This is a genomic window from Citricoccus alkalitolerans, from assembly GCF_039528175.1.
GTDB classification, from domain to species: domain Bacteria; phylum Actinomycetota; class Actinomycetes; order Actinomycetales; family Micrococcaceae; genus Citricoccus; species Citricoccus alkalitolerans.
In genome coordinates this window covers 208235-265905 of record NZ_BAAALH010000001.1, presented here as the reverse complement: position 1 = coordinate 265905, position 57671 = coordinate 208235, and the positions used below count along the sequence as shown (strand labels likewise).

At 68.9% G+C, this 57671-nt stretch carries 45 protein-coding genes, 1 tRNA gene and 3 pseudogenes (1 of these 49 cut by a window edge); 15 read left to right on the top strand and 34 right to left on the bottom strand.

Features of this window, described 5'->3' with window-relative positions; translation table 11 throughout:
* Positions 1–625 carry part of the coding region annotated (locus ABD134_RS01170) for an acyltransferase family protein (protein ID WP_344225946.1) on the top strand (this coding region is incomplete at its 5' end). 328 nt of the annotated region lie to the left of the window's left edge, so 625 of the 953 annotated nt are shown.
* A gap of 122 nt (positions 626–747) precedes the next feature.
* Here the strand turns inward: ABD134_RS01170 and mfd are convergent.
* On the bottom strand, positions 748–4518 hold the full coding sequence (mfd, locus tag ABD134_RS01165) for a transcription-repair coupling factor (RefSeq protein WP_378108413.1): 3771 nt from the start codon (positions 4516–4518) through the stop codon (positions 748–750).
* Between the two features lie 92 nt (positions 4519–4610).
* On the opposite strand from mfd, the gene ABD134_RS01160 reads away from it, so the two are divergent.
* Complete coding sequence (locus tag ABD134_RS01160) at positions 4611–5117, top strand: DUF2505 domain-containing protein (protein WP_344225944.1); 507 nt, start codon at positions 4611–4613, stop codon at positions 5115–5117.
* A 167-nt stretch (positions 5118–5284) separates the two neighbouring features.
* Here the strand turns inward: ABD134_RS01160 and ABD134_RS01155 are convergent, their stop codons facing one another.
* Complete coding sequence (locus ABD134_RS01155; protein WP_344225942.1) at positions 5285–6265, bottom strand: ribose-phosphate diphosphokinase; 981 nt, start codon at positions 6263–6265, stop codon at positions 5285–5287.
* The gene (gene glmU, locus ABD134_RS01150) at positions 6262–7833 is read right to left on the bottom strand and encodes a bifunctional UDP-N-acetylglucosamine diphosphorylase/glucosamine-1-phosphate N-acetyltransferase GlmU (RefSeq protein WP_344225940.1); all 1572 of its coding nucleotides are present in this window, start codon (positions 7831–7833) and stop codon (positions 6262–6264) included. Before glmU ends, ABD134_RS01155 begins: the two co-directional genes overlap by 4 nt.
* Before the next feature lie 237 nt (positions 7834–8070).
* Here glmU and ABD134_RS01145 point away from each other — a divergent pair, with 237 nt between their 5' ends.
* Complete coding sequence (locus ABD134_RS01145) at positions 8071–12072, top strand: N,N-dimethylformamidase beta subunit family domain-containing protein (RefSeq protein ID WP_344225938.1); 4002 nt, start codon at positions 8071–8073, stop codon at positions 12070–12072.
* 270 nt (positions 12073–12342) lie between these two features.
* Here the strand turns inward: ABD134_RS01145 and ABD134_RS01140 are convergent, their stop codons facing one another.
* From ABD134_RS01140 to ABD134_RS01130, 3 genes are all read right to left on the bottom strand, one after another.
* A complete protein-coding gene (locus ABD134_RS01140) occupies positions 12343–13395 on the bottom strand; it encodes a hypothetical protein (protein ID WP_344225936.1) in 1053 nt (350 codons plus the stop codon).
* Positions 13392–14777 (bottom strand): MFS transporter, encoded by a 1386-nt coding sequence (locus ABD134_RS01135; protein WP_344225934.1) that lies wholly within the window; start codon positions 14775–14777, stop codon positions 13392–13394. The genes ABD134_RS01140 and ABD134_RS01135 overlap by 4 nt, the downstream gene beginning before the upstream one ends.
* A 108-nt stretch (positions 14778–14885) precedes the next feature.
* The gene (locus tag ABD134_RS01130) at positions 14886–15677 is read right to left on the bottom strand and encodes a hypothetical protein (RefSeq protein WP_344225932.1); all 792 of its coding nucleotides are present in this window, start codon (positions 15675–15677) and stop codon (positions 14886–14888) included.
* Between the two features lie 373 nt (positions 15678–16050).
* On the opposite strand from ABD134_RS01130, the gene ABD134_RS01125 reads away from it, so the two are divergent.
* The 3 genes from ABD134_RS01125 to ABD134_RS01115 are packed head-to-tail and all read left to right on the top strand — an operon-like array spanning position 16051 to position 16875.
* Positions 16051–16179: a hypothetical protein gene (locus tag ABD134_RS01125; protein ID WP_344225930.1), complete on the top strand. Its 129-nt coding sequence runs from the start codon at positions 16051–16053 to the stop codon at positions 16177–16179.
* 32 nt (positions 16180–16211) lie between these two features.
* Positions 16212–16682: a hypothetical protein gene (locus ABD134_RS01120; RefSeq protein ID WP_344225928.1), complete on the top strand. Its 471-nt coding sequence runs from the start codon at positions 16212–16214 to the stop codon at positions 16680–16682.
* 28 nt (positions 16683–16710) lie between these two features.
* Positions 16711–16875, top strand: a complete 165-nt coding sequence (locus tag ABD134_RS01115) for a hypothetical protein (protein ID WP_344225926.1) — start codon at positions 16711–16713, stop codon at positions 16873–16875.
* A gap of 135 nt (positions 16876–17010) precedes the next feature.
* Here ABD134_RS01115 and ABD134_RS01110 read toward each other — a convergent pair whose 3' ends face one another.
* The 3 genes from ABD134_RS01110 to ABD134_RS01100 form a co-directional block, all read right to left on the bottom strand.
* Positions 17011–17553 carry a hypothetical protein gene (locus ABD134_RS01110; RefSeq protein ID WP_344225924.1) on the bottom strand — a complete coding sequence of 181 codons (543 nt, stop codon included), beginning with the start codon at positions 17551–17553 and terminating at the stop codon, positions 17011–17013.
* 90 nt (positions 17554–17643) lie between these two features.
* Entirely contained in the window at positions 17644–17967 is a 324-nt protein-coding gene (locus tag ABD134_RS01105; protein ID WP_344225922.1) for a hypothetical protein, read from the bottom strand.
* Positions 17968–17973: 6 nt separating this feature from the next.
* Positions 17974–18138, bottom strand: coding sequence for a hypothetical protein (locus ABD134_RS01100; protein ID WP_344225920.1), 165 nt, complete (start codon positions 18136–18138; stop codon positions 17974–17976).
* 375 nt (positions 18139–18513) lie between these two features.
* Here ABD134_RS01100 and ABD134_RS01095 point away from each other — a divergent pair, with 375 nt between their 5' ends.
* Positions 18514–19059, top strand: coding sequence for a VanZ family protein (locus ABD134_RS01095; protein ID WP_344225918.1), 546 nt, complete (start codon positions 18514–18516; stop codon positions 19057–19059).
* Complete coding sequence (locus tag ABD134_RS01090; protein ID WP_344225916.1) at positions 19056–21905, top strand: WecB/TagA/CpsF family glycosyltransferase; 2850 nt, start codon at positions 19056–19058, stop codon at positions 21903–21905. The genes ABD134_RS01095 and ABD134_RS01090 overlap by 4 nt, the downstream gene beginning before the upstream one ends.
* A 9-nt stretch (positions 21906–21914) precedes the next feature.
* On the opposite strand, the gene ABD134_RS01085 is transcribed toward ABD134_RS01090, so the two are convergent.
* The 18 genes from ABD134_RS01085 to ABD134_RS01000 form a co-directional block, all read right to left on the bottom strand.
* Positions 21915–23255 carry a hypothetical protein gene (locus ABD134_RS01085; protein ID WP_344225914.1) on the bottom strand — a complete coding sequence of 447 codons (1341 nt, stop codon included), beginning with the start codon at positions 23253–23255 and terminating at the stop codon, positions 21915–21917.
* A gap of 63 nt (positions 23256–23318) precedes the next feature.
* On the bottom strand, positions 23319–24104 hold the full coding sequence (locus ABD134_RS01080) for a YveK family protein (RefSeq protein WP_344225912.1): 786 nt from the start codon (positions 24102–24104) through the stop codon (positions 23319–23321).
* Positions 24105–24107: 3 nt separating this feature from the next.
* Positions 24108–25493: an O-antigen ligase family protein gene (locus ABD134_RS01075; protein ID WP_344225910.1), complete on the bottom strand. Its 1386-nt coding sequence runs from the start codon at positions 25491–25493 to the stop codon at positions 24108–24110.
* Positions 25490–26410, bottom strand: a complete 921-nt coding sequence (locus ABD134_RS01070) for a DUF6492 family protein (RefSeq protein ID WP_344225908.1) — start codon at positions 26408–26410, stop codon at positions 25490–25492. Before ABD134_RS01070 ends, ABD134_RS01075 begins: the two co-directional genes overlap by 4 nt.
* Entirely contained in the window at positions 26407–27717 is a 1311-nt protein-coding gene (locus ABD134_RS01065) for a CgeB family protein (protein ID WP_344225906.1), read from the bottom strand. Before ABD134_RS01065 ends, ABD134_RS01070 begins: the two co-directional genes overlap by 4 nt.
* On the bottom strand, positions 27714–28931 hold the full coding sequence (locus tag ABD134_RS01060) for a glycosyltransferase family 2 protein (protein ID WP_344225904.1): 1218 nt from the start codon (positions 28929–28931) through the stop codon (positions 27714–27716). Before ABD134_RS01060 ends, ABD134_RS01065 begins: the two co-directional genes overlap by 4 nt.
* On the bottom strand, positions 28928–30526 hold the full coding sequence (locus tag ABD134_RS01055) for a lipopolysaccharide biosynthesis protein (protein WP_344225902.1): 1599 nt from the start codon (positions 30524–30526) through the stop codon (positions 28928–28930). Before ABD134_RS01055 ends, ABD134_RS01060 begins: the two co-directional genes overlap by 4 nt.
* Positions 30523–31692: a glycosyltransferase gene (locus ABD134_RS01050; protein WP_344225900.1), complete on the bottom strand. Its 1170-nt coding sequence runs from the start codon at positions 31690–31692 to the stop codon at positions 30523–30525. The genes ABD134_RS01055 and ABD134_RS01050 overlap by 4 nt, the downstream gene beginning before the upstream one ends.
* Positions 31689–32915 (bottom strand): DegT/DnrJ/EryC1/StrS family aminotransferase, encoded by a 1227-nt coding sequence (locus ABD134_RS01045; RefSeq protein WP_344225898.1) that lies wholly within the window; start codon positions 32913–32915, stop codon positions 31689–31691. The genes ABD134_RS01050 and ABD134_RS01045 overlap by 4 nt, the downstream gene beginning before the upstream one ends.
* Positions 32912–34108 carry a glycosyltransferase family 4 protein gene (locus ABD134_RS01040; RefSeq protein ID WP_344225896.1) on the bottom strand — a complete coding sequence of 399 codons (1197 nt, stop codon included), beginning with the start codon at positions 34106–34108 and terminating at the stop codon, positions 32912–32914. The genes ABD134_RS01045 and ABD134_RS01040 overlap by 4 nt, the downstream gene beginning before the upstream one ends.
* Entirely contained in the window at positions 34105–34809 is a 705-nt protein-coding gene (locus ABD134_RS01035; RefSeq protein ID WP_344225894.1) for a NeuD/PglB/VioB family sugar acetyltransferase, read from the bottom strand. The genes ABD134_RS01040 and ABD134_RS01035 overlap by 4 nt, the downstream gene beginning before the upstream one ends.
* A 2-nt stretch (positions 34810–34811) precedes the next feature.
* Positions 34812–35975, bottom strand: coding sequence for a DegT/DnrJ/EryC1/StrS family aminotransferase (locus ABD134_RS01030; RefSeq protein WP_344227593.1), 1164 nt, complete (start codon positions 35973–35975; stop codon positions 34812–34814).
* Positions 35976–35992: 17 nt separating this feature from the next.
* On the bottom strand, positions 35993–37045 hold the full coding sequence (locus tag ABD134_RS01025; protein WP_344225892.1) for a dTDP-glucose 4,6-dehydratase: 1053 nt from the start codon (positions 37043–37045) through the stop codon (positions 35993–35995).
* On the bottom strand, positions 37042–38160 hold the full coding sequence (locus ABD134_RS01020; protein ID WP_344225890.1) for a Gfo/Idh/MocA family protein: 1119 nt from the start codon (positions 38158–38160) through the stop codon (positions 37042–37044). Before ABD134_RS01020 ends, ABD134_RS01025 begins: the two co-directional genes overlap by 4 nt.
* Entirely contained in the window at positions 38160–39782 is a 1623-nt protein-coding gene (locus tag ABD134_RS01015) for a sugar transferase (RefSeq protein WP_344225889.1), read from the bottom strand. Before ABD134_RS01015 ends, ABD134_RS01020 begins: the two co-directional genes overlap by 1 nt.
* A 390-nt stretch (positions 39783–40172) precedes the next feature.
* Positions 40173–42830 carry a LuxR C-terminal-related transcriptional regulator gene (locus ABD134_RS01010; protein WP_344225887.1) on the bottom strand — a complete coding sequence of 886 codons (2658 nt, stop codon included), beginning with the start codon at positions 42828–42830 and terminating at the stop codon, positions 40173–40175.
* Positions 42827–45400 carry a helix-turn-helix transcriptional regulator gene (locus tag ABD134_RS01005; protein ID WP_344225886.1) on the bottom strand — a complete coding sequence of 858 codons (2574 nt, stop codon included), beginning with the start codon at positions 45398–45400 and terminating at the stop codon, positions 42827–42829. Before ABD134_RS01005 ends, ABD134_RS01010 begins: the two co-directional genes overlap by 4 nt.
* A 471-nt stretch (positions 45401–45871) precedes the next feature.
* Positions 45872–45946: transfer RNA gene (locus tag ABD134_RS01000), tRNA-Gln, on the bottom strand.
* Between the two features lie 198 nt (positions 45947–46144).
* On the opposite strand from ABD134_RS01000, the pseudogene ABD134_RS15515 reads away from it, so the two are divergent.
* The 6 genes and pseudogenes from ABD134_RS15515 to ABD134_RS00975 all read left to right on the top strand — a co-directional run.
* Positions 46145–46372 (top strand): annotated as a pseudogene (locus tag ABD134_RS15515) (UGSC family (seleno)protein); the annotation flags it as partial.
* A gap of 74 nt (positions 46373–46446) precedes the next feature.
* A complete protein-coding gene (locus ABD134_RS00995; RefSeq protein ID WP_344225884.1) occupies positions 46447–46824 on the top strand; it encodes a hypothetical protein in 378 nt (125 codons plus the stop codon).
* Positions 46821–47435 carry a hypothetical protein gene (locus ABD134_RS00990; RefSeq protein ID WP_344225882.1) on the top strand — a complete coding sequence of 205 codons (615 nt, stop codon included), beginning with the start codon at positions 46821–46823 and terminating at the stop codon, positions 47433–47435. The genes ABD134_RS00995 and ABD134_RS00990 overlap by 4 nt, the downstream gene beginning before the upstream one ends.
* 103 nt (positions 47436–47538) lie before the next feature.
* Positions 47539–48420 carry an SDR family NAD(P)-dependent oxidoreductase gene (locus tag ABD134_RS00985; protein WP_344225880.1) on the top strand — a complete coding sequence of 294 codons (882 nt, stop codon included), beginning with the start codon at positions 47539–47541 and terminating at the stop codon, positions 48418–48420.
* 221 nt (positions 48421–48641) lie between these two features.
* Entirely contained in the window at positions 48642–48791 is a 150-nt protein-coding gene (locus ABD134_RS00980) for a hypothetical protein (protein WP_344225878.1), read from the top strand.
* Positions 48792–48977: 186 nt separating this feature from the next.
* A complete protein-coding gene (locus ABD134_RS00975; protein ID WP_344225876.1) occupies positions 48978–49484 on the top strand; it encodes a periplasmic substrate-binding domain-containing protein in 507 nt (168 codons plus the stop codon).
* Between the two features lie 4 nt (positions 49485–49488).
* On the opposite strand, the gene ABD134_RS00970 is transcribed toward ABD134_RS00975, so the two are convergent.
* From ABD134_RS00970 to ABD134_RS00945, 6 genes and pseudogenes are all read right to left on the bottom strand, one after another.
* Entirely contained in the window at positions 49489–51357 is a 1869-nt protein-coding gene (locus ABD134_RS00970) for an ABC-F family ATP-binding cassette domain-containing protein (protein ID WP_344225874.1), read from the bottom strand.
* Positions 51358–52326, bottom strand: coding sequence for a 4-(cytidine 5'-diphospho)-2-C-methyl-D-erythritol kinase (locus tag ABD134_RS00965; RefSeq protein WP_344225872.1), 969 nt, complete (start codon positions 52324–52326; stop codon positions 51358–51360). It abuts the gene before it with no gap.
* Complete coding sequence (rsmA, locus tag ABD134_RS00960; protein WP_344225870.1) at positions 52323–53246, bottom strand: 16S rRNA (adenine(1518)-N(6)/adenine(1519)-N(6))-dimethyltransferase RsmA; 924 nt, start codon at positions 53244–53246, stop codon at positions 52323–52325. Before rsmA ends, ABD134_RS00965 begins: the two co-directional genes overlap by 4 nt.
* Positions 53247–53350: 104 nt before the next feature.
* A complete protein-coding gene (locus ABD134_RS00955; protein WP_344225868.1) occupies positions 53351–54349 on the bottom strand; it encodes a resuscitation-promoting factor in 999 nt (332 codons plus the stop codon).
* 187 nt (positions 54350–54536) lie between these two features.
* On the bottom strand, positions 54537–55553 hold the full coding sequence (locus ABD134_RS00950) for a TatD family hydrolase (RefSeq protein WP_378108488.1): 1017 nt from the start codon (positions 55551–55553) through the stop codon (positions 54537–54539).
* A 138-nt stretch (positions 55554–55691) separates the two neighbouring features.
* Positions 55692–56663: pseudogene (locus tag ABD134_RS00945) on the bottom strand (alpha/beta fold hydrolase); the annotation flags it as partial.
* A 213-nt stretch (positions 56664–56876) separates the two neighbouring features.
* On the opposite strand from ABD134_RS00945, the gene ABD134_RS00940 reads away from it, so the two are divergent.
* A complete protein-coding gene (locus ABD134_RS00940) occupies positions 56877–57491 on the top strand; it encodes an arsenate reductase/protein-tyrosine-phosphatase family protein (RefSeq protein WP_344225866.1) in 615 nt (204 codons plus the stop codon).
* Between the two features lie 35 nt (positions 57492–57526).
* On the opposite strand, the pseudogene ABD134_RS00935 reads toward ABD134_RS00940, so the two are convergent.
* Positions 57527–57671, bottom strand: a pseudogene (locus ABD134_RS00935) (aminoacyl-tRNA hydrolase); the annotation flags it as partial.

Below are 57671 nucleotides of genomic sequence, written 5' to 3'. Positions count from 1 at the left end.
GCTGCGGCGCATCCTCGAACGGTTCCCCGTGCTTGTGGCTTGGGGGGTCGCCATACTCGGCCTGGCCCTGTCCATGCTGCCGGACAGCCTGCTCGGCCGCACTCCCCTGGGCCTCGGCCTGGCGCTGCCCTGCCTGTTCTTCGTGCTGGCCGGCGAGCTGTTCCGCTATGAGATACAACCCCGGATCAAGCGCAACCGCGCGTTGCTCGGGGTGGTGCTCATCGGCGCGGGGTTCCTCGCCGTGACGCTGGGCGTGGAACCGCTGAACATCAAGTTCTCCGGCTTCGGCCAGTTCCTGATCACCCCCGTGGTAGGGGCCATGACGGCCGCCGGCTTCGTGCTGGTCTTCAGCACCGTGGTGAACCGGCTCGTGGCTGGCGCCGCCCGCCCCGTCAACGCCCTCGTGCGGACCGGCACGGTGGTGGTGCTCTTCCACGGCTGGCTCCTGCAGACCCTCGTGGACGTCGGCATCCTGGACGACGGCGCCAAGTTCGTCCTGACCGTCCTCATCAGTTGGGCCGTGGGCCTGGCCCTCAACGCCACACCCCTGTCCCCCTGGTTGGCCGGGGTGCCCGCGCCGGACTGGTGGGTGCAATGGCGGGCCCGGCGGAACCCACACTCCTGACGCACGGCTGAAGGCCAGTCACTTTGCGGCCAGATATGAGTACTTATTTCTGCCCGCACAGTGAAACGGGGTGACGCGGTCCCGGTATAGAGGCTGGTGCAGAGTGGAACACCCCCGGTCGCTCAGGCCGGGGCGTCCGGCAGGAAGATCGCCTTGAGCACCTGGGCCGCCCAGTCCAGCAGGGGCAGGTCAGTGAGGTCCTTGCCGCCCACCGGCGCCGTCTTCGGCCGCGGGATCATCACGGCGTTCAGGGCCGGTTTGACCGCGGCGCCCTTGTACATGCGCTGGAGACGCATCTGACGGGACTCAGGCAGGTCCGCTGGACCGAACTTCACGTTCTGGCCCATCAGCATGACCTCGGTGACGCCGGCGGCGCGGGCCGCGTTGCGGAAGCGGGCCACCGCCACCAGGTTCTCGGCGGCGTCCGGCAGGTCCCCGTAGCGGTCCTTGAGCTCCTCGACCACGGCGTCCACGGCCGCGTCGTCGTTGGCCTGGGCCAGGTTGCGGTAGGCCTCCAGGCGCAGCCGCTCCCCCGGCACGTAGTCGTGCGGCAGGTGCGCGTTGATGGGCAGTTCCACCTTGACCTCGGCCGGGGTGGTGTCCTCGCCGCCCTTGAAGTCCGCCACGGCCTCGCCCACCATGCGCAGATAGAGGTCGAAGCCGACTCCGGCGATGTGCCCGGACTGCTCCCCGCCGAGCAGGTTGCCGGCGCCGCGGATCTCCAGGTCCTTCATGGCCAGTTGCATGCCGGAGCCGAGCTCGTTGTGCGCGGCCACCGCCTTGAGCCGTTCCAGGGCAGTCTCGTTGAGTGATTTCTCCGGGTCGTAGAGGAAGTAGGCGTAGGCGCGGTCCCGTCCGCGGCCAACCCGTCCACGCAACTGGTGCAGCTGGGACAGCCCGTAGGCGTCGGCCCGGTCGATGATCAGGGTGTTCGCGTTGGCGATGTCCAGGCCGGTCTCGATGATCGTGGTGGAGACCAGCACGTCGAACTTCCTCTCCCAGAAGTCCTCCATGACCCGTTCCAGCCGGGTCTCGCCCATCTTGCCGTGGGCCACCACCACGCGGGCCTCCGGGATGAGCTCACGGATCTCCCCGGCCACCTTGTCGATCGAGGAGACCCGGTTGTGCACGAAGAAGACCTGACCCTCACGCATCAGCTCGCGGCGGATGGCGGCGGTGATCTGCTGGTTGGTCTTCGGGCCCACGTAGGTCAGTACCGGGTGGCGTTCCTCCGGGGCCGTGGCCAGGGTAGAGGTCTCGCGGATGCCGGTCAGGGACATCTCCAGGGTGCGGGGAATGGGCGTGGCGGACATGGAGAGCACGTCCACGTTGGTGCGCATGGTCTTGAGCACCTCCTTGTGCTCCACGCCGAAGCGCTGCTCCTCGTCCACGATCACCAGGCCGAGGTCCTTGAACTGGACCTCCTTGGACAGCAGACGGTGGGTGCCGATGACCACGTCCACGGTCCCCTCAGCCATCCCGTCCAACGTCTCCTTCGAGTCCTTGGCGTTCTGGAACCGGGACAACGGCTTGACCTTCACGGGGAAGCCCGCGAAGCGTTCGGTGAAGGTCTCGTGGTGCTGGCGCGCCAGCAGCGTGGTCGGGACCAGCACGGCCACCTGCTTGCCGTCCTGGACCGCCTTGAAGGCGGCCCGGATGGCGACCTCCGTCTTGCCGAAGCCGACGTCGCCGGAGATCAACCGGTCCATGGGCACGGCTGACTCCATGTCCTTCTTGACCTCGTTGATGGTGGTCAGCTGGTCCGGGGTCTCGATGAACGGGAAGGACTCCTCCAGTTCCCGCTGCCAGGGGCTGTCAGGGGCGAACGTGTGTCCGCGGGAGGCCATGCGGGCCGAGTACAGGCGGATCAGTTCACCGGCGATCTGCTTCGTCGCCTTCTTCGCCTTGGACTTCGTGGACGCCCAGTCGGACCCGCCCATCTTGGACAGGCTCGGCGCCTCTCCGCCCACATACCGGCTGACCTGGTCGAGCTGGTCCGTCGGGACGAACAACCGGTCCCCGGGCGCACCCCGCTTGGACGGCGCGTATTCCAGGACCAGGTACTCGCGGTAGGAGTCGGCACTTCCGCCGGCGCTCGCACCCGCGCCCGCACCGCCGGCACCCACCGTTCCGGAGGCGACCTTGCGACGCTGCAGCTCCACGAACCGGGCGATGCCGTGCTGCGTGTGCACCACGTAATCGCCCTCGGTCAGGGTCAGCGGGTCCACGGCGTTGCGGCGCTTGCGTGCGAGGGTCTTGGTGCCGCCCCGGGCCCCGGCCGCCCGGTTGCGGCCGAACAGATCCTGCTCCGTCAGCAGCGCCACCTTGGCCCCGGGCAGGGCGAAGCCGGAACCGGCGACGGCGGTCGTGATGGTCACCTGCCCCGGTTGCGGCTCGGAGGGCACGGCATCCACCACGACGGCGGCCAGGCCGGCCTCCCCGAACAGTTCCGCCAGGCGGCGGGCTGGGCCCGGCCCATCCGTGGCGACGACGGCCTGCCAGCCGTCCCGGCAGCGCTCGGCCACGTGCCGGGTCATGGCCTCCACGTCCCCGGCGAAGCCCTGCGGCTCGGCCAGAGAGGTGCGCAGGGCTGAGGCATCCGGCAACAGCTCCACGTCCGTGCCGAGGCTGGTGAGCTGCCACCACCCCTGGAACCGGTGCAGGGCCGCGGTGCGGGTCTCGGCGAGGGTGGCGAAGCCGCCGGCGTCCGCCTGTCCGCCCTGCCCACCGTCCGGTCCGGGGACCCCTGTCCCGGAGCCGATGTCCACGGGGGCGACTCCGCCCATGGCGGCGGTGGCCCAGGCGGCCTGGAGGAACTCCTCGTTGGTGCTCAGCAGGTCATCGGCGCGGTGGCGGATCTTCTCCGGTTCCACGAGCACGGTCAGGGAGCCCTCGGGCAGCAGGTCCACGAGTGGGACCATGCCCTCGGCCAGGATCGGGGCAAGGGACTCCATGCCCTCCACGGCCATGCCCTCAGAGATCCGCTCGAGCATGTCAACGGCTCCGGGAAGCCGGGGCATGAGCTCCTTGGCCCGGCGCCGGACCGTGTCCGTCAGCAACAACTCGCGGCAGGGCGGCGCGTAGAGGGTGGTGGGGTGGCCGGTGCCGTCCCCGCTGGTGTCCTCCAGGGAGCGCTGGTCCGCCACGGAGAAGTAGCGCAGCTGCTCCACCTCGTCCCCGAAGAACTCGATGCGCAGCGGGTGGGATTCGGTGGGCGGGAAGACGTCCAACAGGCCGCCGCGCACCGCGTACTCGCCGCGGCGGGAGACCATGTCCACCCGGGAGTAGGCGGCGTCCGCCAGTGCCTGGACCACGCCATCGAAGTCGTGGTCCTCGCCGACGGAGATCCGCACCGGCTCCAGGTCCCCCAGGCCGGCGACCATGGGCTGCAGCACCGAGCGGATCGGGGCGGTGACCACGGCCAGTGGCGCGCGGCCGTCCTCTCCGGGGTGGGCCAGACGGCGCAGCACCGCCAACCGGGTGCCGACCGTGTCCGAGCGAGGAGACAGTCGTTCGTGCGGCAGGGTCTCCCAGGAGGGGAAGTGGGCCACAGTGTCCGGGTCCATCCAGCCGGCCAGGTCGGCGGTGAGGTCCTCGGACTCACGTGAGGTGGCGGTGACGAGCAGGACGGTGGCCGGGCGAGACAGTCCCGAGTCGGACAGGCCGGCAGCCGGCAGATCAGCCGGCGTCGCCAGGGCACCGTTCTTGGCGAGCTCAGCCGCTGCGCCGGCGAGCAGGGCCACCAAGGGCGGCCGGGCGCCGTCGGGAAGGCTGATCTCCAGGTCCTCGGTGCGGTCGGCACCGGTGCGGGCAGCGGAGAGGGAGGCAGCGGCGATGGCCTGGTCCTGCAGCAGGGCGGGGAACATCCCTGCCAGAGGGTGGGGAGTGGTCATTCATCCCAGCATAGTTGGTCGATATAGGCTCGGGCGTGGTGTCCGCCGCTGGCGGAGACCAATGGAACAGACCGAACCCCCAGGAGGACCTCATGGCGTTCAAGGAATCAACCACCATTGCCCACCCGCCAGCCGACGTGTTCGCCGCCTTGGTCGACGAGGCCTTCAATCGCAAGGTCACCGAGGGCCTTGGCGGAGCGCTCGTCGCCTTCGAGCGCCAGGGCGAGCTCACCGGTCCGGTGAGCATCACCATGGTGCGCTCCGTGCCGGTCAACAAGTTGCCGGACGCCGTGCAGAAGGTCGCCGGCAAGTTCCTCGGGGACAAGCTGAGCGTGGAGCAGCAGGAGACCTGGTCTGCCCCCGCGGCCGACGGCTCCCGCACCGGCCAGTTGATCGTCACCGTGAGTGCCGCCAAGACCACCGCGACCGCCGAACAGCTGCTGCTGCCGACGGACGCCGGCACCGAGGTGCGCGTCACCGGCACCCTCGAGTGCAGGATCCCGCTGCTCGGCAAGAAGATCGGCCAGGCCGCCGAGCCCCGAGTCGGCCAGGTGCTGGGACGTCAGGCCCGCGAAGTGGCCACCTGGCTGAAGCGGTAACCGGTCACGGGCCGGAACGGTAGCCGCTCCACCCGACCGGCCTAGGCATCCACTACGAGAGGACAATGCACCCGTGGGTCCCACGGGTGCAACGTCCTCTCGTAGTTGCTTAAGGCGATCCGAGCCCGGGCACGGCGGCCCGCGGCTCTACACCGCGGGCCACCGGCTCAGGCGTCGCCGTCGAACAGGCTGGTGACCGAGCCGTCCTCGAAGACCTCGCGGATGGCGCGGGCCAGCAGCGGGGCGATGGACAGCACGGTGAGGGCGTCGAACCGCTTCTCCTCCGGGATCGGCAGGGTGTTGGTCACCACGACCTCCCGGGCGCCGGACTCGGCCAGGCGCTGCGCGGCCGGATCTGAGAACACGGCGTGGGTGGCGGCGATGATGACGTCCTTGGCGCCGGCCTCCTTGAGCACGCGCACGGCCCCGGCGATGGTGCCGCCGGTATCGATCATGTCGTCGATCAGCACGCAGGTGCGGCCCTCGACCTGGCCGACGACCTGCTTGGACACGGCCTGGTTCGGCACGGTGAGGTCACGGGACTTGTGCACGAAGGCCAGCGGGGCACCGCCGAGGCGCTCGGCCCACTGCTCCGCCACCCGCACGCGGCCGGTGTCCGGGGAGACCACGGTGAGCTCCTCCCCCTCCGTCTTGGTGCGGATGTAGTCGCTCAGCAGCGGCACCGCGAACAGGTGGTCCACCGGGCCGTCGAAGAAGCCCTGGATCTGGGCGGTGTGCAGGTCCACGCTCATGATGCGGTCCGCGCCGGCGGTCCGGTACATGTCAGCAACCAGGCGGGCGGAGATGGGCTCGCGGCCGCGGCCCTTCTTGTCCTGCCGCGCGTAGGGGTAGAAGGGCGAGATGGCGGTGATGCGCTTGGCGGAGGCGCGCTTGAACGAGTCCAGCATGAGCAGCTGCTCCATGAGGTGGTTGTTCAGCGGCGCCGGGTGCGACTGGATCACGAAGATGTCCTTGCCGCGCACGGATTCACCCGAGCGGACGTAGATCTCCCCGTTCGCGAAGTCATAGGCGCTCATCGGCAGCAGCTCGGTGCCGAGCTCCTCGGCCACCTGTGCCGCCAGCTCGGGGTGAGCCCGGCCCGCTGCCAGAACCAGCTTCTTCTCGCTGTGCTGGGTGATCTCGTTCATCGCTGTGTACTTCCTGATTCTGACTGGGTTGGCCGGCCGGTGAGGGTGTGATCGGTGGTTGGGGTGCCGTGGCCCACGCGGGCCCGGGCGGCCGCATCGGCGGCCGGCGAGCCGGGGCGGCGGTCCTCGACCCAGCCCTCGCTGTTGCGCTGCGGGGCGACGGTCAGGGCGAGCGCGCCGGCCGGGACGTCCTTGCGGACCACGGCGCCGGCACCGGTGTAGGCACCGTCCCCCACGGTCACGGGGGCGATGAAGACGGTATTGGACGAGGTCCGCACGTGGTCCCCGATCACGGTGCGGTGCTTGTTCACGCCGTCATAGTTGGCGGTGATGTTGCCGCAGCCGATGTTGGTGTACTCGCCGATCTCCGCGTCCCCCGCATAGCCGAGGTGGGACAGCTTGGAGCCGCGGCCGATGACCGTGTTCTTGGTCTCGTAGAACGCCCCGATCTTGCCCTGCTCCCCCAGCACGGTGCCCGGGCGGAGGTAGGTGAAGGGCCCGACGGCGGCGCGGTCACCGATCACGGCGCCACTCGCCTGGGTGCGGGTCACGGTGGACCCGACGCCCACGGTGGTGTCCACGAGCGTGGTGTCCGGGCCGACCACGGCGTCCTCGGACAGGTGAGTGGTGCCCTGCAGATGGGTGTTCGGCAGGATGGTGGTGTCCGATTCCAGTGTCACGGTGGAGTCGATCCACGTGGTGGCCGGGTCCTGGATGGAGGTGCCGGCGCGCATGTGGCGCTCCAAAGTGCGGTGGTTCATCTCGGCGCCCAGGGCCTGCAGCTGCACCCGGTCGTTCGCGCCCTCGACCTGCCAGCGGTCCTGCGTGGTCACCGCGGCCACCCGGCCACCGGCGGCACGGGCGATGGACAGCACGTCCGTCAGGTACATCTCGCCCTGCGCATTGTCCGTGGTGACCTCCGCCAGTGCCGTGACGAGCAGGGCACCGTCGAAGGCGTAGATGCCGGAGTTGACCTCGTTGATCTGCTTCTGGGCTTCCGTGGCGTCCTTGTGCTCCACGATCCCGGCCACCGAGCCGTCGGTGTCCCGCAGGATGCGGCCGTAGCCGGTGGGGTCCTCCAGGAGTGCGGTCAGCACGGTGACCGCGTTGGACTCGGACTCATGGGTGGCCACGAGTTCGGCGAGGAGCTCCGTGGTCAGCAGGGGGACGTCGCCGTAGGTGACCACGACGGTGCCGGTGATGCCGCTGGTACCGCGCGGGCCGGCGTCGGGCGTGGGTGATGCGGCGGCCGTGAGGGCCTCGAGGCCGCACTGGACGGCGCGGCCGGTGCCCGGGGTCTCGTCCTGGTCCGCGATGACCGGAACGGTGCCGAGGGTGTCTGCCAGGGACAGGATGTGGTCGGCCACCAGGTCACGCTGGTGGCGGACCACGGCGACCAGCTCGCGCGGGTTCAGCCCCGCGGCGGCGGTGAGGGCGTGACCGATCATGGACCGCCCCCCGATCGGGTGCAGGATCTTGGGGGTTTTGGACTTCATCCGGGTTCCCGCCCCCGCGGCGAGGACGATGACGGCTGCCGGCGTTGCGGGCGCCACGGTGGATTCGGTCAAGGATCTGCACTCCTGCTTCGATAGTCCAGTGCTGGTTGACTGCCGCCGGTCAGTCTAGACGGTCGGGCGGGAGGGCTCCGAACCGGGGTGATCGCCGAGGCGAAGCCAGATGCTCAGCAAGTGGGCTACTCGATTCTCCCTAGGTCCGTTTCGCTACTACGGAGGGCCATACCCGTTCACCGCGTGCTCGGGTCGGTACCCACAACCTGGGGAACTAGGGGATTCTAGTCTGGCCCAATGCACCCAGTCTCGCCCGCACCCCCGCCACCGGTCACTGTCCACCGCCACTATGCGCGACTGCGCCGTTGGTGGCCGTCCCTTGCCATCGTGTTCGTCGCCACAGTGGCCCTCATCCTGCCCTTCGGATGGGCGCCGCTTGTGTCCGCCGCAGAGAACTGCGGGCCGGGCGCCAATCGCATCGTGTGTGAGAATTCCAAGCCGGGTTCGCCCTATACCGAGTGGGAGATCGAGGGTGCGGGCGACGAGTCCATCCAGGGTTTCGCCACGGACATCAGCGTCAACGCGGGAAACCGGATCGATTTCAAGGTCGACACCGATGCCGCCGACTACGACATCGACATCTACCGGACCGGATACTACGAGGGGCTGGGTGCCCGCAAGGTGGCCTCCGTGGATCCGGGCGCCGCTCTGCCGCAGAAGCAGCCCGAGTGCCTGCGGGACGCGTCCACGGAACTGACCGACTGCGGTAACTGGGCCGTGTCCGCCGCCTGGGACGTGCCGGCCGATGCCGTCTCAGGCGTCTACGTGGCCAAGCTGACGCGCAAGGACACCGGCGGCGCCAGCCACATCACCTTCGTGGTGCGCAACGATGGCGTGAAGGCCGACGTCCTGTTCCAGACCTCTGACACCACGTGGCACGCCTACAACAACTATGGCGGCTCGAACTTCTACCAGGGCGGGGCCAATACCCGCGCTTACAAGATCAGCTACAACCGTCCGTTCGCCACCCGCGGCGGGATCGAGGCCCGGGACTTCTACTTCGGTGCCGAGTACCCGATGGTTCGCTTCATGGAGCGCAACGGCTACGACGTCACCTACTTCTCCAACGTCGACACGGACCGACACGGTGACCAGCTGACCAACCACAAGACGTTCCTCTCCGTCGGTCACGACGAATACTGGTCCGGCCAGCAGCGCGAGAACGTCGAAAAGGCGCGCGACGCCGGCGTGAACCTCCAGTTCCTCACCGGCAACGAGGCCTACTGGCGTGTCCGCTACGAGAAGTCCCCGGCGGATCCCGCCGGCAACGACTACCGCACCCTGGTGAGCTACAAGGAGACTTGGTCCGACCGGAAGATCGACCCGGCCGCCGAGTGGACGGGGACCTGGCGTGACCCGCGGTTCGCCTCTCCGGCCAACGGCGGCGGCAAGCCGGAAAACGCGTTGTCCGGAACCGCCTACGTGGTGAACTTCGGCGACCTCCCGGTGACGGTCAACGACCGTGAGGGCGACCTGAGACTCTGGCGCGGCACCAACCTCACCAACCTGGCCGCAGGGGCCGAAGAGCCTCTGGCCCCACACACGGTCGGTTACGAGTCGAACGAGGACCTGGACAACGGCTTCCGCCCTGCGGGCCTGATCCACCTGTCCACCACCACGGGACAGGTGCCCGAGTACCTGCAGGACTTCGGCAACGTGGTGGCACCGGGCGAGACGACCCACCACCTCACCCTGTACAAGGCCGCCAGTGGTGCGCTCGTGTTCTCCGCGGGCAGCATCCAGTGGACGTGGGGCCTCGACGACTGGCACGACGGTGACGGCGCAACCCCAGACCAGCGCATGCAACAAGCCCAGGTCAACCTCTTCGCTGACATGGGCGTGCAGCCCGGCACGCTCCAGCCAGACCTGGTGGCTGCCCAGGCGTCCCAGGACTCCACCCCGCCCACCGTGGCGGTCACCTCCGAGCCCTCCGCCGCGGTGGCCCATGGCCAGAAGGTGACCATCAAGGGCACCGCCTCGGACGGTTCCGGTGCCACTGCCGGCAAGGTGGCCGGGGTCGAGTACTCGCTCGATGCCGGCGCGACCTGGAACCTGGCCGAGGGGACCACGAGCTGGTCCTTCACCTACGTCCAACAGGGCATGGGGCAGAACACCGTGCTGGTCCGGGGCATTGACGACAGCGCCAACTACCCCGCCTCCGGTACGCCCATCACCGTGGATGTGACGGGCCCCTACAGCGTCTTCGGCACCAATACGCCGGATACCGCTGACGCAGGGGACCCGGAGCCGGTCGAACTCGGATTGCGGTTCACCCCCACCACGGATGGCCTGGTAACCGGCGCACGGTTCTACCTCGGCGGCGCCAACTCCGGCCCGCATACCGGATCCCTGTGGTCTTCGGACGGCACCCGCCTGGCCACGGCCAGCTTCCCCAGCGGCGGCTCCGACGGCTGGCAGACCACGGAGTTCAATGAGCCCGTGGCGGTGGAGGCCGGCAGCACCTACGTGGTGTCCTACTCCGCTCCGAACGGCCACTACGCCGCCGACCCGTACTACTTCGCCTACCGTGGCATCACGGCGGCCCCGCTGACCGTCGCCGGTGGCTTCGGAGTCTCCCAAGGCGGTGTCTACGACACCAACGGCGGATTCCCCGCCTCAAGCTACAACAGCACGAACTATTACGTGGATGCGGTGTTCGAAGCCGGTGACGAGGCAGCGTTGTCGGCAGGGACCCCCCGGCCGGCCCACACGGCCAACTCCGTGCCGGTGGACACGGCCGTCAGCGCGGTGTTGACCCGAGACGTCGTTCCATCGAGCGTCGCCATCACCGTCAAGGCCGGTACCGGCGACCGCGATCCGGGTGCACCGTCGGCCGGCACGGCCGTGCAGGGCACCACATCCTACGATGCGGCCACACGGACGGCCACGTTCACCCCGGACAAGTCCCTGGCGAACGGAACCCCCTACACCGTGACCCTGGTCGCCCGCGATGCTGCCGGTGAAGTGGTCACCCGGGGCAACACCTGGAGCTTCAGGACGGTGTCCGCTGCATCGGAGAACGGCCCCTTCGGGTTGCTCGCCGAATCCGTGGTCCCCACGACGTCCCTGGTGGACGATGGCGAACCCGTGACCCTGGGCACGGCCTTCTCCACCACCGAGCCGGGCACGGTCACCGGGCTCGAGTTCTACAAGGCCGCCGGAAACCCTGGTCCGCACGTCGGCGCCCTCCATGCCTCGGACGGCACCCTGCTGGGCGAGGTCACCTTCGGCACCGCATCGGCCTCCGGATGGCAGCACGCTCCCCTGGACACCCCGGTGAGACTGGAGACGGGCAAGGAGTATGTGGTGTCCTACCGGACCACCCAGTACTCCGCCGAGCTCGGCCAATGGGCGGAGCCGACCATCTCGGGACCGCTGCGGACCCCGGTCGACGCGGGCCGGTACAACTACGGCGGCACGTTCCCGGACACGGCGACCTCCACCAACTACCTGGTGGACGTCCGGTTCGCCCCGGATTCGGTCGAGCCGACGCCGACGCCGACACCCACTCCGACACCGACCGAACCGACTCCCACTCCCACACCCACACCCACACCCACACCCACCGAGCCAACGCCGACTCCCACCCCCGAGCCGACACCCACTCCCACACCGACCGAGCCGACGCCCACGCCGACTCCCACCGAGCCGACGCCCACGCCGACTCCCACCGAGCCGACGCCCACTCCAGGGCCGACCACGTGTGACGCACGCGATTTCACGGACAACGTCTTCGGGTCGCGACTCTACGAACACGTCCGCTGGCTGCAGTGTGAGGCCATCACGAACGGCTACGCGAACAATTACTACGGCAAGAACAAGGACATCTCCCGTGGCGAGTCCGTGGCCTTCATCTACCGGTACTTGGATGAACCCTCCGCCGGAACCGAGAAGAAGTTCCCTGACGTTCCGGAGAGTCACACGCACTTCGCCCCGATTTCCTGGGCCGTGGAGAGCGGGGTCACGACGGGGTACGCCGACAAATCGTTCAAGCCGGGCAGGGAAGTGACCCGTGGAGAGTTCGCATCGTTCCTCTACCGGGCCGTCAAACCCGCCCAGGAAGGGACGGCGACGTTCTCGGACGTGAAGGAGTCCAGCGCCCACTACAAGGCCATCTCGTGGATGGCATCCGAGGAGATCTCCATCGGTTACGAGGACCAGACCTTCAGGCCCGGCCGGTCCATCAGCCGTGGTGAAGTGGCCGCGTTCCTGCACCGCTACGACCTGACCGTGGATTGAGCGGAGAGCACGTCACAGTAGAAAGGCCCCTGGGCCGCTAAACACCTGAGAGGCGGTGGCTAGGCCACCGCCTCTCAGCGGATACTGGATTGGCGGGCCCGTATCCCCCCGGGCTAGTTCCACCGTCCGATCCGTGTGCACCGTCTCATGGGGCCCTTTGAGCTTAAGATGCGGTCGACAGCGTCCGGTAGTGGACCTTTGTCCAAACTTTTCTTCCCGGGGGTCTCACATCTCCCGGACGTTGCCTGGTGGTTCGCAACGGCCAGGAGCTCAGTCGTTCACGACGGACGGCGACCAGGCGTGCTCGATGAACAACTCGGGTTCGGCCATCGCCTCGGCGTCCAACCGGAAAACGTCTGCATCCCAGTTGGCGTCCTCGCGGGGCAGGCCGTACAGGAGCGTGTCCTCGTCCAACCATTCCAGTTGGTCGTCGATGCCGCGGTCGAGCTCAATGACGGTCCGCTCGCCGCTGGCCACATCCATGAAGGCGACGTCCCAGTGCACGCTGCTGGAACCGATCATGTCCCCGTCGTTCCCACGGCGGACCTTAAAGGCCACCGTGCGCCCGTCCGGGGAAACTGAGGGACACTCCGCGTTGGTCGCCAACGACGCCATGGTCCTCTTCTCGAGGTCGCCCTCCATGAGCCAGGTGGTCCCACCGGAGGCCACGGTGGCGTAGAAGCGGTTGCCGCCGGCGAAGGTCATGCCCCAGACATTGCGATCGATGGCCACCAGTGGTTTGCCGTCCACGGTGATGTCGAAGTCCTGAAGGTTCCCGTAGTCCTGACCGTCCGAGCCCTTGACTCCCCTGACGGTGGTGTCGGTAGAGAAGGAATCCGCCGCGTAGGAGTGCCCGGTGACGAACGCGGTGGTGGCGACCAGTCCGTCGTCGGAGACCCGGGTACGGCTGGGAATTCCGGCGAGCGGCCAGGTGGCGACCGGGTTGCCGCCGAGGTTCTGGCCATAGTCGTAGACCTGGGTCTCGAACGTGGTGGGAATCCCGCGCAGGGTCCGCAGGCAGGACAGGTACTCCCCCGCCACGTCCACGCGATCGCAGGCCTGGCCGCTGACCTGGCGTGGTCCGTCCGGATCGGACAAGGCCACGGAAGACACCATGCCGTATCCCTCACCCGACGCGGTATTGCGGAAGGTGATGTGCGGGCCGGTGGGCAGTTCGGCCGAGACGTCGGCCGCCGAGGAACCGGTGGTCCGGTGCTCGTGGTCCTGCAGGGCCTGGACCCCGTAGACACCGGCCACTCCGATGGACACGGTCGCCACGCCCGTCAGGACGAGCCACTTGGATCGAGTGGACAGCGCACTCACTTCCGGACCACCAGCCACCACGCCAGCGGCAGCACCAACACCAGCACGACGGCGGCGCCCGCCATGGTGGGCACGGCACCGAACAGCACCCACAGCGCCCCGAAAGCGGTGGAAGCCACAAGCCGGGTGACAGCGACGACGGTCTGGGCGGCCCCGATACCCGTGGCAGTCCTGCCCTCTGGGGACAGCTGACCGGCGAGCGCGGCGAGGACTCCGTCCGTGGCCGCATAGAAGATCCCCAGCATCAGCAGCGCCAGCCCGAGTGCGATCCAACTCCCGCCCATCGCCGCCGCGAGGTAGGCGCCGGCCAGGAACAGGTGCCCGCCGATCAGGACCGCGGCGCGCGAGGTTCGATCAGCGATCCTGCCCACCGGGATGGCCAGCAGCAGGAAGACGGCGTTGGTGCCGACGAACAGCAGGGGGAACCACAGCGGATCGAGGTGACCGTGGGACATGATGGCCAGGTAGATGAACCCGTCTCCCACGGTGAGCAGGCCCAATGCGCCCGCGGCCACCAGGAGCCGCTTGAGGGGACCGTCCAGGGTGCGCCAGCGCGGGCGCCGGGGTGCGCGGGACGGTAGCGTGCGGGGCCGGACTACCGGCGAGTTCTCCGCGGCCGCCGGGACTGGTGCAGCCGGCGTCGTGATTCGGGTGGTGGTGGTTCTTCTGAACCGGACGTTGGGGACGAAGAGGATCAGTGCCGCCACGCCGATCAGGGCGGCGGCGAGGGAGACGGCGAAGACCACGCGATAGCCCTCCGGGACCAGCAACAGCACCACGAAGGCCAGCAACGGCCCGATGGTGGCACCGATGGTGTCCAGCATGCGGTGAACTCCGAAGGAGCGGGCCAGGTGCTCAGGTTGGGAGACCTCCTGGATCATGGCGTCACGAGGGGCGGTGCGGATGCCCTTGCCGACCCGGTCGATCCCGACCAGGACGGCGATCCCCGCGAAGCCCTGCACGAACAGCAGGCCTACTCTCGTCAACATGGACAGCCCATAGCCGGTCACCGCGATGGCCTTGGGCTTGTCCGTCCGGTCCGCGGCGTAGCCGGCGGCGATCCTCACCACCGCGCTCACGCCCTGGTGCAGGCCCTCGAGGAATCCGTAGGCCACCATGGACAGCCCGAGTGCGCCGGTGACATAGAGCGGCAGGACGGCTGCCACGGACTCGGAGGACACGTCCGTCAGCAGACTGACCATGCCGAGGGCCACGACGGTGGGGGCAACCCGGAAGGCCACCTTCCGGCGTATGGCGGGATCCGAAGGTCCCGTGTCCGATCCCGGCGTCACGGGCTCTTCGCTCAAGGCGCTCTCGGCGGCATCGACCCCGTCGGCCGGAGATTGGTCAGGACCCCGGAATCCGGCCAGAGAAATGTACATTCCGTCCCCTCAGTTTCTGGTGCGTGGCGTTGTGGTGCGTGTCAGCGCGTGTGCTGGTGGACCCTGCGTGAGGTGGCCGGCATCGGGTGGCCAGTTGGATGCCACCGACTATCGGACTTCGAAGGAGCCGGATACTGACAGGTCCACCCTGCCGGTGGACGACAACGATGCGGTGACGGTCAGCACATCCGGGCCGAAACCACACTGGACCTGCGGTGTTCCGTCGTCCAACGTGGGACGGTCGGTCGGCCACGCGAGCGATTCGCAATGCCGGACGTAGTAGTCGAGGACAGCCTCCGGGTTGGCGCTGCTGAGTGCGTTCACGCCGACGAAGACACGCTGGCCTTGGGTGGCCACGGAGGAGGACTGGATGTCGACGTCGTTGGGGACCGGAACCGCATGCTCGGGGAATCCTGCCACGAGTTCGTGCTCGGCCGCCGCGGCATCGGGAACCTCGGTCAGGGCCGGTTGCCGTTCCGCGGAATCGGGCAGCCGGTACGGCTCGGTCCCGAGGCCGTTGGGCACCTTGGGTTCCTGGTCCGCGCCCTCCGGGGCGTCGGCCGCAGGGTTCCACGTGGGGCGGTCACCCGGAGCGGCAGGATCCTCGCCCACGGCATCCTGGGAGGCCATGGAGGAGGCCCCGGAGGCCGTGCTCCGGTCCGTGCCGGCTCCCGCCACACCTTGGCCCGCCGACCCGTCCGCGCCGGTACTACCTGCGGCATCGTCGGTTCCGGCGGGCGCCGTTGGGGCCTGCGTGGTCGGCGTCGACGACGCCGGATGCCCTTTGTAGTCGTCAGCCGCTACCGGTTGGGATGGATTGGCGAAGTGGACGATCAGGACGGCCAGCATGGCCAGGATCACCAGGACGGCGGCGCCGGTGGCCCATCGGCGGACGTTCATGAGGACTCCTGGACGGTTGAGACGGACGGTCAAGCAGTGTCCTCCAGCCGCTGGGTACTGTTACGCACCGGGGCCCGGAAGACCCGGGGGTTCCTGCTCTGATGCCAGACTAGGTCGGGCCACCAGGCCTTCCCAGAGTGCCGCACCCCTACTGTGGTCTAGGGGCTGACCGGCAATCACGTGATCTGCACAACCCTCTACTCGCGTCCCCACGTATACGGTGTGCAGCGGTACTTGTTTTCCGCGCGGATCACCGTATTCGTGAGCCCTCCCATGCCTTCATCCGGCCGACGGCTGGCATGGAACCCGAAGTCCGGATCGGCACCCATGCCGTGGTCTGGCACTGGCACAGATCCTCCTGCTGGCGGAGGTCGTGACGGCATCCTGGCGCGTCGCGTGGCAGTCCTCTGCCCGGGACGAATACGACGGGGTGGACTCGGACCCCGTGGCGCTCTTCGACCAGACCGTGCGTGAATGGGGACGACTGTTCCCCAACACGTGAAATTGCGGGGCGATCCTTGCCATGATGGCGTCATGTCCGATCACGCTGGAGATCATCGCCCGTCACCCGGCGGCCCCGACGCGAAGCACCGGCGTCCACCAGGCGTCAGTGACGCGACTGTCGAGGCCCTCGGCAAACTCTCTGAGGCATTGGAGGTTGTGGAGCACGCCCGTGGCCTGCTCTACGGATTCCACCGGCTGACGGGGACCGCGGACCTTGCGCTGGATGAGGCCGTGAGTCTGCTCCGCACCGCCGGCCATGCAGACGTCGCCCAGCGGGTCGAGCAGGACATCATCGGCCGCAATGTCATCCACGGCCGGTGGACGTTTCAGATCGTCGAGGACTACGACGACCACTACTACTCCGCGTTCAAAGACGTGGAACAGCAGGCCAGGAGCGAGTTGGCCGGGGGTAGGCGCCACCTGCACGAGGCGGAGATGAAAGAGAGGCGCCGCTCAACCGGCCAGCCCCACCATGAAGCACTTCCGACTAGTGCAGACTGAAGACCCGACCACTTTCCAGGAGGACATGATGAGCACTGATCCACTCGACCCGGTTGCTTCCGAGGAGGAGCGCCGCGACGAGAACCGATCCACTGAAGGTGACCGGTCCACGACCGGCCCGCAGACGGAGCAGGAGTTGGACGAACAGGTCGAGGAGTCGTTCCCCGCATCTGACCCGCCGGCCAACTACTGAGTCCCTGCACGGGCCCAGGGGACCTTGAACGGCCTCCTGGGCCCTTTTGCCGGATCACGCGTTTTACCGGGCGCTGGCCGACCTGCCGGACGCCAGCTCGATCGTCGACCTGGGTTGCGGCACGGGCCTGCTGACCTAGTTGTACTGACCGGGGACGTTGGTCATGCGGCTCGACCCGAGTCCGACCATGCTTGCGTTCGCTCGTAGCCGACACGACGCCGACCGCCTGTACTGGGTCGAGGGTGATACAGCCGCGATTCCGCCGACCGGGTCTACACATCGGTGCTCCACCTCCGGACCGCGGATGCATTCACCGGAGACCTGGCTTCGGCCCGATTCACCGGCATCGAGATCGCCTGCGACTGGTCCGGCAGTGGCAACGAGAGCCCAGATCAACAGAAGTGGGAGCGACGCTGCGGCCGATTCCATCAGGAGCGGATTCAAAGCGAGATAGCCGATCCCGGAAAGCAACAGCGCAAGGCAGGCACCAGCCGAGAGGGCCGTCAAGGCGACGCGCCGAGGGAGGTTACCACGCTGCACGACGGCGATGAGTCCGGCGAGAACGAGCATCTTGACACCGTCAATGCGGGGGATGAACTCCCAGACGACGGCAGCGATGCCGTGCACGAGCACCGCGACGGTGAGATACGGCAGGGACCCGCCGAATTCGGCGTTCACGTCCGCAGCGTCAGCGTCGGTTGAGAGCGCCGCCCCCCCGATGATGAGTCCTACGATCCAGCACAGGACATAGCCAATGGCAATGGACCATCACATGCGTTGGGTCATCGGTCGCGCTCGGCTTGTCATAGGCACACGGTAGGAGTGCAACGTGAACGGAGCATGGAGGGATTGCGTCCCCGCATCCCAGCCGGCGTCCTCGCGGGGCAGGCCGTTGAGGAGAGTGTCCTCGTCCAGCCACTCCAGCTGGTCGTCGATCCCGCGCCCGAGCCCGATCACGGTCCGTTCACCCGAAGCCAGGTCCAGTACGGCGACGTCCCAGTGCACGCCGGATCCGCCAGCCAAGCCCCCGCTGGAGTCCCCGCCGGAGTCCCGGCGGACCTTGAACGCCACCCGGCTGCCGTCAGGGGACACCGAGGATCATTCGGCGTCTGTCGCCACGGAGGTCATGGTCCGCGCCTCGAGGTCCCCCTCCATGAGCCAGGTCCTTCCACCCGAGGCCACCGTGGCGAAGAAGAGATCACCGTCGGCGAAGCTCACGCCCCACACGTTGCGGTCGATCGCGGTCAGCGGTTCACCGTCCACGGTGATCTTGAAGTCCTGCAGGTTCCCATAGTCCCGGCGGTGGCTTCGACGAGTGGATTCAGAGCCAGACTATGACCGCCCGACTCGGCCACACAGCGAGATGCATGCCTGCATTCGGGGGTGAGGTCCACGACGATCGGGTGGTCCATGCATGCATGGTTCCGGCCCTCCACGTGGGCGCTGGCGCCGGCTACTCGTTTCCCCCTCACTTCCTCCCCAGGCTCCCGTTGTGGCGTTGTACACCGCCGGCCGGCTTCCTACGCTGAACCCCAACGTCCGGCATCCGACCTATCCTCCGGCTGGAGACCGATGACGTATCCCACCCCGAATCGCGGTTGGGGCATGCGTACCGTCCGGGAGTAAATCGTGACAGTAATGAATGAAGTGTCGTCCGCGGCGGGTCCGGGGCGCTCTCCCGCCACGAGGCAGCCCAACCGGGAGGCCGAGGCACGCCCGGAGCGCCGAAGGTGGGCCGGTTGGATCCTGCTCGCCTATCTGGTTCCGTTGACCGCCCTCGTCCTATCGGCACGCCTCGGAGACCAGGGCATTCCCCAGGTCGCCGATGCCCTCCTGCATTGGCTCGGCGAAACCCGATGGCTCTCCGAGATACGGTTCGGTCACCTCGAGGCAGCGGCCAATGTCCTGCTCTTCGTTCCCATCGGTTTCCTGTTCGCTGGCCTCTGGGGCCGCCGCACCCGCATGCCGAGGACCTCCCGATCGGGTATGCCGGATCTCGTGGTGTGGCTCCTGGCCGTCCTGCTGTCAGCGGGGATCGAATTGGCCCAGTTGTTCCTCCTCACGGAACGCTCGGCTACCTTCCGTGACCTCCTCTGCAATGCCACCGGTGCCTTCGCCGGAGTCCTGACCTTCCGACTCGTCCAGATGGCCCGTAGCCGGGCCTCCCGAAGGAACACACCATGATCCCCTCGCATCCCCGCGTAGACCTGGCCGGCATCGTCGTCGACCTGATGGACGAGCGGGCAGCCATCGATGCCCTCGTCCACCGGCCGGCCGACAGCAACCCGCTGGCCGTCATCTCGGCCAATCTGGACCACATCGTCCAATTCGGGCACGGTGGCCGCTGGCGCCGCACCCTGGGTGATTCCCTGCGCCCGACCCACACCGACGCCGACGGACAGTCTCGTCCCCTGGAGTGGCTGACCCTGTTGGACGGTGCACCCCTGGTAACCCAGGCTGACCGGCTCACGGGTTCTTCCTGGCCTCGCTTGGCCGGCAGCGACCTCGTGGGTCCGTTGCTGGACGCAGCCGAGAAGGCAGGCCTGTCAGTGGGCTTTCTGGGTGGGTCCTATCTCATCCAGCGCCTCCTGTCCCGTCGGCTCATCGCGACCCGGCCGGGGCTCGTGATCGCCGGGATGTGGTCACCGGACCGCAGTGAACTGGCGGACGAGCAGTCCTCCCTGAAGCTGGCCGAGGACATCGCCGCGGCGGCTCCCGAGTTACTGATCGTCGGGCTGGGCAAGCCTCGCCAGGAACTCTGGATCTCCCAGTACGGGCCCGCCACCGGAGCCTCAGTCCTGCTGGCCTTCGGTGCCGTGGTCGATTTCCTGGCCGACGCGATCCAACGGGCTCCCGCTGTGGCGAGCGACCACGGCATGGAATGGGCCTGGCGCCTGGCCCGGGAACCACGCCGGCTGGCCAAGCGCTACCTCCTGGACGACCCGCCTGGACTGGTCCAGCTGCGGCGCCACAGCAGCCTGTTGCCGGCCGTCTCCGCTGTCTCGCCACCGCCTGCCGATACCGGTCCGATCCGTTCCCCCCGCCGGCCGCATCCCCCCAGCGGGACCGGCCACGATCCAACACAGCCTGCCGTACCCAGCCACGGGAGACCCGGACAATTCTCGGCCTTGGGCCGTCCGGTGGACGTCGCCGTCCTCGTGGTGACCTACAACAACGAGGACCACCTGCGTGCCCTCATCTCCAGCCTCCGCCAAGAAGCCCGTGCACTCCGGATTCGGGTGGTCATAGCGGACAACGACTCAACGGACGGCACCCTCGCTGAACTCAACCTGCACCCGGACATCCTGCAGGTCCAGACAGGGGGCAATCTCGGCTATGCGGCCGGAGTCAACGCCGCTCGGCGAAAGGCTGGAGACGCCGAAGCGATCCTGGTGCTGAATCCGGACCTTGAGATCCTCCCCGGTGCCATCTCGGAGATGCTGGACGTGCTGCGCTCGGGTGAAGCCGACGTCGTAGTCCCCCGCATGGTGGACGGGGAGGGGAACCTTAAGCCGTCCCTCCGCCGTGAGCCGAGCCTGAGCTCAGTCTTCGGCGATGCTCTCTTCGGTGGCCACTGGCCGCAGCGTCCCGCGGTGCTGGCCGAACAGGACGCCGCACCCGAGAGCTATCAGTTCGGCCATGAGATCGATTGGGCCACCGGGGCCGCCGTCATGACGAGGGCGGACGTCGACCGCCGGATCGGCGCATGGGATGAACGATTCTTCCTCTACTCCGAGGAGACCGACTACTTCCGCCGCGCACGGGAGTCCGGTGCCCGGATCTGGTACGAACCAGCGGCCACCGTGGCCCATGCCGAGAATGGCTCCGGCTCCTCCGCGCAGCTGCAGGCCCTGATGGCCGTCAATCGGGTCCGCTACATCCGGAAACACCACACCGACGTCACGGCCGAGGTATTCCGCTGCGGTGTGGTCCTCCACGAGATGCTGCGCTCCTTCAACCGAGACCACCGCAGGACCTTGGCGATCGTAGCGGACGAGGCCTTGTGGGACGCCCTGCCCGGGCCGTCAGCCACCCGTTACCCGGCCAAGGTCCTCGGTGGATTCCCCACCGGTTCCGTCATCATCCCGGCCCACAATGAGGCCGCCGTCATTGGACGGACCCTCAACTCCCTTGAACCGGTGCTACGGACGGGTCGGGTGGAAGTGATCGTGGTGTGCAACGGATGCACGGACGACACGGCTACGCTGGCGGCCGCCGTGCCCGGGGTCCAGGTCATCGAGGCGCCGGTGGCCTCGAAGACGGCCGCTCTCAATGCCGGAGACAGAGTGGCCACCCAGTGGCCTCGGGTCTACCTGGACGCAGACACCGTCCTCAGCCCCACCGCCCTGCGCCGCGTGCTGGAGGTTCTGTCCGAGTCACCAGTGATGGCCGCACGCCCGGCCTTCCGCTACGACGATTCGGGGGCCACCTGGCCGGTGCGGGCCTATTACCGCGCCCGGCGCCGCCTGCCGAGCACCCAGCAGGCCTTGTGGGGTGCCGGTGTCTTCGCCCTGTCCCGCGAGGGGCACGAGCGCCTTGGCTCCTTCCCGGACGTCACCGCCGACGACTATTTCGTGGACCGACTCTTCTCTGACGAGGAGAAGGTCATCGTCCCCACGCCCCCGGTCCCCGTCCAGACCCCCCGTGAGACCAGGTCACTGCTCAATGTCCTGACGCGCAACATCAGGGGCCCGGCAGAACAGCGTTCTGCTCCGGCACCGGCGGACGCAGCGCCCCAGGTAATGCCGTTCCCCTCGGATGCCGCCGGACCCGTTCCGCAGGAGACGGCAGGCGAGCGCACCCCTGACATGCCGGCTGATTCGGCCGCCTCCTCCGCCTCGTCAACGGCCTGGGAACTGTTCCGGTCCATCAGAGGCCCCCGCAGCGCGGTCGATGCCCTCTCGTACTCCGGCTTGGCTGCCACACCACGGTTGGTGCGGCTCCGTGAGCCGCGCGCCGGTGCCTCATCCGCGCCCATCGTCTGGGAACGCGACGACAGCAGCCGGCGCCCTGAAGGACTGCCACGCTGAGGGAGGCCGTCACAGTCCACAGTCGTTGCCGGTGAACCGGTAGAGATGGACGGCGTTGCCGTCGGCGAAGGTATCGGTGAAACTGCCCGAGTGCACGGGAACGGTCCGGCCCTCCCCCACCACGGTGGCCCCTTCAGGCACGGGTGCGGCTTCAGGCACAGGTGCGGCACCACCATCCTCCCCACCTGGGGCTCGAACACAGTCCAGGCGGAAAGACACCTCCCCCGGTGCCGGTGAGGCTGCGGTGGCCAGGACGTAGAGGTCACCCTCGTGCGCCTTCACCACGGCGTCAGCAGCACCCTCCACGGTGAGTGCGCCCGTCAGGGAGGGAGAGTTGAGCACCGGGGCCAGGTCCGTCACACCGGCGTTGATCTCCGCGATCCCCTCGGCGAGATCGTCACCACAGTCGCGCAACACGTGGAAGCTCGGACACGGCCCACCGAAGCTGTGGCCGAAGTACACGATGCCCCGGGCTCCATGGACCAGACTGGACCAGACCGCTGCACGGATCTGGGCCACCTCAGGCGGGTCCAGTGTGCCGAGATCCCAGGGCTGCCCCACTTCCACGAACGCCCAGACCGGCTTCGAACCGTGCGGATCCACGAGGGACCGGACCCGGTCCACCGTCCACCCGTAATTGGCGGGCAGGCGGCACTGCGCATCAGTCAGGTCCCGGGGCTCCGCCAGCATGGTCCCACCCTCCTGGGCACCACAGATGTTCGGGTCCGTGAACCAGTAGTTGTCCGCGGACACTACATCATGGGCTCCGTTGACGAACCCGGCAGCCTCCGCATCCGTCTGCCAGAACGTCACGCCCTTGCCGAGGTTGGAGTAGGTCATGGCGTGTGGGGGAACGTTCGCCGCCAGATCGTCCTGCACCGAGTATCCGCAGTCGGTTCCCGGAACGGCGCATATCTCGCCCTGGCCGGGAAAGTCTCCAGTCCACGCCCCGTGGCCAGGGCCCGCCCACATGTCCACTTCATCCCCCAGAACGGCCCCCCTAGCAGCCGGATCGGGCCACGAGGTCAGCGCGTACTGGCCCTCACCCAGAAATCCCAATCCGGAATCCACGGACAGGTCCACGTACAGGTTCAGTCCAAGCCGCCGTTCCTGGAGCGCTTCCTCGGAGGAGGTCACGGATCCAAGCCACAAGCCGATCGGGACATACTCCGGTCCGGACGGCAGCCCGTTCTCAAACCCCGTGAAGAAGTCGGTGCCACCATCGGGCTCCTCCAGCAAGACACCCTCCGGAAGATGCGGACCGCGGGCAGCACTGGACCCGGTATCCGGTTCAGATCCGGCGGGAAGGCACGCCGAGACCACGAGGATGAGGGCCATCGCCGTGGCCATGGCCCTCATCCGTCTCCCAGCGTGCCACACGGTCACGACCACGCTCCCTGGCGCTCTGCTCGCCTAGCGGCTGACACTGTGCGGAACCGAGATGGCGTCCGCCAGGACTCGGTCCTCCCGGGGAGAGCGGTAGCCCGGGACGGCATCAATGATCGGGCCGTCGGGCAGGAACTCATGACGGTCCGCAGCCGAGTCGGCCGGGGCAGAACGAGTCCGGCGGCGGCTCGCCGCAATCGACTCCGCCAGCGAGACCGCCCCGAACAGGAGCACCATCCCGGCAACGCCCAGGATCGCGGTGAACCGGAGTCGACTGGAGAACACCTCCTGCGCCGGTGTGGGGCCGCTGATGGGCAGCGCCTCGATCAGGTACAAGTCATCGGCCTCGTTGATCTTCTGCACCTCACGCATGATCTGGGTGAACTCCTCGCTCAGGAATGCCACGGTCTCCGTGGCCACTTCGGGTGTTGCCCCCTCCACGGTCAGGTTCATCATGCCGGAGGAGGTACCGTCTGGAGGCATCAACTCGAATTCGGAGGCCAGGCCCCGTTCCTCGAGCTTCTCACCCACCGCGGTGGAGTTCACCCGGGCGATCACCACCTGGGCCAGCAGAGAGGTGTCCCGCCACCGCAGGTACGGATTGTCCGCGTTCTTGGCCGCGAGCTCCGGATCATCCTGCAGCTGTTCCTCGCTGGGCACTGACGGCATGGCCAGCGCGAAGGTAGCCCTGGATTCATAACTCCGTGGAGCCCACAGCATTCCGTAGGCGCAGGCCAAAACCGTGATCAGCACCAGGGGGATGGTGACCCATTTGTGCGTCCACATGGTCTTGAGAACTATCAGCGGATCCATGGTCTACCTCCGTATTTCTTGCGGATTGCTGTGGTTTCCAGTGGATCGCTCGATCCCCGGGGTCTGATTGCGGTGTTGCAGGACGAGAAGCCAGACTGTGCCCGCCAGGCCGACGAAGATCGGCACCAGGAGGGCAAAGGTCTTGAAGGACATCGAATCGAACGCAGCCGAGGAGACAAGGGCCACGAACATGGCAGCGGCAACGCTCCCTGCCAGCAGCCGCAGTTCGGGGTCCGGGGCGTATCGGGCCGCCAGCATCGACGCCAGCGCGGGCACCAGCAGGTAGATCACCAGTCCGGCCAGTCCCACGACGCCCATGGTGACGGCTGTGAAGAGGTATTCGTTGTCAAAAATGTCCATGGCATTGACGGGCATCCAGGTTCCGGGCCCGTAGCCGAAGACCGGCTGCTGGACCAACAGCGTCCACGCCAGTGGGTAGTCATCGGTCCTGGCCGTGATGGACGGGTCCGAACTGCCCGCGGTGGCGGTGCCGAAGAGGGTGGACACCATCCCCGGGATGGCCACGAACAACACGATCAGGAACGTCGGGGCGGCCACCATGGCCCACCGTCGCGCGGTCCGGGGAAGGTACGGGATCATCACCGCAGCGCTGACGACGAGGCCCAGCATGGCCGATCGGGAGACGGTGGCGACGCAACAGATCGCCAGCATGGCGGCCGGGACCCACCGCCGCCAGGCCTTGGACCATGTGGAGAACAGGCCCCACCAAATCGACAGGGGTAGCAGCATGCTGCTCACCACGCCCAGTTCGATGGGATGCATGGTCATGCCGGCCACCCGGGTGAAAGCCCCGCGGGGCTGGAATGGCGTGCCGGACCCGTTGTCCTGGAAGCCCGGCAGGAACGTGGCAATCCAGTCGACGGGATTCGTCAGAGTCGTGAACTGCAACGCCGCCACCAAGCCGGACACGCTGGCCCCGGCCAGCATCCAACCGACTGCCCTCCGAACGTCCTCGCGGGTCAGCAGGCACTGGGTGACGGACAGGGTCAGGCCGATCCCGGCCACCAACAACAGCAGCCATCGGTCAGCAGATGCCCGTTCCACCACCGTCGAGGTTCCGCTCATTCCCGCCATCAACGAGGCGTAGCTCAGCAGCGAGACCAGGAGCCAGACCATCATGCCCACGCGAGCCGGATGCCGGAACTCCCAGAGGGAGAATCGTCCGAACACCGCCGATGACAGCCAGAGGCCCATCAGGCAGAGCGCCAGCAGCTGGGCCACCCCACCAGAGGCCCCCACCGGTTCCAGGACCAGATAGGCGGGGAATCCCACCACCAGGAACATCGTCCATCGCAGCACCAGGGGCCCGCCCGTGGGGCGAGCTGCCAGATGGCCGGGCGGTGCCGGGGCCGTGCTGAGCGTGGTCATCGTGGTGATGCCCCGCTCAGTCGCTCGACGACTGCACGGAAGACCTGGTCGTCTGTCTCCGTATTGGACTGGATATGGACGGCGCGGTCCTCGTCCCGGAAGCCTGCGACGAAGCGCTCCACCTGGTCAGCAGACATGGCCTCCGTTTCCCAGTAGCTGTGACACAGGGTGGTGTCCCGCTGGAAGCGCAGATCCTGCTCGGAGCCGAAGGCGCGTACGTAGGTGCCGTAGAGGAAGTCCTCGCTGAACTGGAGTTGTTCCGCGATCGCCTGGGCCCAGGTAGTCCCGGACACCTCTTCGACCCGGTCCAGGCAGGCGCGCAGCAGTCGAGGATCCCAGGACACCAGGCCGGCGATGTGGTCCGGGTAGCTCTCCTCGCGGGTCCAGGGAAGCCCCAGCAGTTCGTGGGCGGTCTCAGCCCATCGGTAGTGCCGCATCTCCGGGCCGATGGAGTTCTCCAGGGTATAGAGGCGGACGGTCCCGTCCTGGACAACGTGTTCCGGCCCGAGCCGCCGGACCAGGACGACATCCGAGTCGATGTTGACGAAGACGTCTGCCTCCACGTGATCGACCAGGCACATCTTGACGATCTGCTGCAGCACCCAGCCCCGCACCGGCTTCCAGGGCCGTCGCCAGTTGATGGCGGCACAGTTGAACGACGCCGGCAGGCCGGGGACCCTCTTCGTCCCCTGGGCGAGCCGGTCGGTGGGGGTCACACCGGCGGGCAACACGTCCTGATAGGTCCAGACCACGAGACGATCGCTGCCGATGTCCTGGTATAGGTGTGCGTCCCGCCCGGGGACGATCACGTGGTGCTTCACGCTGGCGTCCGTATAGCGGCGGACCGAGGCGTGCAGTCTGCGGAATCCGGCCAGGTCCGGACGGTATGAGGGGGTGATGACGGCCATGGTGGTCATGAGATCTCCCTTCCAGGGGTACGGAGCCCTGCCCGATCACTCAGGCTCGGGGCAGGCGCTGGAGGCGGGCGGTACTCGCCGGGCTTCGGGACGGTGCCGCACCGTACCGTGTCCTCGATGAAATCCGCGGTCATCGACTGGGCCACCGCCCAGGACGGTCGCGGCCGAAGGGCAAGGCGCCGAGCGCGACTGGCGATGCTCGCAGCGTCCGCTCGCACCACGTCGGCGAGGGCTGAGGCCAGGGCGTCCGGACGTCCTGGAACCCACACGGCGTCCGGAGAGTTTAGGTCAAGGCGGGGCCCGGGCAGGTCGTTGAGGACCGGGACGTTGCCGGCGGCCAGCAGTTCGCCGGGAACCAGGGAAACGTTGGTGAAGGACATGGCCAGGGAGGCGGTCGTGCGGTTGTACAACTGGTTCAGTGCGGCGGGCGGAACGGATCCGTGTTGCTCCACGGGGATGTCCCAGCCCCGCACTCTGTCCCCCACGATGTGGATCGGCTGGTCCGGGCACAGCCGATGGAAGCGCTCCAAGGTCTCCTTGGCCAGCAGATAGCCCCGCCGGTCCACGGTCCTCTTGGCGTAGTAGACGATGCCGTGCCGGGGTTCTGGAGACTCCACCAAACGGTAGGTGGCGGTGTCGCATCCGAACGGCACCAGCAGGTCCGGTTCCAGGCCCCGCTGGCGGCGCATCTCGGTGGCCACCATGCCGCCCAATGCGATGTTTTGCAGGCCGAGGGCGTAGCTGGACTCCGCCAGGTCGTACAGATACCCGTGGGGGAAGAAGAAGGGCTCGTAGTCCTGGATGAAGTAGAAGCCGATCGCGGTCCGGTTCCTGCTGGCGACCACGTGGGCGGTCTCCCAGGAGCTGGCCACCACGGCGTCGTAGCTGCCGAAGCCGTCGTCCACACTGGCGATGTCCGCTTCCAGGTCCGGCCAGGCACGGCGGATCACCGGCTGGTGGCGGTCCACATCCCCCGCCAGGGGATCGTAGAACACCAGGGTGCAGTGGTGTCCTCGTTCCTCGAGGGCGCGGACCATCCGGAACAGGGTCGTGTGCCCGCCGGAACCGGCGCTGGGAGGGAAGCAGACGATCCCCACGCGCAACCGGTCCACCGTGCGTCCCGGCTGGGCGGGGACCGGGCCGGCGTCGTGGATGTCCTTGGCAGCCAAGGGTAGCGAGGGCTCGTCCCAGGCCAGACGATGGCCGGCGAGTTCGGCGGCCTTCCGGGAGGCAGACCGCGCTGCGCCGGCCCAGCCGTCACGCTGGATCCGTTCGCCCAGGGTCCTGATGACCGTGCTCGTGCTCATCTGAAGTACACCCCGTTCTGGTGCCAGGTACGGAACTCCCGTTCCCGCCGGAACCGGGCGGCGGCTCGGCGACTTAGGGACATCGCGCGGTCAGCCGGACCGCGGGAGCGTGCGGCACGGCGCAGGATGCGATCACGCGAGGTCAGGTTCCGGCGGGTGGGTGTCAGCTCCAGTTCGAGCAGACGGGCGAACACCGGAGAGCTCCCACCGTTGGCGTCCACCTCGTGTGAGAGCGATTCCAGGGTTTCCCGGTCCAACCGGTCCCTCACCGTCCGGCACGCCTCCGCGGCCCAGGGGAGGCTGCCGGCTGCCCCCGAGAACAGCGTGCTGAAGGCCAGCCGCCGTTCTGCCAGGTCCACGGCGATGTCCACCTCACGGGCGGAAAGACTGGCCTGGTGATCCCGATGCCACGCCTGGTCCGCCCCGTGGACGTACCCGACGTCACTGAACGAGGCCAGCCGAAGCCACATCTCCATGTCATGGGTGTGGGCCAGGTCCCGTTGGCCTCCCACACGGTCCACCACGGAGCGGCGCATCAACACCTCGGCCGAGGTGATGACATTGCGACCGTCCGCACAACGCTCCTGCACCCAGCTGGCTCCGGGCCACACGGTCCACGAGGTGGCCCGGTCCCGGGCCGGCGGCAGCCGCTGCCCGTCCATGAAGTGCACCGGATGGCCGTACACCAGACCCACGGAGGGAAACCGGCGGGCCAGGCGGACGGCCCGGGCCAGCGAACCCGGGGTCAGCAGGTCGTCAGCGTCCAGCCGCACGAGGAACTCGCCCCTCGCCTCAGCCAAGCCGTCATTGAAGGTCTGTACGGCGCCCCGGTTCTCCGCATGACGCACCACCCGGACACGCTCGTCGGCAGCGGCGAGACCCTCGGCGACCTGGATGCTGTCGTCCGTGGAGCAGTCGTCCACGACCACCACGTCCACCTCGACCTCCTCCTGAGACAGCACGCTGGTGATGGCTCCGTGCAGGAATCGGCCGTAGTTGAAGCAGGGGATCACCACGGTGACAGTGGCCAGCGGCACGGACGCGCCGGTGCCGCTGGCCACCACGGTCCCCGTCCTGTCCATCGCCGTTCCGAAGGCGGTGGTGTTCTCGGCAGGGCCGGAGAGGGGGCGGCCGGCACCGGGGAGGGCAACGGCGTTCCGGTGGGTGGGCAGGGTCAGTGTGCGGTGGTAGATCACGGCGGTCGCAGTGCTCAAGAGGTGGCCTCCGATGTGGTTGAAGGATGCTGGACGGCAGGATCGGTGATCCTCGCGTTGACCGGCCGGACGGTGGGGACGGTGGGGACGGTGGTGTCAGGCTCCTCCTCGAGGACCTCGTCCGCTCCCAGGAGCCGCGCTTCAGAGAGCCGTTGCCGCATCCACCGGTACAGGACCGTTCCGTAGACGACGGTGCCGGCGATTCCTCCGACCAGCAGATCCACGAATGGATTCGGGCCGGCGAGTGTGACGAGCCAGGTGGCGAGGGCGGCCGGGATGATCGCCAGGAGCGGCGGCCAGAACACGGCCCAGACGGCGGTGATGTCCACCCCGACCACGACGAGGGAGCGGGCGTACAGCGCGAGCAGGACGATGCTGGACACCACATGGGCCACGGCGGCACCGATGCCGCTGCCGGTGAGGGTGCCTGCCACCAGCAATGGCAGCAGCACCACCATCCAGGCGACCTGCAATCGCAGCACCCGGCCGGACTCGCCGCGGGCCAGCAGGTAGGAGGTGGACAAGTCCAGGACCGTGCGCAGCGCGCCGAAGGCGGCCAGCACCATCAACAGTGGCGTCGCGGCCAACCAGCGGGTTCCGTAGACCAACTCGATGACCGGCCCCGCCAGGAACACCAGCATGCTGGCCACCAACACCGAGAGGGCCCACACGGGGGCCAGCGCTGTGGCCAGCGAGCGGTCCTTCGGGCCGGAGGCGACTCGCGAGAAGGCCGGCAGGGAGACCGAGCGGACGACCTGGCCGAGCACGCTCATCGGCCAGTTGGAGATGTTGAACGCCAGGAAATAGAACCCGAGCACGGTGGCACCGGCCAGGGAGGAGACGAGGACCTTGTCCGCCCCCAGCAGCACCCAGGACAACAGGTTGGCCCCGGCCACCGGCAGTCCGAAGAGCCAGACGCCCTTGGCGAGGGACCGGTTGAAGCCAAAGCGGGGGCGTTCCCCCGACAAGACGAATTGCAGGATGACGGCCACGAGTTGGGCGACCACGCGGGACACCGCGAGGGCCATGACTCCCCAGCCGCCGAGCACCAGGGCCACCAGCAGGACGGTACCGACCACGAAGTCAGCCACCGCGATGACGAAGACCTGCTTCTGCCGGAAGGTCCTCTGCAGGGTGGCATAGGGGACCACACCGATACCGGCGATCAACAGGGTCAGCGACATCACCGCGAGGACCGGCCCCGTTCCGGGTGCGCCCAGCACCTCCGCCAGCCAGCTTGACCCGGCGGCCATGGCCCCGGTGAGGACCGCCGAGATGAGCACTGCCATGGTGGCCACGGTGGGTGCCTTGGCCCGGTGGTTGGCGGAGCGGATCAGGTCCGAGCTCAGCCCGAAGTCTGCCAGGGTCATCATCACCGTCTGCACCGTCAGCACCACGGCATACAGCCCGAACTGCTCCGGCGTGAACATCCGGGCCAGGAAGATGCCCACTGAGAAGGTCCCCAGGCGGAGCACCATGCTGCTGACGGTGCTCCAGGCAAGCCCGCGCCGGATGCCGGCGCTGACGGTGGTGTGGACCTCCGTCGTAGCGTGGTGCCCCCGCATGCCGGTGGCCCGCACGGTCCGGATGCTCATGCCGCGGCGCTCCCGTCCAGGATCCGACCGGCCAGGAAGGATCCGAGCCCGGCGGCCGAGCGGGCCAGCGAGGCCGTCCGGCCGGCCACACCGCTGCGGCGTTCCCGGGCGTTGCCGTAGATGTTGTCGAGGAGCAGTGCGGACCGGCGCAGGCTGTAATGGTCGTCCACCACAGAGCGGGACCACTCGCCGCGGCGGCGTCGCTCGGCGGCATCACGGGCGAGCTCGGTCAGGGGAGCCAACAGTGGGTACTCCCCTCCATCGCCGATGCCGTAGAAGCCCTGCCAGTCGAAGGCGCCCAGTGTCTGGGCTGTGACCGGCTCGCAGTAGCCGTCGGCCCCGAGCACGATGGCCGGCTTCGCGAAGGCCATGCCGCGCAGGACTGAGCTGCCCATGCCGAGCACGATGTCCGCCGCGGCATAGGCCGGGGTCGGGTCCGGGAGGCTGCCCGGGGTCAGGACCACGCGGCGACCGTGCCGGGTGTTGACCTGGTTGGCCACTGCCCGGATGCGTGGCAGCTCCGGCCCGTCACCGGCGACCAGCAGGACAGCGGGCTCCCGTGCCGCCAGGCGATCCACGGCGGCGATGGCCGCGATGACGCCACCGGACTTGTCCAGGTCGGTGGTCATCCGCCCGACCAGGGAGATCACCAGATCCTCCGGAGAGATCCCGAAGACCTGCCGGGCGGGCCACGGGTCCGAGGGTGTATTGGCGACGGTGTCGATGGGCGGTTCCATCAGGTGCCGGTGGGGGTGCTCATCGGCGGCAGACCACAGTTGCCGCGTCCCGACGACCAGGTCCAGGTGCCGCGGCAGGAACCGCGGAACCTCCATGGACAGCACCGTCATGACCTGCGGGACGCCGAAGAGGCCGTGGGCCCCAAAGGATGCCCCGATGGACGGAGCCCACTCATAGGTGTGCACCACGTCTGCCCGCCACGAACGCGCCAGCCGCACCAGCCCGGCCGCCCAGCCTGTCGAAAGGCGCAAACCGGTGTTGGACAGGGTCAGGTCCAGGCCCAGGACGTGTGCCCGGTCCATCAGGGGCCCGGGTGCCGCGTACAGCATGACGTGATGGCCGCGATCCCGGACCGCAGCCGCCAGGTCAAGGGCATTGAGCTGACTGCCCCCCATGCCCATGTCATGCGGGCAGACGATGATCCTCACGGCGTCGCCACGGATATCAATCGGCTTCGGCCGATGGCCCCGTCCAGGGTCGTCACGACCCGTTCCTGCTGCTCCGCCGTGATGTGGGGGAAGATCGGCAAGGAGAGCAGCCGATCCGCCGCGGCCTCCGTGACGGGAAAGGCACCCTGGGCCAGGCCCAGGTGCTCGTAGGCACCGGTGAGGTGTACGGGAACGGGGTAGTGCACCCCGGCCCCGATCCCCGCGGCGCGCAAGGCCTCCAGCACGGCGTCTCGGTTCTCGAGCTGAACGGTGTAGAGGTGCCACACGTGGTGGTTGCCCTGGGCTGCGGTGGGCAACCACACGTCGCCGGCCTCCGCCAGGGGCCGCAGCAGTTCCGCGTACCGGGCCGCAGCGGTCCGGCGGCCCTCGTTCCACCGATCCAGCCGGGCCAGCTTGGCCCGCAGCACCACGGCCTGGACCGTGTCCAGCCGCGAGTTCATGCCGACCGTGCTGTGCCGGTACTTTGATGGGCTGCCGTGCTCGCCCAGCACCCGCACGCGGGCCGCGAGCTCGGGGTCGTTGGTCATCACGGCGCCGGCATCCCCCGCGGCACCGAGGTTCTTTCCCGGGTAGAAGCTGGTGCCGGCCGCTAGACCCAGACTGCCGGCCATCCGACCGTGCCGGAACGCCCCCTGGGATTGGGCCGCGTCCTCGATGACCGCGACGCCGGCCCGCTCGGCCTGCGGACGGATCCGTTCGACGAACGCCGTCTGGCCGTAGAGGTGGACCGGCATGACGGCCTGGGTGTGAGCCGTCATGGCGGCGAGCGCCGCCTCGGGGTCGATCAGAAGGTACTGGGGGTCCACGTCCACCAGCACGGGCACGGCGCCGATCCGACTGACGGCCTCCGCGGTGGCGATGAAGGTGTTCGCCGGGAGGATGACCTCTCCTCCGGGCTGCACCCCGGCGGCCCGCAGCGCCAGCTCGAGGGCGTCCGTGCCGTTGCCGACGCCCACGCAGTCGGAGACCTCGATGTAGGCGGCGTATTCGGCTTCGAAGGCCTGAACGTCCGGCCCGCCGATGAAGGCGGTCGTGTCGAAGACGCGGCGCAGACCGGCCTGGACCTCGGCATCGATCTCACGCTGCTGGGCGCCGAGGTCCACGAAGGGAACCGAGTCCGGTGCATCGGCCTCCATTCGGGTGACCTGGGCAGCCTGGGAGGTCTGCTGGGTGGCCGCCGTCGGCGGTGTGAAGATGGTCATGCGATGGCTCCTTCCCGGGCCCACTGTTCTCGGTCCACCACGGACCCGAAGCGCATGGAGGTGAAGTACCGCGCGCTGGTGGCGGCGGAACGTGCGAGGGACCGGGCCACGGCCGCTCGGGGCGCCCGGCCCAGGGCCGTGTCCACGTAGAGGGCGGCCAGGTGGTCGGCAGATCGGTCCAGGTCATAGCGGGTGGCCACGAGGTCCCGACCGAAGGCGCCCAGCTGCCGGCGCAACGTGGACGACTCCGCCAGGGACTCCAGTGCCCCCGCCAGGTCGCGGATGCCGGCCCCGCCCCGGCCGTACCAGCCGCTGTGCAGAAAGCCTGCCGCGGTGGTCTCGTCCAGGGTCCGCCAGAAACCGGCCTCGCCATGGACCACGAGCGGCTTGGCGTGGGCCAGTCCCTTGATGGCGGAGGACCCCATGCCCAGCACGATGTCCGCTGCCTCATAGGCCGGGGCGGCGTCCAGCTGGAAGCCCACCGGCTGCACCACGGTCCAGCCGTGGTGGGCGTTGACGGCGGTTGCCCGTCTCTGGACGGCCTGCAGCCCTTCCCCGTCACCCGCGATCAGCAGCCGGACGGGCCGGGTTGCCGCCATCCGGTCCACCACACGGATAGCCTCCAGCACGCCTTGGAGCTTCTCGAGGGCCGTGGTGAGCATCGAGACGATCGAGATCACCAGGGCGCCGTCCGGGATACCGAACCGGGCGCGGGCTGCAGCGATGTCCGTGGTCCGGTACCGGTCCATGTCCACGGGCGGTTCCAGCAGGTGGGCCCGGCGGCCCTGGTTCAGCATCCGCTGCTGGAGTTCCGGCGTCCCGACGACGAGGGGCACGTGCGTGGGCAGGAACCGCGGCACGTCCATGGACATCACGGACATCAGCAGGGGGACTTGCCGTCCGGCGCCGAAGGCCGCCCGCAGGCAGGGCCGCCACTCATAGGCGTGGATCAGGTCGATACGGTGCTGCCGGACGGTCTCCTCCAGCCGGCGGGACCATCCCAGTCCGGGAGCGTCCGGGGCGGGGGCCTCGGCCCATTCGAGGCCGGTGTCCCGCAGGAGCTCCGTGAGGATGCCGGGGGCGGAATAGACCATCGGCTGGTGACCGTAGTGCCGCATGGCCGAGGCCATCTCGATCGCGCTCAGCTGGCTTCCCCCCATGCCAAGCTGGTGGGGGCAGATCAGAACCCTCATGATGCGGTTCCTTTCACGGTGCGAAGCCTGGCGTGGGTGCCGGGGCTCTGGCCCACGACGCCGGCCGGTTCCGTTCTGCGGAGCGGGCCGGCTGGGTTTCCCGCCCAGGTCTGGGCGTCCGGCACGTCCTGCAGCACCACAGCCCCCATCCCGATGACGGTGTCCTGCCCCACCCGGACGTCCTGCCGGACGGAGACCTGCATGCCGAGGTAGGCCCGGGAGCCCACGTGCACCCGGCCGGCCAGCGTGGTGCCGGCCGCACAGGTGACGTGGTCCCCGAGGACGTCATCATGCGTGAGTACGGTGCGCGGCATCAGCACCGCGTGGCGGCCCAGGATGACATCACTGGTCAACACGCAGCCGGCCAGGAGGATGGACCCCGATCCGATCCGGCTGCCCCCGCCGATCACCACCGAAGGATGTACATGGATGGCATAGCGCGCCTCCTCCACGCCCAGCCCGGCCAACCGGGCCTCGATGGCGGCGCGGCTGCGGCCCTGGCCGGCGCAGAGGAGCAACTTCTCCCGGTGCCGGGGCGCCTCGTGGAGGCCCCCGAGCACCGGGACACCGTCCAGCACGGTGCCGTGCAGTGCCTCATCGTCATCGAGGAAGCCCACCACCGTGTCTCGGCCCGAGGACCGGATGGAGGCCAGCGTCTCGCGCGCCAGGCCGCTGGCGGCCACCAGGAGGATCCGTGCCATGGCTATCGGCTCCCCCTGATGGTCGAGTGGTTGCGGGTGTTGCGCGGTGACTCCGCAGCAGCCCGGAGGCTCGCGGTCACCCTCCGATGCTCGTCCTCGGTCATGGAGTGGAACACGGGCAGGATCATCGTGTTGTCGGTGAGCCTCTCGGTCATGGGCAGGGGCCTGACCAGGCCAGAGTGTCCGGCGTAGGCGCCCTGGCGGTGGGCCGCCATGATCCCCCGCCGGGCGGAGATCCCGTCCGCCGCTAGCCACTCGAGCAGTTCCTCCCGGTTTAGCGGGAAATCCGGCAGGACCTCGATCCAGAAGGACTGGAAGTTGGAGGTGCCGTACTCCGGGTCCGTGACGTAGCGCAGACCGGCCAGGGTGGACAGCACGGCCCGGTAGTCGTCCGCCAGGGCACGGCGGCGGCGGACCATCTCCGGCAGCTTGCCCAGCTGGACCAGGCCCATCGCCGCCTGCAGGTCCGTCATCCGGAAGTTGAATCCCACTTCGGGGTAGCCCTCCTGGACGGGCAGCACGGAGGTGTGCCGTTCAGCCGCGGACACGTCCATGGAGTGCTCCCGCAATCGCCGGGCGCGGGCGGCCCACTCGGGGTTGTCCGTGGTGAGCATGCCGCCTTCGCCGGTGGTGAGCACCTTGCGAGGGTGGAAGGACCAGGCGGTCACATCTGCCCCTGCACCGACGGGGTAACCGCGGTACGTGGACCCCGCCCCGCAGGCGGCATCCTCGACCAGGGCCAGGGAATGCCGGTCGCACAAGGTCCGGATCGGGTCCAGGTCCACCGGGACGCCGCCCTGGTCCACGGCGATCACGGCCGTGGTCCGGGGTGTCAGCACGGCGTCAAGGGTCTCGGCGGTCACGTTGCCGGTCACCAGGTCCACGTCCGCGAACACCGGCCTGGCCCCCACGTAGGTCACCACGTTCGCCGTGGCGATGAAGGAGAACGAGGGGATAATGACATCGTCACCGGGCTGCACTCCCGCCACGAGCAGGGCCAGGTGCAGGGCGGTGGTGCAGGAGGAGGTGGCCACGCCGTGGGACACCCCGTGGGCCGTGCTGAAGGCCCGTTCGAACTCGACGGTCCGGGGCCCCTGGGCGACCCAGCCCGAGGCGATGACCCGGGAGACTGCTTCGGTCTCCTCCGGGCCCAGCCAGGGCTTCATTACATCAATCCGATTGCTCACGTCGGCACCGACTCCTCAGACCAGTTCGTTGCTGAGACCTGGTCCAGCAGTTCGTCCGGACTTTTGCCGCAGGTGCGAAACCACTCGACCAGATCGCTGATGCCGGCCGAGAAGTCCTGGGTGGGGCTCCACCCGGTCAACTCGGTCATTCGTCGGTTGTCCACGATGAGCCGCCGAACATCACCAGGGCGATCCGGCAGCACCTCTGGCACGAGATCGGAGCGCCCCACGGCCTCAGAGATGAGGTCGCACAGGGATCTCATACTGACCTCCCGCCCCGTGCCAAGATTCACGGTCTCGCCCACAGCCTTTTCGCACTCTGCCAAGGCCATCAGGCCAGCAGCTGTATCGAGTACATGCATGAAATCTCGGGTCTGCTCCCCGTTGCCGAACAACACCGGAGCTGTTCCTCCCAGGAGACGGACGATCGTGCGTGGGATGATCTCGCCACTGTCACCCTCGTGGTGGCTCCGTGGTCCATAGGTGTTGAAGGGGCGGGCCACAATAGTCGGCACGCCGTACGTTCGATACATGGCCCGCGAGTACGCCTCACCTGCAAGCTTCCCTGCCCCATACACCGTTTCCGGCCAGGTCGGATGGCGTTCATCCATGGGCGCGTACTGTGCTGTGCCGAAAACCTCACTGCTGCTGACGTGAACGAGTAGCCGAACCCCGGCGTCACGGGCAGCCAAGCCTACGGTCAGGGAACCCTCAGCATTGACTGCATGGTTTTCCTCAGGGGAATGAAGACTGTGCCGAACGCCCAGGCAGGCGAGGTGGAAAACGATGTCGGCATGAGTGCAGACGGCGTCCATCGCCTCTCTGTCCCGGACATCGGCAACCTTCAGCGCGAATCTTTCATCGCCATGCCAGTGCTGCACGTTGTTCTCTGACCCATTGGCAAGATTGTCAACCACCGTGACGGCGGCCGGGGTCCGGTCTCTCAGGAGCGCATCCACGAGATGGCTTCCGATGAAGCCAGCTCCGCCAGTGACGACAATCCGGGCACCGTCAAGGATGCTCCTGTCAGTGGATTGGACAGTTTTCACAGTGCAGGCTCCATCGTTGTGTACTTGGCGGCATCAGAGGAGTTGCCCCCGCCCAGCAGGGCCTTCGCTCCACCGGCGGCCAGGGAGGCGCTGGCGGCCTCCAGCACGGCGAGAACCCGCAGCGCGGAACTGCCGTCGGTGGGCGCCGGCTGTTCCTTGCGGATGGCCTCGGCGAAGGAGGTGACCATCAGACCCAGGGGCTCGAACTCGGACAGCGCCGGTGACCAGGTGTCCCCCAGGCGGTAGGAGATGGCTGCGCCCTTGCGGGAGGCGGCGTCCCCGAAGACCTGCTCCTGGCGCCCCAGGTCCACGCCACGGTCGAAGATGCTCAGTCGCTGCTGCGGATTGAGATCGTCCCAGACGAGGGTCTTCTTGCTGCCGCCGACCACCATCTGCCGGATCTTGGTCGGGGACAGCCAGTTGACGTGGACGTGGGCCAGGGCGCCGTTGGTCAGCGGCAGGGCGAGGTATCCCACACAGGACTTCCCGGAGCGCAATGGGTCGGCCCCCTGGGCCGAGACGGCCACCGGTTCCAGGCCTCCCGGAAGGATGAAGTCCAGGATGGACAGGTCGTGCGGGGCCAGGTCCCAGAAGACGTCCACGTCCGGCTGGACCAGGCCAAGGTTGATGCGGACCGAGTCCACGTAGAGGATCTCGCCCAGCTCGCCGGAGGCTATGAGCTCCCGGATCTTGAGCACGGCCGGGGTGTAGCAGTAGGTGTGGTCGGCCATCAGGACGGTTCCGGTGGCGCGGGCGGCCTCCACCATCTCGCGGCCGCGCTCGGTGGTGTCCGCCAGGGGCTTCTCCACCACCACGTGCTTGCCGGCGGCGATCGCCTGCATGGCGATCGTGTGGTGGGTGCGGGCCGGCGTCGCGATGGCCACGGCATCCACCGCGTGCTCGGCGAGCAGCTCGTCCACGGAGGTGACCACAGCCGGCTCGCCGGTCTTCCGGGCCAGCTCCTCGGCCCGTTCGCGGTCCATGTCACAGATGGCGACCAGCTCCCAGTCGGAGCTCATGGCGAAGTTCCGGGCCAGGTTGGGGCCCCAGTAGCCGGCGCCGATGACGGCGACGCGGAGGGCGGGGTTGACGGTGGAATCGGCGGCGATACTCATCAGTACGCTCCTTCGGGTTGGATCATGACCTTGAAGGTGCGCCACATGATCTGAAGATCGCCCGTGACGGACCAGTTCTCGACGTAGTAGAGATCGAGGCGGACGCTTTCGTCCCACCCCAGGTTGGAGCGGCCGTTGATCTGCCACAGACCGGTGAGTCCGGGCTTGATGAACAGCCGGCGACCCTCGTGGCCGGCATACGCCGCCACCTCGTCCGGCAACGGGGGCCGGGGGCCGACGAGGGACATGTCCCCCTTGAGCACATTCCAGAACTGCGGCAGCTCGTCCAGCGAATGGTGCCGGAGCCAGGTGCCGATGCGAGTGACCCTCGGGTCGTCCTTCAGCTTGAACAGCGGTCCCGCGCCCTCGTTGGCGAGCACGAGCGCGGCCTTCTGCTGCTCGGCGTCCGCCCGCATGGTGCGGAACTTGTACATCCGGAACGGTGCACCGCGGCGTCCGGTGCGGGTCTGGGCGAAGAACACCCCGCCGGGCGAATCCCGGTGGATCATCAACGCCAGGACCCCGAAGAGGGGCAGCATCAACAGCACCGCCACGGCGGAGACGGCGATGTCCATGGTGCGCTTGACCAGATGGCGTCCGCCGTCGAAGGTGGGCTGCGCCACATGCATCAGCGGCAGACCCTCCACGGGGCGGACGCTGATCCGGGGGCCGGCCACATTAGTCAGCGAGGACACCAGGATCAGTTCGGCCCGGGATTCCTCCAGGGACCACCCGAGATCGCGGATGGCCCGGTTCCCGCCGGTCAGCGTCCCGGCCACGATCACGGCGTCGGCGTGCAGGCGTGCCACGGCGGAAGTGACGTGGTGGGTGCCGAGGAAACTGGGGGTGTGACGGGAGGCGAGGGAGGTCTCCACCTCGTCCTCGGACGTTGCCTCCCCGTCCAGGACCACCCCAACCACCCGGTAGGCGGCACCGGACTTCCGCTCGATCTGGCGCAGCACGTACTGCACGTCGGCCGGTTGACCGACTACCACGACGTCGGACAGCGCGCAGCCGTGGATGCGCCGCCGGTGCAGCCACACACGCCAGAGCCATCGGCCCGCCAGCAGTCCGGCCAGCCCGGCCGGGAAGGCGATGAGGAGGAAATACCTGCCCCCGGTCCCGCCCACCAGCAGGGCCAGGATCGCGAAGAGCCCGGCGGTGGCTGCCGTGGCATCGACGACCCGCTTGTATTCGGTCGCCCCCACGGCCATGCTCCGTGCCGAGCGCGTCCGGAACAGTTGCAGCATGCCCACCCACAGCAGGGTGACGACGCCGGCCACCACGGCGGCGGGCCGGTCCGGGTCCGTGAAGGCGAGCGCGGAGGCATGACCGCCCAGGGCCGCGGCCAGGACGACCAGGACCACGTCGGTCATGAGCACGCTGCGCCGGTAGCGTTCCCGCCAGTAGGCCGCAGAGTCGGTGCCGGGCAGCCGGAGCGTGACCAGCCCGTCCACTGTGCCGCCGGGAGGGGCGATGCGGTGTCCGCCAGCGGGCGCCATCCCCACAGTGGTGCGGAAGGCGCGGAAGGGATTGCGCAGCGAGTGGCGACGAGAGGACTGGGGCACCGCGTCGGCGGCGGGATGGTGTGGTGCGATCACGCGTTCAGTGGCCTGTGACATGATCACGTCCCGAGCCCATGCCGGCGCGCGGCGAGAACGGATACAGCATTGGATCTCCCACCGGAGGTTGGTGCGGGAGCCACCCATGAGCGTGGCGAAGGACGGTAGACGACCGTTCAGCAAGGCCGGGGATGGCCTGCCGTTCGGACACCTTGAGCGTAGGTTTGGGGACCCCCGTCACACACCCGTATCCGTCTACTCGACTTGCCTCCGTGGACCGAGTGCAGGGCACTTGCCCGCTCCCTACGGACACCCGGCAGCCACGTGGAATGACGCCGGCCACACTGGTGTGTCCGTCAACGAGAGAGGCACCCGTCCCCCCAGATGGGGGACGGGTGCCTCAACGGGTGCCTCAGGAGGTCCGGAATCCGGGCGCGCCCATGCTGTGCTTCAGAACTGGAGTTCGCGCAGTTCCGACCGATCGGTGATCCCCAGCTTCGTGAACACCCGATACAGGTGTCCTTCCACGGTCCGCTGGGAGACGAAGAGCCTCTCCGCCACGGCGGCGTTGCTCAGCCCCTGCGCCGCCAGGTCCACGATCTCCTGCTCCCGCGCGGTCAGCTCACCCAAGGCCAGGGCTCCGGCGATGTACGGCGGGAACGCGACGCCGGCGCGGCCCTGCAGATGTTTGAGCCGCCGGAGCGCCTCACCACGGCGGCGCAGGTCGCCGGCGCGGTGGTGCAGCAGGATCAGCCGGGACCAACACAACGCCGCGGGCAGGACTGCGCCAGAGGCGGCCGCCTCCTCGGCCGCCTCGGCCAGTCCCCTTGGGTCCCCCGCCAGGGACGGGTCCAGTGCCCGCGCGATTCCTGCTGAGCGTGGTCCCTGCGTGGCCGTGGCGGTGCCGTGCAGCTCTTCGACGACGGCCTCGTCCAGGTCCAGGGGATCCCGCATCAGGATGAGACTGAGCAGGATCTCTCGCCGGATGATGGGGTCCTGCTCCAGCCGCGGGTCCTCGAGAATCCGGCGCCACAGGGGTGGGCCCAACTCCGCGGCATCCGGATTGCGGTCCTCAGCGATGCTGAACAGGGCCAGGGACCACAGCCAGCGGCTCTCCGGGCCGCAGGGAATCCTCACCGCACGCTCCTCGGCAGTGGGGCTGGGCAACCCCACGGTGACGGCGGCCCGTTGCGGTGCCAGCAAGGCCTCGGCGAACGGGAGCATCTGGGCGGGATCGTGGTTCCGCAGCTCCACGACGGCGTCCTCCAGCCATGTCGAGCCCTGCAGCGGCGTCCCGTCGGCCGTCTCGGCCAGGTGCTGCAGGACGAGGACGGTGCCGGACCGCTGATGCCACTGGCGTGGCTCCAGGCTCAACTGGTCCGACAGGACCGCCATGGCCCGGTCCGTGTACCCCGCCGTGATGTAGGCGAGCACCAGGTACACCAGGGCATCCAGTCCGAACCGGGCCGAGAAGCCCGGGACGGTGGACGCGAGTTCGTAGGCCCGCTCCGCGGCCGAAATGGCCACGTCCGCTTGTCCGGCCATGGCCAGGGCGTCCGCCTGCATGAGCAGCATGATGGCCCGGGTGAAGTCCGGGGTCTCCGGATCATCCACCAGGAGCTGGGCCTGCTCCAGCAGTTCGGGCCGGTGTAGGTGGACGGCGTCGTTGACCAGCATGTCCACCATCGTGGCCAGGGACGCCGGCGTGACCGTGTGCTGGGGCAACCGCTCCCGGAGCTCGGCCATCAAGGCGGGCAGAGCAGCCCAGGGGTTGGGGGCCTCCCCGGTCCGCACCCGGTTCAGGGCCAGCAGGCTGAGCGCCTCCAACCTAAGGTTCGGATCCGTGGTGCGGACCGTCAGTTCCTCCAGCTCCGTGCTGGCCGCCCAGGTCCGTCCACCCACGAGCATGAGTTCGGACACGAGCAGGGCCGCCCGTGGATCCTGTGACTCGGACAGGAGGGGGAACATGGCGCGGGCCGTGGGCCAATCCTTGACCTGCAGGGCGCGGTAGCCGGCGTCCATGATCTCGCTGAGCGGCACAGGCTGTCCGCATTCCAGCGCCCAGAGAACGCTGCGGGCGGTCCGGTGTTCCGAAGCATCGCCGCCCGCGGCGTGCCACCTCTTGTACAGCTCGAAACTCCACCCCGGTGGGATGCGGGCCCGCAGCACCTCGGCGTGGATGGCCGCCGCCAGGCCGACCGTGTCCGTGGACTCCCCCGCCCGCAGGAAGCCGGCGTTGAGCAGGTCATGGACGTGCTCGCCCGCCACAGCCCTCAGAAGGGACCGCGGAGCCCACCCGGCCAGGGCCACGAGGTCGAGTGTCTCGCGTTCGCCCGGCAACAGGGAATCATGCATGGCCTCCACCGTGTCGATGAGCCGCCCATCCGGATCCGGCGCGGCCCGCAACAGCATCCACGGCGCCGGCCGTCCGGGCAGAGCCGCACCCTTCGGAGACCGCACGAGGATCCCCTGGTCATGCGCGGACGCCAGGTAGGCGTTGATGAGCCGGGGATTGCCCCCGGTCATCCCCCGAATGGTCCGCACGGCAGCCTCGGTCAGCGGCCCGCCCAGGACCCCGGTGCACTGCCGCCGGACCTGCTGCAGGTCTGCGGGCTCCAAACGGATGGTACTCAGCACACCGGTGTCTGCCAGGGCCGCGATGCCGGACTCCCGCCCGAGTGATCCGGTTCCGATCGTCAGCAACGTGGCGGCCCGGTTCTGCACGAGCTGGGCCAGCACGAAGGCGCTGGCCGCGTCAAGGTGCTGGACGTCCACCACCACGATGACGGGGTTGGGCCCAAACTGCTGCAGGGCACGCAGCACCGCCACGGGGGTGGTCAGGTTGGGCAGTGTGGCCAACAGGGGCGTCAGGGCCCCGTACGGCACCTCGCGGAGTGTGGGGCTGCACTGGACGGTCTGCACGTCAGCCGTGCGCCCGCTGATCTCCAGGGCTGTCTGGACGAGCGAGGACTTGCCCATGCCGGGACCGCCCAAGATCACGGCACCGGCGAAGCGCTCTCCCTGCAGGACGTCCACCAGGATGTCGACTTCCGGAGTCCTGCGCGGCAAGGTCCGCGGCGGAACGCGGCCGGTGGCGGGTGCGGTCATGACGCGGTCCCTTGCGGGGCATGCGCCGCAGCCAGTCGGGTCAGCTCGGTACGGCCCTTCAGCTGCAGCTTGGCGTAGATCTGATAGAGGTGTCCCTCCACCGTCCGGATGGAGATCCCGCTGATCCGGGCGATCATGGCATTGCTCTTGCCCGCCACCACGAGCCGGGAAATCTCCTTCTCCCGGCGGGTCAACTCGGCCATCCAGTCCGGCTCGCCCTCCAGGTCCTCGACCTCCGCACCGCTCTTGCGCGCTGCGGCGGCCGCGGTCTCGGCCATCCGCCGCAGCTGGGCCTGCGGCAAGTCCTTCAGCAGGGGTGAGCCAATGCGCTCGAAGTGCGCCGCATACCCCCCCGCCGCGAGCTGCTCCAGGGACCGGTACAGCAGCTCCTGATCGTCCTCGAGCACCGAGCGGGCCATCAGCAGAACCGGTGCGGAGGTGAGCGTCTGGGTGCCGGCCGCCGCCTCGGCCAGCCGCGGTGCCAGCCACATCTCGCCGAACTGGAAGGCGCTGGCCACCGCGAAGAACTCCACGGCGTAGAGCCCGTCGGCGGCAGCCCGGTCCGCAAGTGCCAGGATCCTCGCCGTCCGTGCCCGGGTGGAGTGCATCTCACCCGTGGACCAGGCCAGGAACAGTTCGGCCAGCCAGCCCAGCCGCCCCAGGGACAGTGCCGCCGCCGCGCGCGGATGTCCCTCCGCGCGTGCGTCCAGCAGCCGCGAGGGGTCCGCTCCGGACGGATCGTTTCGATCGGTGGCACAGAAGGCTTGGATGGCGAGCGCCAGCTGTAGGTCCTGTGGTTGGCCTGCCACCTCGAGTTGGGCCGCCACCCGTGAGGCCCGTTGCTCGGCACGGTCCCGGTACCCCGTCGTGGCGTCCAGGGCGGCGATGACGAGATCGGCATACAACACCGCATGGGGGTTTCCATGCCTCCCGGCCAGGATCGCCTCGGCCAGGTCCCGGCACGGCTGGGTCTGCCCGCAGGTCAGCAGGACGGTCAGCATGGACTCGGCCATCACGGCCCGCTCGTAGGGACTAAGCACGTCGTTGATGATCCCCAGCGTCCGGAATCCGGTGAGTTCCCGGTCGAGCGAGACCAGAAGGTCTAGGGCGCCGGCCTGATCGTCCGCCAGGGCCAGCGCCTCGGCGCGGATGGACTTGGCGCGGAAATGGATGGCCTCACTCGTGAAGAACACCCCGCCGGCGTCGAGCAGTTCAGGACGGTGTTCAGCGGGGACCACCTCCAGGCGGGCCAAGGCCTCGCGGAGGTCTCCGCGGGCCACGGCCAGGGCCGCGGCCTGCACGCTGAGCAGGGCAGAGGACTGTTCCGGCGAACGCCGGATCGCTGCCTCGGCACCGTCCAGGTCTCCCACCACGGCCCGGGCCCGGGACTCGGCCCAGGCCAGGTGGACCCGGCCAGTGGCCAAGGAGGCCCGCGGGCGGCTGCCCGAGGCCCGATCGACGTCGGTGAACAGGGAGATGGCCCCTTCGGCATCACCGATGGCCACCAGATCCTGGGCCGCCCGGAGCACGCTGAGGTACCCGGGGTCGAGTGACTCAAGGGTGCTGGCCAGCTCACGGTGGCGGTCGGGTTCGATGGCGGCCAAGATCTCGGCCGCCTGCACGGAGGTGACCAGGGCCAGCCGGCCGCTGTGGCCGTTCCTGATCTCGAGCACCCGCTTGTCATCGAGCTCGTCCAGTTCGGCGGCGAAGCCCGTGTGGATGAGGTCACCGACGCGCATGGGCCCGCAGATCGCCAACATCTCCAGCAGTGCTCGCTGGCGCACCGGAAGGTCACGCAGCACTGCAGTCGAAGCCCCTCCCGAGGTGGAGCGGGGCAGTGGCCCCGGGGTGAGGACCCAGCTGGAATCGATGCGCCGCAACTTCCCGGACACCACGCAGTCCCGGGTCAGCTGCCGCAACCGGTGGACGGATCCCGTGCTGTGCTGCCACAGCACGGTCGAAGCAAAGCGAGACACGGTTCCCCCGAGCACCTCTTCGATCAGGCCGTGGCTCGCCGTGGGGGTCAGCGGCCAGACCATGATCCCAGCCAGGGTCCCCAAGCGGCGGAGGGCCGCCAGATCGACGGGGACCTCCGTCGGCCGGTCGCAGTGCACCACTAGGGTGATGCGGTTGAGCTGGGACAGCTGGGCCAGGACGGTAATGGTGTCCGGATCGATCTGGTCCGCCTGGGACACGATCACGATGGCCGGCTGCTCTCCGGGCGAGCGCAGGTAGTCGGCCAGGGCCCAGACCATGCCGTGGATCTGCGCCGGCGGCGCCTCGTTCAATCCCGACAGCAAGATGGCCAGGGCTCCGTACGGGGTGGCCGCCGCGAAGGGGCTGCCGTGGAGCCGGAAGACCGCCCGGTTCGCACTGACCCCTGAGAGGGCCGATTCAATGGTCTCGCGGCGATCACCGAGTTCGCCGGTCACAATGGCCCCGCCAGCACCGTGGCCGGCCAGGATCCTGCCGAGGGCCCGGGTCGCTTCGTCCGGGGACTCCATCCAGCGGCCGTCTGCCCCCGAGTCCAGCCAGGAGAGGTCGAGCGGCGCCACATCGGGGATGGCCACGGCACCGGACGCCGACTGTGCCGACAGTCCCCTGGGGTGGGTCTCCGGTGCCGGGCCAGTACGTCGGGGCGGGTCGTGCTGGTCTCTCTCGTCTTGCTGGTCTGCATGCGGCCCGGTCGTGAGTCGTTCGGGCGCGATGGATGGGGACGGGGAGGGAGACGGTTGCATGTTGTGAGCTTCCATTTCAGTACTGTCCATCCGGAGGGGGATCCGGACGAACCGCAGGGTGAACGGCGGTCCAGGGGCGGGGATGCCTCTAGCCACCACATCCTATGGAGCCCCGGCATGGAGGGGAAGGCTCGCCCACTGCAATGCGGTCTCCCGCGGTGAATTCAACCCTCGGATTTAACCCTTGACATCGGGCCGGAACAATGCCGGAGCCAATTCTCCGTGCTTTTCTTCCTGGCTTTTCTCCATGGCTCGTCCTGGCCGAGCGGCAAGCGTCCGCACCGTGGGAGGCACGGGCACGCGTGGTTCCGCCCATAGGATTCGAACCTATACTGCACAGCTCCAAAGGCTGGCGTGCTGCCGTTACACCAGGGCGGACCGGCCGACGATGACCCATCGCGAGGACCAGCAACATATTCTTCCACAGTGTCCGGACCTGTGCAGACGACGGTGGCACACGCAGGTCTTCCATCGCTTGGAATCCACCGCACCGGGAGCCTCCGCCCCGGTCATAGTGGCCAGACGAGACTGTGGCAACTGCCGCGAGGATGGAGGAAGCCATGACGGCCGGGATCTTTGACCCCACCATCAGCAGCATCAGGAGGAGAGGCCGGTCCGGCGGGCCGACCACGGCCGTGCAGCCGATCGCTGTGCCTCAGGTGGATTCGCTCCGCGGCGTACGCATGGGCCTGCTGGAGAATACGAAACGCATGCAGCGCCGCCGCAGTGGCAGACGGCATCGCGTTGGTGGAGCGGGGAATACCCGTGGCGGTCCTGTGCACGGAGGCCTTCGAGGTCACGTCACGTGGGAGGGCCACACGGCCCCGGCGGGCACCACAGCCCCGGAGCCTCGGCTGGATCCCACCGCCTCCCGAGCCATGGCCGAGTACCTGTTCGACCGCGGGTGGTCGGACGGCCCGCCCGTGCTGCCGGCCACGCAGGACGTGGTCGAGGAGTTCCTGCTCCACACCGACCGGGACCCGGACGAGATCCTGGCCGGCCTGCCCCACCTGGACCACCACGCCACCGTCCGGGACATCGCCCTGCACGCCGCCATGGCCGGGTGCCGTCCGGAGTACCTGCCTGTCGTGCTGACCGCCTGGGAGGCCCTGTCCCATGAACGGGCCGCCCGGGGTGGTGGCTGGCACTCCACCAGCGGGCTGGCCCCCCTGGTGATCGACTACGGTCCGATCCGCACCATCTGGGGGTCAACTCGAACGCCGGGGTGTTCGGTCCGGGGTTTGGGGCGAACATGACCATCCCGCGCGCCCTGGGCCTGACTGTGCGCAACGGCTTCGGCGTGATTCCGCAGCAACTGGAACAGGCGACCCAGGGTGTCCCGGGCCGGTGGTTCCACTGCGTGGGTGAGGATGAAGAGTCCAGTCCCTGGGCACCGCACAGCGCCGAGACCGGAGTGCCGGCCGGACGGGATGCCGTCAGCGTGGTCCAGGCCCGGACCAGCGAGCTCATCGACAACCGGTCGTTCCGCAGTGCCGGGGAGCTCTTACGAGACCTCGCGGACACCCTGCAACGGATGGGGCCCTGGATCTTCCGCAGCAGTTCGGCCGTCCTCGTCCTGAACCCGGCGCACGCCCGGGCCCTCCACGACGAGGGCCTGTCGAAGCAGGACGTCCGCCAGAGGCTGCTCGAGCAGGCCGGCCATACCGAGGCCGATCTGGCGGCCGCGGGCAAGGGCCTGAGTGACAGCTCCTTCGGCCCCTTCGCCCCGGACCACTTCCATCCGGCCGTCACCGACGCCACCACGGCCGCACTGCCAATCGTGGTGGCCGGATCCTCCAACGCGGCGATCTCCATGGTGGTCCGGGTGTTCAGCACCTGGTCGGGACGGTCCTTCTCGGTGCACTGAACGGCCCACACCGACCCAAGCCGTCTCCTTCGCCCTATTCATCCCACTCATCTCGCTCGCGCCCCGCGCACACCCACTCGTCCCGAACCCAGGAGCACCCACCGTGTCCACCACCGCACCCAGCACTAGCGCCGGCACCGGCACTCAAACCACACCCTGGTCCGCCGCCGTCCAAGACGAGATCGCGCAAACGGAGCAGATCCCCTGGCTCGCCGGCAAGACCGCCGTCGTCGCCGGTGGTGGCCTGAGCGGGCCTGAGGGGGGCGTGGGTTTCGCCATGGCCTGGCTCTTCTCCCGGGCCGGCGCACGCATCGCGGTGCTGGACCGGGACCAGGAAGCGGCACAACGGACAGTGGACGCCATCCGGGAGGCCGGGGGTCAGGCCAGCCGCTTCGCCGTGGACCTCACTGATGAGCCCGATGTCCTGACCACCGTGGACCAGGTGCTGGCCGAGTACGGATCCATCGACGTGGTGGGCAACTCCGTGGGCGGCGGCGGCATCACCGGCATCTTCGAGACCTCCCTGGAGGACTACCAGCGGGCCTTCGACGTCAACCTGGGCACCGCGCTGCTGCTGATGCGCGCCGTGCAGCCCCACATGGCATCCGGCGGGGCCATAGTCCACGTGTCCTCAGGAGCGGTGGAGGGCCGCGGCCCCGGATTGCCCTACACGCTGGCCAAGACGGCCCTTGAGAAGCTCTGCGTCGGCGCGGCCGCCACCCTGGCCCCGAGAGGCATCCGCGTGAACTGCATCCGGGTCGGCATGATCTGGGGTGCCTTCGCCGCCCGCGGCATGACCCAGGAGCGCCGCGAGCTGAGGGCCGGCAGCGTGGCCCTGCGCACCGAAGGCAACGTCTGGGATATCGCCTCCGCCGCGCACTTCCTGTGCACTCCCGCCGCCCGGTGGATCACCGGCCAGGTCCTCCCCGTGGACGGTGGCGGGACGGTGGCCCCGAGCGCAGGCCAGGCTGGATCCACGTCCTGACGGTCCGCTCCAGTACGCTGCCGCGGCTTTGGCTTCGGGCTTTCATCCGGCGGAAACCCGCCGGTAGGCACGACGTCGGCTCCTAACCGTGGCCCACCCACCACTGGTGCGTCCCGCGAACCCTGCCTCGCGCTCGCCACCATCCTCCCGGCCTCCGGCATCCGCCGATCCGGTCCGATGGCGGCGCACCACAACCGGGTGGCACCGGAGGACTGACCGAGATGAACCAGAACCCACCCGTCGACATCCAAAGCGTGCGAGACCGCCTCCGCGATACGGCGCCCGGACACCCGAAGCGCATGGCTGCCGCCCGCGTCCCGTCCCTGCTGGACGCGTTCGCCCACCGGGGCGAGCCGCTGACGCTCTCCTAGATCGCCCGCCGTGCCGACCTGAGCCTGACCACCACCCACCGCCTGACCCACGAGATCCGGGAATGGGGAGGGCTGGACCTTGACGAGGAGGGTCGGTACTGCCTCAGCCGCAAGATCCTTGAACTGGCGAGCGCCTCCATCAATGAGACCCAAGACGAGGCTGGATTCGAGCTCGGAGCGGACGGGATGCGGTTCACGCTGAACGTCCGGTACATCAACGAGCTCTCGGACGTGGCCGCCACCGTGGAGATGGCCCAGTCCATGCTGGAGGAGGTCGGCATCGGCATCGAGATGCAGGGCACCTCGGGTGCGGTCTTCACCGAGAAGGTCTACACGGAGAGCGAGTTCGACCTGGCATTCCTGCGCTCGACCGTCGGCGCGGACCCCAGCATCGGGATCGTGCGCTGGTACGAGTGCAATGACCAGAAGGCAGCCGCGGCCAATCCCTCCGGCCTGTGCGATCCCGAGATCGACGCGGCCGCCGCCGAGGCCCTGGCGACCTCCGTCCAGGCCGAGCGCGGTGTGGCGTTGACGGCCCTGCAGGACCGCGCCGCCGAGGTGATGTACTACGCGCCGCTGGCCTGGTTCAACGGCGCCTTCCCCACCATCAACACCACGCGCTGGCAGGGTCAGGATGAGCCCACGCCGATGACCAACCGGATGCCGTGGACCACCATGACGATGGAGGGATAGGCTCCTAGCCTTCGGCGACCTCGCCGGCCTCGAGCCAGGCCATCTCGGCCTCGTCCTTGCGCTCGTGCAGGTCCTGCAGCTGGGCGTTGGCCTCGGCCAGGGCGCCGAAGTCGCCGGCCGCGGACAGGGTGGCCATCCGCTCGTGCAGCACAGCCTCCTCCTGGGCCATCCGGGCCAGCTGCTTCTCGAGCTTGGCGGCCTCCTTGCGGGCGGCCCGCTTCTCGGCCTCGCTGACGCCGCCCGATCCGGCGGATCCCTCCCCCGCCCTTCCGCCGCCGGCCCCGGAGCCGGCGGCCCCCGCACCGTGTGCCCCGGTGCCGGTCCCGCCGAAACCGGCCCCGCCGGTTTCCTGGGTCGCACGCAACTGCAGGTACTGCTCCACACCCCCGGGCAGGTCACGGATCCGCCCGTCACCGAGCAGGGCCAGCTGATGGTCGGTGACGCGTTCGAGCAGGTAGCGGTCGTGGGACACCACGACCAGGGTGCCGGGCCAGCCGTCCAGCATGTCTTCGACGGCCGCCAGGGTATCCGTGTCCAGGTCGTTGGTGGGCTCGTCCAGCATGAGCACGTTCGGGGAGCCGACCATCAGGCGCAGCAACTGCAGCCGGCGGCGCTCACCTCCGGAGAGGTCCGCCACCGGCGTCCACTGGCGGGAGGTGCCGAAACCGAGTTGCTCCAGCAGCTGTCCCGGGGACAGGTCCTTACCGCCCACGTGGAAGGAGTTGCCCTCCTGGGCCATGACCTCGGCCACGCGCAGGTGCCGCACCTCGTCGAGTTCCGTGACGTCCTGGGTGAGGATGGCCGTCTGCACGGTCTTCCCGCGGCGGATCCGGCCGGAGTCCGGGGTGAGCTGGCCGTCGAGCAGCCTCATCAGCGTGGACTTGCCGGCGCCGTTGACGCCCACGATCCCCACGCGCTCGCCGGGTGCCAGCCGCAGCGTCACGTCGTCGAACAGCGTGCGGCTCCCGCCGCCGTCGGGTACCGGGACGGAGTAGGTGACGTCCTCCAGGTCCAACACGTCCTTGCCCAACCGCGCGGTGGCCATCTTGGACAGGGAGACGGAGTCCCGGGGCTCGGGGACGTCCGCGATCACGGCGTTGGCGGCCTCGATGCGGAACTTGGGCTTGGAGGTGCGGGCCGGGGCCCCTCGGCGCAGCCACGCCAACTCCTTCTTCACCAGTTGCTGGCGCTTGCCCTCGATCACGGCGGCAGCGCGGTCCCGTTCGGCGCGGGCGAGCATCCAGGCCGCGTAGCCGCCGTCGAAGGGTTCCACCGTGGCGTCGTGGACCTCCCACGTGCGGGTGCAGACCTCGTCGAGGAACCAGCGGTCGTGGGTGACCACGAGCAGTCCACCGTCCGTGGCGCGCCAGCGGGTCTTGAGGTGTTCGGCCAGCCAGGCCACGCCCTCCACGTCCAGATGGTTGGTGGGCTCGTCCAGGAAGATCAGATCGTCGCTGCCGGCCAGCAGCCGGGCCAGTGCGGTACGACGGCGCTGGCCGCCGGAGAGTGTGCCGACGGTGCGGCCCCAGTCCAGTCCCCCGAGCAGGCCGCCCATGACATCGCGGACCTTCGCGTCGGAGGCCCAGACATGATCCGGGACGTCACCGACCACGGCGTGCTGCACCGTGTCCTCGGAGTTCAGGTCGTCCCGCTGGTCCAGGACCCCCAGGGTGGTGCCGCCCCGGCGGGTGACTCGGCCGTCGTCAGGATCCTGCTGACCGGCGAGGATACGCATCAGGGTGGACTTGCCGTCACCGTTGCGGCCGACGAGGCCGATCCGGTCCCCCTCGTCCACGCCGATCGAGACGGATTCGAGGACAGTACGCGTGCCAAAGGAGATGCCGATGTTCTCGGCGCCGAGCAGATGAGCCATTTACAGCACTCTAGCCCCGTGGACCGGCCCGTGGACGGCCACGGCGGCCACCCCGGTGCGGTCCTCGATGCGGGCGGCCAGCTGGAAACTCTCCTCGGCGTTGCGGGCCAGGAACATCACGGTCGGCCCCGAGCCGGAGACCTGGCCGGCCAGGGCCCCCTCCTCGAGCCCGACGTCCAGCATCTCGGAGAGCTCCGGCACCAGGGTGGAGGCGGGGACCTGCAGGTCATTGGCGAGCAGCAGGGCCAGCTCCTCGGCGTCACCGGACGTGAGCGCGTGGACGAGCTGGGGATCCACCTCGGGGTCTGCCTCGGGCATCGGCAGCCCGCCCTCCTCGCGCAGCTGGTCCAGCAGCCCGTAGACCTGTGGGGTGGGGAGTCCGGTGGTGGCGGGCACCAGGACCAGGTGCACCGGGTGCCGGGCCAGCAGCGGCGTGAGCTCGTCGCCCACCCCGAGCCCGACGGCGGCCCCGCCCATCACGGCGAAGGGCACGTCCGCGCCCAACGGCGCTGCGATCTCCGCCAGGGACTGCCGGGACAGGCCGGCGTCCCACAGGGCGGCGCAGGCCAGCAGTGCGGCGGCGGCGTCCGCCGATCCGCCGCCCATGCCCCCCGCCACGGGGACCTGCTTGGTGATCTCCAGGTGCACACCATGGGTCTGCGGGTCCCGGGCCAAGTGCTCCCGCAGGCGCAGCGCGGCCCGGGCGGCGAGGTTCGAGGAGTCCACGGGAATGGCGTCCGGGTCCACGAACGCGCTGGACTGGTCGGAGAGGGACACCGTGATCTCGCCGTCCTGGCGGGGGGTGGCCGTCACCTCCTCCAGCATCGAGACAGCGAGATAGACGCTCGCCACCGGGTGGTAGCCGTCCATCCGCGGGGTGCCCACGCGCAGGGAGAGGTTGACTTTGCCAGGGGCCTGCGCCGTCGCGTGACTGAAGAGCCGGGTGGTCGAGGGGGCAGGAAGGCTCACAGGCCGGCTCCTTCTGTGGGGGTCTCGGTGGCGGAGCTGTCCACGCGGTGGGCGGCGATGCGGGCGAAGTCCTCGATGCCGAGCACCTCACCGCGGGCCCGGGGGTCGACTCCGGCAGCCCGCAGGGAGGCCTCGGCCGCGGCGGGCGAACCGGCCCAGCCGGACAGGGCAGCCCGTAGCGTCTTGCGGCGTTGGGCGAAGGCGGCGTCCACCACGGCGAAGACCTCCTGACGGCTGGCCGTGGTCTCCGGTGGCTGGCGCCGGGTGAAGGCCACGAGCCCGGACTGGATCTTGGGGGCCGGCCAGAACACGTTCTTGCCGATGGTGCCGGCCTTGCGGACGGAGGCATACCAGGCGGCCTTGGCCGAGGGCACCCCGTACGTCTTGGACCCCGGGCCGGCAGCGAGCCGGTCCGCGACCTCCTCCTGCACCATGACGAGGCCGTGCTCCAGCGAGGGCAGTTCGGCCAGCAGGTGCAGCAACACGGGCACAGCCACGTTGTAGGGCAGGTTTGCCACCAGGGCGGTGGGAGGGCCGGAGGCGGATGCGGGGCGGGTTGCCTCGAGTTCAGCGGCGGAGACGTGCATGGCGTCGGCCAGCACCACGGCCAGGCGTCCACCGGCCCCGGGCCGGAATTCCTCGGCGGTGCGGGCCAGCCGTCCGGCGGGCACCGGGTCGATCTCCACGGCGGTGACGGCCTCGGCGGCGTCCAGCAGCCCGAGGGTCAGCGACCCCAGGCCGGGGCCGATCTCGAGGGCGTGCTCGCCGGAGCCCGTGCCGGAGACGGCCGTGATCCGCCGGATGGTGTTGGGGTCGATCACGAAGTTCTGCCCCAGGGTCTTGGTGGGCCGCAGGTCCAGTTCCGAGGCCAGGCGCCTGATGTCGGCGGCGGAAAGCAGGGGGGCGTCGGGTACGGTCACACGGTCCATCCTACGTGGGGAGGAGACGCCAAGGGCCCGCCGGGGCGGGCCCTTGGGGATAACGGCGTCCTGCTGACGCCGGTGCAGCGGTGCGCGTCAGAGGCTCAGCGCAGGCCGAGCTGGGAGGAGCAGTGCGGCCAGTGGCCCCAGCCGCCGTTGGCCCGCAGCTTCTCGGCGGTGGCGATCTGCTCGGCCGGCGTGGCCTGGTGCGGCAGCGGCGCATACTGGGTGCCGCCGGCACCGGCCCAGGAGGAGGCCGAGAACTGCAGGCCGCCGTAGTAGCCGTTGCCGGTGTTGATGGACCAGTTGCCGCCGGACTCGCACTCGGCCAGGGACTGCCACACGCCGGACGTCGGCGCACTGGCCTGCGAGGCGGACGAGGTGCCGGACGTCTCAGACGAATCGGACGGCTCGGACGGCTCGGACGAATCGGCGGAACTGGCGGCGGAGCGGGTCGGCTCCGGCTCCTTGGTCCCGACAGCGATGCGGCGTTCGACCGGTTCGCGCACGATCTCGGTGGACGCGACCTCGCGGTCGGTCTCCTCGCCGTCCACGGTGGTGATGCTCCAGGTGGTGGTCTTCTCGCCGGGGGTGCCGGCAGCCAGGACGGAGGTCTCGCCCTCGGCCAGGTCCTCGTCCTCGACCTCGACGGTCTCGAACGGCACCTCCTCGGAGGTGCTCTCGGTGCTGGTGGCCACCCGCTGGACGGTCACGTCCACGTCCTGGGTGATCTCGGTGTCCAGAGCCGGTGAGACCTGGTCGTCCTCGTCGAAGGACACCTCGTTCTCCCGCAGCGCCTCTTCGATGGTGGAGGCGTGGGTGGCGAAGGTCGTGGTCTTCCCGCCGGCGGTCACGGTGACGACCTTCGGCAGCTCCACGGACACCTGGGATGCGCGCTCCAGCTGGAGGACGGACTCACCGAGGCCTTCGCCCGGTGCCGTCCCGTCCTGACCGGCGGAGACCTGGCTGGCGGTCTGCGCCGAGGCGGTGGCCTCGGCGCCGCGCTGGGTGGCCACGAAGGCCACGAGGCCGCCGACCACCAGGGCCAGGGCTGCTACTTGGGCGATCACCTTGGCCAGGCGACCCTTCATCACTCGTGCCATGTATGTCCAGACGTTGTCATCTCCGGTCACGGGACGTCACGGCCAATGGCACAGGCACAGTGAACGGCCCGATCCGGCCAATTGAGGGACAACAATAACGGCAAGATAACAAAGATCTCAAATTGATCACGGGAGCTGGCGTGTCCAGGGTCTCCCCCGGCGCACGCTCGGGAGGCGAAAGCGCTGGTCAGAAGTCGCCGTAGACACGCCTCGTGTTGTTCGCCACAGCCGACGCCAGCACGTCCGCCTCCAGCCCGCGCGTCTCGGCCATGCCGCGCAGGGTCAACGGCACCAGGTAGGGAGCGTTGGGGCGGCCCCGCCAGGGATGGGGGGTCAGGAAGGGGGCATCGGTCTCCACCAGGAGCAGGTCCTCGCGGGCCTCGGCGAGCGCCGCACGCAGGCCGTCATTAGCCTTGAAGGTCACGGGACCGGCGAAGGACATGTACCAGCCGTGCTCGTTGCAGATCCGGGCGAGGTCCGCATCACCGGAGAAGCAGTGGAACACCACTCGGTCCGGACGCTGCGGGGTGTCCAGGAGGATCCGGACCACGTCGGCATGGGCGTCCCGATCGTGGATCTGCACGGCCTTGCCCAGGCGGTGCGCCAGGTCCAGGTGCCAGCGGAACGCCTCCTGCTGGTCCTCCACCCCCTCGGGACCCGTGCGGAAGTAGTCAAGCCCGGTCTCCCCCACGGCGCGCACCCGGGGGTGGGTCGCGAGCGTCTCGATTTCGGCCAGAGCCGCGTCCAGATGGCCACGGGAAGCCAGCCGGGCGGCATCGTTGGGGTGGATGGCCACGGCCCCCAGCAGCCGGGGCTCGGCCTCGATGGCGTCGATGGTGAAGCGCGCCGACTCCACGTCACAGCCCACCTGGATGGCTCCGGCGACCCCGGCGGCGGCCGCGGCGTCCATCGCCTGGTGCACGTCCACGGAGACAAGGCCGTCGCGGAAGTCCAGGTGGGTGTGGTTGTCCACCACGGGCACGCCCAGCGGTTCCGGCGCCGGCGGGTACTCCAGCCGGCGCTGGCGCTTGGACTTCTCCTCGTGTGGTTCCCGACGCCGGCCGGCGGCCGAGCCATCCGGCCCTCCTGCGCCGGTGGCCGGATCGGCAGGCTGCTCGACGGAGGGCGCCGGCCGGTAGGCCTCGGGGACGGCGGGATCGTGAACGGCGGACGGTGCGGGTGTTTCTGAGGCCATGTCCTCCATGCTGGCACATGGGGGATCTGGGCCGATGCTGCGCTCCCGCTGACGGGACGGGACCGGACCGCCCCGAGGTCCGGGAACGCAGACATCGGTTGCGTCGAGGTGGCTCGTGACCGCCGTCATCACCACGGGCATATCAGGGTATGGGAACGAGTGTCCTGCGTCTTTCAACCAAAGACCGGAGGCCGACGGGATGGCTGCGGCGAGTCGATGGCCGTGCTCGATCGGCAAGAACGCATCAGCGTCTCCGTGAATCACGAGGGTAGGGGCCGTGATCGTCCCCAGAAGTGGGGATCGGGATCGGGTCACGGTGACAGCAACCTGGTGCTGCAGCAGTGCGCGGAGGTTGAGTCCGTGTCGTTCGCGCAGGTCGTAGAGAACGATCCTGGTCCACTCTTCCACGTCGACGGATGCGTCTCCGCCTTGCGCGATCAGCCCTGCCAGGAATCCCTTCACGAGATTCGCTTCCCCGCCGAGTAGGCGGTATCGCAGCAGTGGAAAGCCCGCTAGTGCTGATTGGATCAGCGACCAGGTCTGAGGTCCCGGCATCGAGGTGTCGGTTGGGTCTGCCGATGTTGACATCAGGGTGAGGGAGAGAACTCGCCCGGGATATGCGATCGCGATCTCCTGGGCGACGAACCCTCCGAGGGAGAGCCCGAGCACGTGGGCGCGATCGATGCGGAGCTCGTCGAGGACGGAGATCGCATCGTTCGCCATGTCGATGAGCGAGTACGGATGCTTCCGGTTCCAGCCCGTCATCCTGCTGGATGCGCCGGTGCCCCGATGGTCGTACCTGACCACGCGGTATCCCGCGGCCGACAGGGTTCGCAGGAATACAGGCGGCCAGAACAACGAACCCACTCCGAGGGAAGAGTTGAGCAGTACAACGCCCTTCTCCGCGCCGGCAGGGGGGATGGACTCGTACCAGATCCGGGCCGCGCCAGACTGGGCGTACCCCGATGTGCCGTTGAGGACTCCCTCCACGGGGCCGGCGCGGATGCGGTCGATCGTCCTCTCGGTACCGGGCGGCAGTCGAGGCCCTCGCCACGCCAGAAGTGCTGCGAGGCCGGCGAACCCCAATGCCCCCGACGCCAGCACCACCCACTTCTTCATCGGCTCAGCATAAGCGGCGACCTCGGCTCACGTCCTTACCCCTCGCCCGGGCCAGAGCCGGCACCATCCTGATGCCATCGGTTCATCTACCGGCCGGAAGCCGGGATGGACCGCCGGGCATTCGCACCTCCATCGCCGGCGGCATTCACTACTATGGACAGTCGGGGCACGTCCCTTCACGGCGCCCTCCACCTTCGAAAGGCCCCCTTCAGCATGACCGATCAGCAAGCCACCGTGCTCTTCGTCTGCACGGGCAATATCTGCCGCTCCGCCTACGGCCACCACCTGCTGGCCCGGGAGCTGGATCAGGCTGTCCCCGGCAGCTACGCGGTCGTCTCAGCGGGCACGCAGGTCAATCCGCGGCTCACGGTCCCGCCCCAGATCCATGCGCTCGAGCGTGCCGCCGGCCTGCGGGCCTTGCGGGAGCACTCACCGTCCCAGGTCAACGGCCGAAAGGTGAAGGAGGCGGACCTGATCGTTGGCGCGACCTCCGAGCATCTGGCAGCCGTCCTGCGGGAGACGCCCGGGGCGCTCAACCGGTCCTTCACCATGCTGGAGTTCGGGGCGGCCGCCGCAGCGCTGGCGGCGGGGACGCTGCCCGCCTGGACTGGCCCCACCTCCGCGGACGCGACCCTGCCGGAGCGGGTCCGCGAACTGGCCCGCCACCTGTCCCGGCACCGCCCGGCCATCCGGGGCTCGTTGGACTCGATCGACCTGCCGGACCCCTATGGCCGTGAGGACGAGGCGTACCCGGCCATGGCCGAGGCCCTGGAGCCGGCCGTGGACCACATGGTGCGGCTCCTGGCAGACGTGGCCCGCCGGAACTGAGGAAGCCGATGGCGGCACCCATGCCGCACCACTGCTCAGCGGGTCGGCGCGGGATGGAACTTCTGCTGGGCCTGCTCCAGGGACGCGGTGGCCAGTTCGACCACGGCATCGGCCGCCCGGTCCAGGTGGAGGGGCAGCAGCTCGCGCTCGGCGGCGCTGAAGGGCCGCAGAACGAAGTCG

Bases quoted from the DNA above. Each gene is read 5' to 3' on its own strand.
- ABD134_RS01115 (WP_344225926.1), top strand. From the start codon at position 16,711: ATGAGCACTGATCCACTCGACCCGGTTGCTTCCGAGGAGGAGCGCCGC.
- ABD134_RS00950 (WP_378108488.1), bottom strand. From the start codon at position 55,553: ATGGAGGACATGGCCTCAGAAACACCCGCACCGTCCGCCGTTCACGAT.
- ABD134_RS01045 (WP_344225898.1), bottom strand. From the start codon at position 32,915: ATGACCATCTTCACACCGCCGACGGCGGCCACCCAGCAGACCTCCCAG.
- ABD134_RS01090 (WP_344225916.1), top strand. From the start codon at position 19,056: ATGATCCCCTCGCATCCCCGCGTAGACCTGGCCGGCATCGTCGTCGAC.
- ABD134_RS00980 (WP_344225878.1), top strand. From the start codon at position 48,642: ATGAACCAGAACCCACCCGTCGACATCCAAAGCGTGCGAGACCGCCTC.
- ABD134_RS00990 (WP_344225882.1), top strand. From the start codon at position 46,821: ATGACCATCCCGCGCGCCCTGGGCCTGACTGTGCGCAACGGCTTCGGC.
- ABD134_RS01085 (WP_344225914.1), bottom strand. From the start codon at position 23,255: ATGGCCACGGCGATGGCCCTCATCCTCGTGGTCTCGGCGTGCCTTCCC.
- ABD134_RS01070 (WP_344225908.1), bottom strand. From the start codon at position 26,410: ATGACCACCATGGCCGTCATCACCCCCTCATACCGTCCGGACCTGGCC.
- ABD134_RS00970 (WP_344225874.1), bottom strand. From the start codon at position 51,357: ATGGCTCATCTGCTCGGCGCCGAGAACATCGGCATCTCCTTTGGCACG.
- ABD134_RS01075 (WP_344225910.1), bottom strand. From the start codon at position 25,493: ATGACCACGCTCAGCACGGCCCCGGCACCGCCCGGCCATCTGGCAGCT.
- ABD134_RS01020 (WP_344225890.1), bottom strand. From the start codon at position 38,160: ATGAGTATCGCCGCCGATTCCACCGTCAACCCCGCCCTCCGCGTCGCC.
- mfd (WP_378108413.1), bottom strand. From the start codon at position 4,518: ATGACCACTCCCCACCCTCTGGCAGGGATGTTCCCCGCCCTGCTGCAG.
- ABD134_RS01120 (WP_344225928.1), top strand. From the start codon at position 16,212: ATGTCCGATCACGCTGGAGATCATCGCCCGTCACCCGGCGGCCCCGAC.
- ABD134_RS01160 (WP_344225944.1), top strand. From the start codon at position 4,611: ATGGCGTTCAAGGAATCAACCACCATTGCCCACCCGCCAGCCGACGTG.
- ABD134_RS00995 (WP_344225884.1), top strand. From the start codon at position 46,447: ATGGCCGAGTACCTGTTCGACCGCGGGTGGTCGGACGGCCCGCCCGTG.
- ABD134_RS01145 (WP_344225938.1), top strand. From the start codon at position 8,071: ATGCACCCAGTCTCGCCCGCACCCCCGCCACCGGTCACTGTCCACCGC.
- ABD134_RS01095 (WP_344225918.1), top strand. From the start codon at position 18,514: ATGAATGAAGTGTCGTCCGCGGCGGGTCCGGGGCGCTCTCCCGCCACG.
- ABD134_RS01130 (WP_344225932.1), bottom strand. From the start codon at position 15,677: ATGAACGTCCGCCGATGGGCCACCGGCGCCGCCGTCCTGGTGATCCTG.
- ABD134_RS01040 (WP_344225896.1), bottom strand. From the start codon at position 34,108: ATGAGGGTTCTGATCTGCCCCCACCAGCTTGGCATGGGGGGAAGCCAG.
- ABD134_RS01080 (WP_344225912.1), bottom strand. From the start codon at position 24,104: ATGGATCCGCTGATAGTTCTCAAGACCATGTGGACGCACAAATGGGTC.
- ABD134_RS01055 (WP_344225902.1), bottom strand. From the start codon at position 30,526: ATGAGCATCCGGACCGTGCGGGCCACCGGCATGCGGGGGCACCACGCT.
- ABD134_RS00940 (WP_344225866.1), top strand. From the start codon at position 56,877: ATGACCGATCAGCAAGCCACCGTGCTCTTCGTCTGCACGGGCAATATC.
- ABD134_RS01010 (WP_344225887.1), bottom strand. From the start codon at position 42,830: ATGACCGCACCCGCCACCGGCCGCGTTCCGCCGCGGACCTTGCCGCGC.
- ABD134_RS01065 (WP_344225906.1), bottom strand. From the start codon at position 27,717: ATGAGCACGAGCACGGTCATCAGGACCCTGGGCGAACGGATCCAGCGT.
- ABD134_RS01030 (WP_344227593.1), bottom strand. From the start codon at position 35,975: ATGAAGCCCTGGCTGGGCCCGGAGGAGACCGAAGCAGTCTCCCGGGTC.
- ABD134_RS01155 (WP_344225942.1), bottom strand. From the start codon at position 6,265: ATGAACGAGATCACCCAGCACAGCGAGAAGAAGCTGGTTCTGGCAGCG.
- ABD134_RS00975 (WP_344225876.1), top strand. From the start codon at position 48,978: ATGCGGTTCACGCTGAACGTCCGGTACATCAACGAGCTCTCGGACGTG.
- ABD134_RS01015 (WP_344225889.1), bottom strand. From the start codon at position 39,782: ATGTCACAGGCCACTGAACGCGTGATCGCACCACACCATCCCGCCGCC.
- ABD134_RS01035 (WP_344225894.1), bottom strand. From the start codon at position 34,809: ATGGCACGGATCCTCCTGGTGGCCGCCAGCGGCCTGGCGCGCGAGACG.
- ABD134_RS01135 (WP_344225934.1), bottom strand. From the start codon at position 14,777: ATGTACATTTCTCTGGCCGGATTCCGGGGTCCTGACCAATCTCCGGCC.
- ABD134_RS00955 (WP_344225868.1), bottom strand. From the start codon at position 54,349: ATGGCACGAGTGATGAAGGGTCGCCTGGCCAAGGTGATCGCCCAAGTA.